Annotated in this window: 49 protein-coding genes, 2 tRNA genes and 1 pseudogene (2 of these 52 only partly in view); 21 read left to right on the top strand and 31 right to left on the bottom strand. The window is 68.0% G+C overall.

Translation table 11 applies throughout. The annotated features are described in order from the left end of the window. From OG841_RS23340 to OG841_RS23355, 4 genes are all read left to right on the top strand, one after another. On the top strand, positions 1-891 hold the 3' portion of the coding sequence (locus OG841_RS23340; protein WP_328639722.1) for an FtsW/RodA/SpoVE family cell cycle protein. It extends 561 nt beyond the left edge of the window; 891 of the gene's 1,452 nt are visible here — the last part of the coding sequence; its start codon lies beyond the left edge, outside the window; its stop codon occupies positions 889-891. Then, positions 888-2,360, top strand: a complete 1,473-nt coding sequence (locus OG841_RS23345; RefSeq protein WP_328639721.1) for a peptidoglycan D,D-transpeptidase FtsI family protein — start codon at positions 888-890, stop codon at positions 2,358-2,360. The genes OG841_RS23340 and OG841_RS23345 overlap by 4 nt, the downstream gene beginning before the upstream one ends. A 169-nt stretch (positions 2,361-2,529) precedes the next feature. After that, positions 2,530-4,524 (top strand): Stk1 family PASTA domain-containing Ser/Thr kinase, encoded by a 1,995-nt coding sequence (gene pknB, locus OG841_RS23350; RefSeq protein WP_328639720.1) that lies wholly within the window; start codon positions 2,530-2,532, stop codon positions 4,522-4,524. Positions 4,525-4,750: 226 nt separating this feature from the next. Continuing rightward, positions 4,751-5,782: a restriction endonuclease gene (locus tag OG841_RS23355; RefSeq protein WP_371566796.1), complete on the top strand. Its 1,032-nt coding sequence runs from the start codon at positions 4,751-4,753 to the stop codon at positions 5,780-5,782. A 96-nt stretch (positions 5,783-5,878) separates the two neighbouring features. Here the strand turns inward: OG841_RS23355 and OG841_RS23360 are convergent, their stop codons facing one another. Genes OG841_RS23360 through OG841_RS23385 form a run of 6 tightly spaced genes read right to left on the bottom strand, consistent with a single transcriptional unit; the run spans position 5,879 to position 10,120 of the window. Continuing rightward, a complete protein-coding gene (locus tag OG841_RS23360; RefSeq protein ID WP_328639718.1) occupies positions 5,879-6,616 on the bottom strand; it encodes a class E sortase in 738 nt (245 codons plus the stop codon). A 13-nt stretch (positions 6,617-6,629) separates the two neighbouring features. Next, complete coding sequence (locus OG841_RS23365) at positions 6,630-7,778, bottom strand: class E sortase (RefSeq protein ID WP_328639717.1); 1,149 nt, start codon at positions 7,776-7,778, stop codon at positions 6,630-6,632. Next, a complete protein-coding gene (locus OG841_RS23370; RefSeq protein WP_007383306.1) occupies positions 7,775-8,413 on the bottom strand; it encodes an aminodeoxychorismate/anthranilate synthase component II in 639 nt (212 codons plus the stop codon). Before OG841_RS23370 ends, OG841_RS23365 begins: the two co-directional genes overlap by 4 nt. Then, on the bottom strand, positions 8,410-8,607 hold the full coding sequence (locus OG841_RS23375; protein ID WP_199873683.1) for a hypothetical protein: 198 nt from the start codon (positions 8,605-8,607) through the stop codon (positions 8,410-8,412). Before OG841_RS23375 ends, OG841_RS23370 begins: the two co-directional genes overlap by 4 nt. 16 nt (positions 8,608-8,623) lie before the next feature. Next, entirely contained in the window at positions 8,624-9,313 is a 690-nt protein-coding gene (locus OG841_RS23380) for a class E sortase (RefSeq protein WP_328639716.1), read from the bottom strand. Between the two features lie 27 nt (positions 9,314-9,340). Beyond that, positions 9,341-10,120, bottom strand: a complete 780-nt coding sequence (locus OG841_RS23385; RefSeq protein ID WP_328639715.1) for a DUF881 domain-containing protein — start codon at positions 10,118-10,120, stop codon at positions 9,341-9,343. Positions 10,121-10,260: 140 nt separating this feature from the next. Between OG841_RS23385 and crgA the strand changes: the two genes are divergently transcribed. Then, the gene (crgA, locus tag OG841_RS23390; protein WP_311713519.1) at positions 10,261-10,515 is read left to right on the top strand and encodes a cell division protein CrgA; all 255 of its coding nucleotides are present in this window, start codon (positions 10,261-10,263) and stop codon (positions 10,513-10,515) included. A gap of 243 nt (positions 10,516-10,758) precedes the next feature. Here crgA and OG841_RS23395 read toward each other — a convergent pair whose 3' ends face one another. Together OG841_RS23395 and OG841_RS23400 are read right to left on the bottom strand one after the other, a co-directional pair. Next, positions 10,759-11,643 (bottom strand): rhomboid family intramembrane serine protease, encoded by an 885-nt coding sequence (locus tag OG841_RS23395; protein ID WP_328639714.1) that lies wholly within the window; start codon positions 11,641-11,643, stop codon positions 10,759-10,761. A 105-nt stretch (positions 11,644-11,748) separates the two neighbouring features. After that, positions 11,749-12,282: a peptidylprolyl isomerase gene (locus OG841_RS23400; RefSeq protein WP_328639713.1), complete on the bottom strand. Its 534-nt coding sequence runs from the start codon at positions 12,280-12,282 to the stop codon at positions 11,749-11,751. Between the two features lie 242 nt (positions 12,283-12,524). Between OG841_RS23400 and OG841_RS23405 the strand changes: the two genes are divergently transcribed. Together OG841_RS23405 and OG841_RS23410 are read left to right on the top strand one after the other, a co-directional pair. Beyond that, positions 12,525-13,247 carry a DUF5324 family protein gene (locus OG841_RS23405; RefSeq protein ID WP_328639712.1) on the top strand — a complete coding sequence of 241 codons (723 nt, stop codon included), beginning with the start codon at positions 12,525-12,527 and terminating at the stop codon, positions 13,245-13,247. 150 nt (positions 13,248-13,397) lie between these two features. Beyond that, on the top strand, positions 13,398-14,348 hold the full coding sequence (locus tag OG841_RS23410) for a glycoside hydrolase family 26 protein (RefSeq protein ID WP_365116464.1): 951 nt from the start codon (positions 13,398-13,400) through the stop codon (positions 14,346-14,348). A gap of 219 nt (positions 14,349-14,567) precedes the next feature. On the opposite strand, the gene OG841_RS23415 is transcribed toward OG841_RS23410, so the two are convergent. Continuing rightward, a tRNA-Ala gene (locus tag OG841_RS23415) sits at positions 14,568-14,640 on the bottom strand. Between the two features lie 183 nt (positions 14,641-14,823). Between OG841_RS23415 and OG841_RS23420 the strand changes: the two genes are divergently transcribed. Both OG841_RS23420 and OG841_RS23425 read left to right on the top strand, forming a co-directional pair. Next, positions 14,824-15,372 (top strand): helix-turn-helix domain-containing protein, encoded by a 549-nt coding sequence (locus OG841_RS23420; RefSeq protein ID WP_031036313.1) that lies wholly within the window; start codon positions 14,824-14,826, stop codon positions 15,370-15,372. Positions 15,373-15,609: 237 nt separating this feature from the next. Next, positions 15,610-16,510, top strand: a pseudogene (locus OG841_RS23425) (serine/threonine-protein kinase); the annotation flags it as partial. 2,235 nt (positions 16,511-18,745) lie between these two features. Here the strand turns inward: OG841_RS23425 and OG841_RS23430 are convergent. Both OG841_RS23430 and OG841_RS23435 read right to left on the bottom strand, forming a co-directional pair. Continuing rightward, entirely contained in the window at positions 18,746-20,176 is a 1,431-nt protein-coding gene (locus tag OG841_RS23430) for a hypothetical protein (RefSeq protein WP_328639710.1), read from the bottom strand. Between the two features lie 219 nt (positions 20,177-20,395). Continuing rightward, positions 20,396-20,524 carry a DLW-39 family protein gene (locus tag OG841_RS23435; RefSeq protein WP_003999697.1) on the bottom strand — a complete coding sequence of 43 codons (129 nt, stop codon included), beginning with the start codon at positions 20,522-20,524 and terminating at the stop codon, positions 20,396-20,398. A 341-nt stretch (positions 20,525-20,865) separates the two neighbouring features. Here OG841_RS23435 and OG841_RS23440 point away from each other — a divergent pair, with 341 nt between their 5' ends. Continuing rightward, on the top strand, positions 20,866-21,201 hold the full coding sequence (locus OG841_RS23440) for a DUF6344 domain-containing protein (protein ID WP_328639709.1): 336 nt from the start codon (positions 20,866-20,868) through the stop codon (positions 21,199-21,201). Positions 21,202-21,476: 275 nt separating this feature from the next. Here OG841_RS23440 and OG841_RS23445 read toward each other — a convergent pair whose 3' ends face one another. The 10 genes from OG841_RS23445 to dnaA form a co-directional block, all read right to left on the bottom strand. Beyond that, positions 21,477-21,830, bottom strand: coding sequence for a VOC family protein (locus tag OG841_RS23445; protein WP_328639708.1), 354 nt, complete (start codon positions 21,828-21,830; stop codon positions 21,477-21,479). A 96-nt stretch (positions 21,831-21,926) separates the two neighbouring features. Next, positions 21,927-22,003: transfer RNA gene (locus OG841_RS23450), tRNA-Ile, on the bottom strand. Between the two features lie 111 nt (positions 22,004-22,114). Continuing rightward, entirely contained in the window at positions 22,115-22,924 is an 810-nt protein-coding gene (locus OG841_RS23455; protein WP_371566797.1) for a DUF3566 domain-containing protein, read from the bottom strand. A gap of 18 nt (positions 22,925-22,942) precedes the next feature. Then, positions 22,943-25,540, bottom strand: coding sequence for a DNA gyrase subunit A (gene gyrA, locus OG841_RS23460; RefSeq protein ID WP_328639692.1), 2,598 nt, complete (start codon positions 25,538-25,540; stop codon positions 22,943-22,945). A gap of 42 nt (positions 25,541-25,582) precedes the next feature. Then, entirely contained in the window at positions 25,583-27,655 is a 2,073-nt protein-coding gene (gyrB, locus tag OG841_RS23465) for a DNA topoisomerase (ATP-hydrolyzing) subunit B (protein ID WP_371566798.1), read from the bottom strand. A 372-nt stretch (positions 27,656-28,027) separates the two neighbouring features. Continuing rightward, on the bottom strand, positions 28,028-28,570 hold the full coding sequence (locus OG841_RS23470; RefSeq protein ID WP_328639690.1) for a DUF721 domain-containing protein: 543 nt from the start codon (positions 28,568-28,570) through the stop codon (positions 28,028-28,030). Next, the gene (gene recF, locus OG841_RS23475) at positions 28,567-29,688 is read right to left on the bottom strand and encodes a DNA replication/repair protein RecF (protein WP_328639689.1); all 1,122 of its coding nucleotides are present in this window, start codon (positions 29,686-29,688) and stop codon (positions 28,567-28,569) included. The genes OG841_RS23470 and recF overlap by 4 nt, the downstream gene beginning before the upstream one ends. A 65-nt stretch (positions 29,689-29,753) precedes the next feature. Then, positions 29,754-30,629, bottom strand: coding sequence for a phosphogluconate dehydrogenase (NAD(+)-dependent, decarboxylating) (gene gnd, locus OG841_RS23480; RefSeq protein WP_328639688.1), 876 nt, complete (start codon positions 30,627-30,629; stop codon positions 29,754-29,756). A 225-nt stretch (positions 30,630-30,854) separates the two neighbouring features. Beyond that, the gene (gene dnaN, locus OG841_RS23485) at positions 30,855-31,985 is read right to left on the bottom strand and encodes a DNA polymerase III subunit beta (protein ID WP_328639687.1); all 1,131 of its coding nucleotides are present in this window, start codon (positions 31,983-31,985) and stop codon (positions 30,855-30,857) included. Positions 31,986-32,854: 869 nt separating this feature from the next. After that, positions 32,855-34,807 carry a chromosomal replication initiator protein DnaA gene (gene dnaA, locus OG841_RS23490; protein ID WP_365116450.1) on the bottom strand — a complete coding sequence of 651 codons (1,953 nt, stop codon included), beginning with the start codon at positions 34,805-34,807 and terminating at the stop codon, positions 32,855-32,857. Between the two features lie 383 nt (positions 34,808-35,190). Here dnaA and rpmH point away from each other — a divergent pair, with 383 nt between their 5' ends. The 9 genes from rpmH to OG841_RS23535 all read left to right on the top strand — a co-directional run bounded on the left by rpmH (position 35,191) and on the right by OG841_RS23535 (position 42,104). Further along, a complete protein-coding gene (gene rpmH / locus OG841_RS23495) occupies positions 35,191-35,328 on the top strand; it encodes a 50S ribosomal protein L34 (protein WP_005482975.1) in 138 nt (45 codons plus the stop codon). Between the two features lie 21 nt (positions 35,329-35,349). Further along, positions 35,350-35,721 carry a ribonuclease P protein component gene (gene rnpA, locus OG841_RS23500; protein ID WP_059208182.1) on the top strand — a complete coding sequence of 124 codons (372 nt, stop codon included), beginning with the start codon at positions 35,350-35,352 and terminating at the stop codon, positions 35,719-35,721. After that, positions 35,718-36,068, top strand: coding sequence for a membrane protein insertion efficiency factor YidD (gene yidD, locus OG841_RS23505; protein ID WP_057609092.1), 351 nt, complete (start codon positions 35,718-35,720; stop codon positions 36,066-36,068). Before rnpA ends, yidD begins: the two co-directional genes overlap by 4 nt. A gap of 3 nt (positions 36,069-36,071) precedes the next feature. Further along, positions 36,072-37,364 (top strand): membrane protein insertase YidC, encoded by a 1,293-nt coding sequence (gene yidC / locus OG841_RS23510; RefSeq protein WP_328639685.1) that lies wholly within the window; start codon positions 36,072-36,074, stop codon positions 37,362-37,364. Positions 37,365-37,379: 15 nt separating this feature from the next. Next, positions 37,380-37,892: a Jag family protein gene (locus OG841_RS23515; RefSeq protein ID WP_057609096.1), complete on the top strand. Its 513-nt coding sequence runs from the start codon at positions 37,380-37,382 to the stop codon at positions 37,890-37,892. A 121-nt stretch (positions 37,893-38,013) separates the two neighbouring features. Then, positions 38,014-38,730: a 16S rRNA (guanine(527)-N(7))-methyltransferase RsmG gene (gene rsmG, locus OG841_RS23520; RefSeq protein ID WP_069759539.1), complete on the top strand. Its 717-nt coding sequence runs from the start codon at positions 38,014-38,016 to the stop codon at positions 38,728-38,730. A 265-nt stretch (positions 38,731-38,995) separates the two neighbouring features. Continuing rightward, on the top strand, positions 38,996-40,069 hold the full coding sequence (locus OG841_RS23525; protein WP_078935937.1) for a ParA family protein: 1,074 nt from the start codon (positions 38,996-38,998) through the stop codon (positions 40,067-40,069). Further along, the gene (locus OG841_RS23530; protein WP_328639684.1) at positions 40,066-41,166 is read left to right on the top strand and encodes a ParB/RepB/Spo0J family partition protein; all 1,101 of its coding nucleotides are present in this window, start codon (positions 40,066-40,068) and stop codon (positions 41,164-41,166) included. Before OG841_RS23525 ends, OG841_RS23530 begins: the two co-directional genes overlap by 4 nt. A 320-nt stretch (positions 41,167-41,486) precedes the next feature. Beyond that, entirely contained in the window at positions 41,487-42,104 is a 618-nt protein-coding gene (locus tag OG841_RS23535; protein WP_365116441.1) for a GNAT family N-acetyltransferase, read from the top strand. Between the two features lie 52 nt (positions 42,105-42,156). Here OG841_RS23535 and trxA read toward each other — a convergent pair whose 3' ends face one another. The 7 genes from trxA to OG841_RS23570 form a co-directional block, all read right to left on the bottom strand. Beyond that, positions 42,157-42,489, bottom strand: a complete 333-nt coding sequence (trxA, locus tag OG841_RS23540; RefSeq protein ID WP_007383275.1) for a thioredoxin — start codon at positions 42,487-42,489, stop codon at positions 42,157-42,159. A gap of 45 nt (positions 42,490-42,534) precedes the next feature. Further along, positions 42,535-43,503 (bottom strand): thioredoxin-disulfide reductase, encoded by a 969-nt coding sequence (trxB, locus tag OG841_RS23545; protein WP_328639682.1) that lies wholly within the window; start codon positions 43,501-43,503, stop codon positions 42,535-42,537. 168 nt (positions 43,504-43,671) lie between these two features. Next, a complete protein-coding gene (locus OG841_RS23550; protein ID WP_328639681.1) occupies positions 43,672-44,568 on the bottom strand; it encodes an anti-sigma factor family protein in 897 nt (298 codons plus the stop codon). Continuing rightward, positions 44,565-45,290, bottom strand: a complete 726-nt coding sequence (gene sigM, locus OG841_RS23555) for an RNA polymerase sigma factor SigM (protein ID WP_328639680.1) — start codon at positions 45,288-45,290, stop codon at positions 44,565-44,567. Before sigM ends, OG841_RS23550 begins: the two co-directional genes overlap by 4 nt. 21 nt (positions 45,291-45,311) lie before the next feature. Beyond that, positions 45,312-47,000 carry a protein kinase family protein gene (locus tag OG841_RS23560; protein WP_365116435.1) on the bottom strand — a complete coding sequence of 563 codons (1,689 nt, stop codon included), beginning with the start codon at positions 46,998-47,000 and terminating at the stop codon, positions 45,312-45,314. Between the two features lie 119 nt (positions 47,001-47,119). Further along, a complete protein-coding gene (murJ, locus tag OG841_RS23565) occupies positions 47,120-49,396 on the bottom strand; it encodes a murein biosynthesis integral membrane protein MurJ (RefSeq protein WP_365116432.1) in 2,277 nt (758 codons plus the stop codon). A gap of 44 nt (positions 49,397-49,440) precedes the next feature. Then, positions 49,441-51,810 (bottom strand): DUF6049 family protein, encoded by a 2,370-nt coding sequence (locus tag OG841_RS23570; RefSeq protein WP_328639677.1) that lies wholly within the window; start codon positions 51,808-51,810, stop codon positions 49,441-49,443. Between the two features lie 257 nt (positions 51,811-52,067). On the opposite strand from OG841_RS23570, the gene OG841_RS23575 reads away from it, so the two are divergent. Beyond that, positions 52,068-53,510, top strand: coding sequence for a CCA tRNA nucleotidyltransferase (locus tag OG841_RS23575; RefSeq protein WP_328639676.1), 1,443 nt, complete (start codon positions 52,068-52,070; stop codon positions 53,508-53,510). 82 nt (positions 53,511-53,592) lie between these two features. Here the strand turns inward: OG841_RS23575 and OG841_RS23580 are convergent, their stop codons facing one another. The 3 genes from OG841_RS23580 to OG841_RS23590 all read right to left on the bottom strand — a co-directional run bounded on the left by OG841_RS23580 (position 53,593) and on the right by OG841_RS23590 (position 56,763). Then, complete coding sequence (locus OG841_RS23580) at positions 53,593-54,867, bottom strand: MFS transporter (protein ID WP_328639675.1); 1,275 nt, start codon at positions 54,865-54,867, stop codon at positions 53,593-53,595. 88 nt (positions 54,868-54,955) lie between these two features. Beyond that, a complete protein-coding gene (locus OG841_RS23585) occupies positions 54,956-56,038 on the bottom strand; it encodes an inositol-3-phosphate synthase (protein WP_328639674.1) in 1,083 nt (360 codons plus the stop codon). A 44-nt stretch (positions 56,039-56,082) separates the two neighbouring features. Then, complete coding sequence (locus tag OG841_RS23590; protein ID WP_328639673.1) at positions 56,083-56,763, bottom strand: PadR family transcriptional regulator; 681 nt, start codon at positions 56,761-56,763, stop codon at positions 56,083-56,085. Positions 56,764-57,114: 351 nt separating this feature from the next. On the opposite strand from OG841_RS23590, the gene OG841_RS23595 reads away from it, so the two are divergent. Next, a protein-coding gene (locus OG841_RS23595; RefSeq protein WP_328639672.1) for a transglycosylase domain-containing protein crosses the window boundary here: on the top strand, positions 57,115-57,671 show its beginning. 2,128 nt of this gene lie beyond the right edge of the window; only the first 557 of its 2,685 coding nucleotides appear in the window; the start codon lies at positions 57,115-57,117; the stop codon falls past the right edge of the window.

Raw genomic sequence — 57,671 nt, forward strand, 5'->3', positions numbered from 1 at the left:
TTCACCATCCAGCCCGGTGAGTTCGCCAAGATCGTGCTGGCCGTCTTCTTCGCCGGCTACCTCATGGTCAAGCGCGATGCGCTGGCCCTCGCCAGCCGCCGCTTCATGGGCCTGTACCTGCCGCGCGGCCGCGACCTCGGTCCGATCATCGTCGTCTGGATGATCTCGATTCTCATCCTGGTCTTCGAGACCGACCTCGGTACCTCGCTGCTGTTCTTCGGAATGTTCATCATCATGCTGTACGTCGCCACCGAGCGGACCAGCTGGATCGTCTTCGGTCTGCTGATGTCCGCGGCCGGCGCCGTCGGCGTGGCCAGCTTCGAGCCACACGTCAAGACCCGTGTCCAGGCCTGGCTCAACCCGATGCACGAGTACACGCTGAGCCGCACTCCAGGCGCCACCGGCGTCCACTCCGAACAGGCCATGCAGGCCCTGTGGGCGTTCGGCTCCGGCGGCACCCTCGGCACCGGCTGGGGCCAGGGGCACTCCGAGCTCATCCGCTTCGCCGCCAACTCCGACTTCATCTTCGCCACCTTCGGCGAGGAGCTGGGCCTCGCCGGCGTCATGGCGATCCTGCTGATCTACGGCCTGGTCGTGGAGCGCGGCGTACGCACCGCCCTCGCCGCTCGCGACCCCTTCGGCAAGCTGCTCGCGATCGGCCTGTCCGGCGCCTTCGCCCTCCAGGTCTTCGTGGTGGCCGGCGGTGTGATGGGCCTGATCCCGCTGACCGGTATGACGATGCCCTTCCTGGCGTACGGCGGTTCCTCCGTCATCGCCAACTGGGCCCTGATCGGCATCCTGATCAGAATCAGCGACACCGCACGCCGCCCGGCGCCCGCCCCCGCCCCCAGCCCCGACGCCGAGATGACCCAGGTGGTCCGCCCGTCATGAACAAGCCCCTGCGCCGGATCGCGATCTTCTGCGGCCTCCTGGTCCTGGCCCTGCTCATCCGCGACAACTGGCTCCAGTACGTCAAGGCCGACAGCCTCAGGGAGGACACGGACAACCGCCGTGTGCTCATCGCGCGGTACGCCACTCCCCGCGGCGACATCATCGTCGACGGCAAGGCCATCACCGGGCACGCCGAGACCACGTCGGGCGACTTCAAGTACAAGCGCACCTACAAGGACGGCGCGATGTGGGCGCCGGTCACCGGCTTCGTCTCGCAGTCCTACGGCGCCACCCAGCTGGAGTCCATCGAGGACGGCATCCTCACCGGCACCGACGACCGGCTCTTCTTCCGCAACACCCTCGACATGCTCACCGGCAAGCCGAAGGAGGGCGGCAACGTCGTCACCACCCTCAGCGCCGCCGCGCAGAAGGCCGCCTACAACGGTCTGAAGAAGCAGGGCGGCAAGGGCGCGGTCGCCGCCATCGAGCCCTCCACCGGCAAGATCCTGGCGCTGGCCTCCTACCCGTCGTACGACCCCTCGACGATCGCCGGCGGCAGTGACTCCGACGCGGAGGCCTGGAAGAAGCTCGACAAGAAGAACAACCCCGACGACCCCTCGCTCAACCGGGCGCTGCGCGAGGTCTACCCGCCCGGCTCCACCTTCAAGGTCGTCACCGCGGCCGCCGCGCTGGAGAACGGCCTGTACAAGTCGGCCGACGAGAAGACCGACTCACCGCTGCCCTGGACGATGCCCGGGACCACGACCCAGCTGAAGAACGAGGGCAGCATCCCCTGCAAGAACGCCACCCTGCGGGTCGCGCTCCAGTACTCCTGCAACACCGTCTTCGGCAAGGTCGGCTCCGACCTCGGCAACGACAAGATGCTCGAGGAGGCCAAGAAGTTCGGCTTCACCGAGGAGCAGTTCACGCCGGTCCGATCCAGCGCACCGGTCTTCTCCGACGACATGAACCCCTCGCAGACCGCACTGTCCTCCATCGGCCAGTACAACACCGCCGCCACCCCCCTCCAGATGGCCATGGTCGCCTCGGCCGTCGCCAACAACGGCACCCTGATGAAGCCCTACATGGTCGACTCGCTCCAGGCCCCGAACGTCGACACCCTCGAGAAGACCGAGCCGGAGAAGATGAGCGAGCCGCTGTCCGCGGAGAACGCGCAGATCCTCCAGTCGATGATGGAGACCGTCGTCCAGAAGGGCACCGGCACCACGGCCCAGATCGACGGCGTCACCGTGGGCGGCAAGACCGGTACCGCCCAGCACGGCGAGAACAACAGCAAGAACCCCTACGCCTGGTTCATCTCCTACGCCAAGGTCGGCGACAGCGCGCCGGTCGCCGTGGCCGTGGTCGTCCAGGACGACAACGCGGTCCGCGAGAACATCTCCGGCAGCGGTCTCGCGGCGCCCATCGCCAAGAGCGTGATGGAGGCGGTCATCGACTCCAAGAAGTGACCCCGCTCACGTCCCCTTCACATCGGTGCACGTTGCGATACCGGTCCTGTATCGGGTGACGCACTTGGCCAGGTCACACAAAGCTAGCCGGGTACGGTAGGCCCGGAGTGCAGCCTCCGACCGCACACACGTGCCGGTCGGGACCGACGGAGAGGGCTGGTAGGAAGCTATGGAAGAGCCGCGTCGCCTCGGCGGCCGGTACGAGCTGGGCCAGGTGCTCGGCCGTGGTGGCATGGCGGAGGTCTACCTCGCCATGGACACGCGCCTCGGCCGCACGGTGGCGGTGAAGACGCTGCGCGCGGACCTCGCGCGCGATCCGTCCTTCCAGGCCCGGTTCCGCCGGGAGGCCCAGTCGGCCGCCTCGCTCAACCATCCCGCGATCGTGGCGGTCTACGACACGGGCGAGGACTACATCGACGGGGTCTCGATCCCGTACATCGTCATGGAGTACGTCGACGGCTCCACGCTGCGCGAACTTCTGCACTCCGGCCGCAAGCTGCTGCCGGAGCGCTCCCTGGAGATGACCATCGGGATCCTCCAGGCACTGGAGTACTCCCACCGCAGCGGCATCGTCCACCGGGACATCAAGCCGGCGAACGTGATGCTCACGCGCAACGGCCAGGTCAAGGTGATGGACTTCGGCATCGCCCGCGCCATGGGCGACTCCGGCATGACGATGACGCAGACCTCCGCGGTCATCGGCACCGCCCAGTACCTCTCGCCGGAGCAGGCCAAGGGCGAGCAGGTCGACGCGAGGTCGGACCTCTACTCCACCGGCTGTCTCCTCTACGAACTGCTGACGGTCCGGCCGCCCTTCGTGGGCGACTCCCCGGTGGCCGTCGCGTACCAGCACGTACGCGAGGAAGCGCAGCCCCCGTCGGTCTTCGATCCGGAGATCACGCCCGAGATGGACGCCATCGTCCTCAGGGCCCTGGTCAAGGACCCGAACTACCGCTACCAGTCGGCCGACGAGATGCGCGCCGACATCGAGGCCTGCCTCGACGGCCAGCCGGTCGCGGCCACCGCGGCGATGGGCTCCGTGGGCTACGGCGGCTACCCGGACGACCAGCCGACCACAGCCCTGCGCGCCGACGCCGGCGCCACCACCATGCTGCCGCCGATGAGCCCGGACGACGGCGGCTTCGGCTACGACGACCGCCCCGACCGGCGCCGCCAGAAGAAGTCGAACACCTCGACCATCCTCCTGGTGGTGGCGGCCATCCTGGTGCTCGTCGGCGCGATCCTGATCGGCAAGTGGATCTTCAGCGGCAACGGAGGCGCGGGCAACGACCAGGTGGCCGTGCCGAACATCGTCAACCAGTCGCGGGTCGACGCCGAGAAACAGCTGGGCAACGTCGACCTGAAGGTCGGTGAGGTCACGCAGAAGGCGTGTGAGAACACGGCCAAGGGCAACATCTGCGAGCAGACCCCGACGGGCGGCACCAAGGTCGACAAGAACTCCGCCGTCAACCTCGTGGTGTCCACCGGGGCGCCCAAGGTGGCCGTCCCCAGTGTCCTCGGCCAGGACGTCGACAAGGCCACCGAGACGCTGAGCGGTGACAAGTACCAGTTCGTCGTCAAGACCAAGCAGGAGGTGTCCACCGAAAAGGCGGGCACCGTCCTGAAGCAGGACCCGGAGCTGGGCACGGAGGTGGAGAAGGGTTCCACCATCACCCTCACCATCGCCAAGGCCGAGGAGAAGTCCACGGTCCCGGACGTCATCGGCCGGTCCTGTGACGACGCCAAGGCACAGATGCAGGCCAACAACCTCGTCGGCAACTGCACCGAGGTGGAGACCGACGACACCAACCAGATCGGCAAGGTCATCGCGACCTCGCCGCAGGCCGGCACCCAGGCCGACAAGAACTCGTCGGTGAACATCCAGATCGGCAAGCCGAAGGACAAGACCGAGGTCCCGAACGTCGTCGGCCAGACGGTCGCCCAGGCCAAGCAGATCCTCAACAACGCCGGCTTCAACAACATCCAGTTCGCGAACGGCAGCGACCAGAGCGACACCGCGCTCGTGGCCCAGCAGAACCCGGGCGCGGGCAACGAAGTCGACGACCCGGGCGGCACCCAGATCACCCTGGCCACCGTGAGCGTCGGCGGCGGCAACAACGGCGGCAACAACGGCGGAGGCTTCTTCGGAGGCGGGACCGGCTAGCCGCACGGAGAGCTCCACCCAGAGACAAGCCCCGACGCCCATCACAGGGCGACGGGGCTTTGTCATGGCGACCCGCATCCGCATCAGGGATGCACTCGGCGGCCGTCCGCCGGCATGTTCGCATACCGATCGTGTCTTCCTATATGACGACTCGTTGACCCGTTGGGGTGGGGTGACGAAGCTCTGCCCTGGCCGCGAGGCCATGCCTCAACCGGAAGGGCAGAACATGATCAACGAATCGGCACTGCTGGAATCCAAGACCCTGCGCGACGGCGTGCTGGAACGAACGGACGTACTCGACAGGGTCAAAGCGCTGTCGCTACTGCCGGACGGGATGCACGTGACCACGGCGATGGTGGCGGCGTACTTCGAAGTTGGTCTCACCGCCATTCGCTCCCTCGTGCTCGACCACCGCGCCGAGCTGGAGGCCAACGGGTACCGCGTCTTGACAGGTTCAGAACTGAGTTCCTTCAAGGAACTCAGTGGGATTCAGTCGCGCTCCGCATCCCTCGCCATCTTCTCCCGCCGAGCCATCCTCAACGTCGCCATGCTGCTCCGCGACAGCGAAGTCGCACGTCAGGTGCGTGTGTACCTCCTGGACATGGAGTACCTGGCCCGCACCCAGCCTGTGGATAACTCTGTCCACACGGACACCGCCTCCCTCGACAACCGCATCGACCAACGCATCACCCACATCCTCGGCAAGACCGTCGTACCGATGTTCAACGCCCTGATCGAAACATCGGGCGAGCACCGCAAGGAACTGATCGCCCTGCGCGCAGGAGTCCAGCGCATCGAGCGACGTCTCCACCAGCACCACACCCGTCTTCAACGACTCGAAGGCGTACGAGACGACCGGCCCACCGTCGGAGTCATGGCCGCCATGGACGCCATGAACGGCCGCACGTTCGAACACCACATCGCCAAGCTGCTGCGCCGCGACGGATGCACCAACCTGGCCGTGCAGGGCGGCCACGGAGACCGGGGTATCGACGTCAGCGGGCTCACGGCCGGCGGACGACGCCTCGTCGTCCAGTGCAAGCGGTTCGCGCTGTACCTCAACATCACCAGCCCCGACATGCAGAAGTTCGTCGGAGCGGCCAAGGTTCTCCACTCCGCGGAGGTGGCGCTCTTCGTGGCCACGTGCCCGTTCACCGCGGAAGCCCTGAGCATCGCCGCCGAGACCGGGATCACCGTCGTACACCGTGGGCTGCTGGAGCAGTGGAGCGCCGGGGAACCGCTGGAAGTCCTGGAGTAGGCACGGCCCGACGCAAAGAGGCCCGAAGCCGCAAGAGAAAGTTGCGGCTTCGGGCCTCCGTCATGCTAGGTGACTGAGGTCCTCAAAGGACCTCGGTCACCGCAGTTCCTTCGGCAGCGTCCGCTCGCTGTCCACCTTCTCAGTGCGGACCAACTCACCCCACACCACATACCGGTACCGCGAGGTGTACACCGGCGTGCACGTCGTCAGCGTGATGTAGTGGCCGGCCTTCTTCTTGCCGGACTCCTTGGGGATCTGGCCGAGGACCTTGACGTTGTACTTCGAGGTCTCGGCGAGAACGGCGTAGGCCTTGTAGACGTACCACTCGTCCTTGGTCTCGAAGACGATCGCGTCGCCCTTTTTGATCTTGTCGATGTTGTGGAACTTCGCGCCGTGGCCGTCGCGGTGGGCGGCGAGGGAGAAGTTGCCCTTCTTGCCGCTGGTGGGGAGCGTGGCCTTGACGGGGTCGGTGTAGTAGCCGGCGACGCCGTCGTTGAGGATCTTCGTCGCGGTGCCCTTCTCGACCAGGACCTCGCCGTTCTTCATCGCGGGAACGTGCAGGAAACCGATGCCGTTCTTGGTGTCCAGCGCACCGGGCCCGCCGGTGGTCCGCTCGGTCCAGCTGTCGCGCACCTTGTCGGCCTGCTTGTCCGCCTCGCGGTCCGCGACGACGTTCGTCCACCACAGCGAGTAGACGACGAACAGGCCGAGCACCAGGCCCGCGGTGATGAGGAGTTCACCGAAGACGCTGACCGCCATGGCGATCCGGCCGGGGCCGCGGCGACGCGGCGCTGGGGTGCCGGTGTTCTGCTCTTGCTCGGTGGTCGCTGCCACTAGTCATCTGCCCTTACTGGACGAGCGCATCCGGCTTGCCCTTGCTGCGCGGCCGTTCCTCGACCATCTTGCCCCAGACGATCAACCGGTACTTGCTGGTGAACTCCGGCGTGCAGGTGGTGAGGGTGATGTAGCGGCCGGCCGTGCTGAAACCGGATCCCTTGGGGATGGGGTCGATCACACTCGTGTTGCTCGGAGCCGTCACCGGCAGCGTCGACGTCATCTTGTAGACGAAGTACTTGTCCTGCGTCTCGACGACGATCGCGTCGCCCCGGGAGAGCTTGTTGATGTAACGGAAGGGCTCGCCATGGGTGTTGCGGTGCCCGGCCAGGGCGAAGTTGCCGGACTTGGCGTCGGGCATCGCCGTCTTGAGCGCGCCCTCGCTGTAGTGCCCCACCATGCCCTTGTCGAGGACCTTCTTGTTGCTGACGCCCTCGGCTATCGGCACCACCACATCCAGCTTGGGGATGTGCAGCAGGGCGAAGCCCTGGCCCGGCTCGAAGGTGCCCGGCGCCCCCTTGCCGCTCGCCCAGTCGTTCTGGAGGCTGCTGGCCTCCTTGTCCGCCTGCGCGTGCGCCCGCACATTCGTCCACCACAGCTGGTAACTGACGAACAGCAGCATCAGCACGCCGGTGGTGATGAACACCTCACCGAGCGCACGGCTCGCGACGACGGCCGCGCCGGGTTTGCGTGCTTTTGCCTGCCTACGGGCCTCGACTCGGGACAGCGGCTTCCCGTCCGGCGACTCCTGCTCGGACTGCGATTCCGGCGCGGCTCCGCCACCATGACGCCCGTGACGGCCTTTGGCGGCCTTCCTGCGGGCCGCACGGCCGCCCTGTGGGGATCCAGTGGCGGATGTGACGGAAGAGGCCTCAGAGGCGGATATGGAGGGTGGCGGCGGGTCGGGGATCCGCAGCGCCACCGTCTCGTCATCGGCCGGTGGTACGTACGGCGCCGACGCCCCGCCCGAAGACGCCCCGCCGAAAGACTCCTCGGCGTACGGCATCTCGGCGTAAGGCTCCTCGGCGTACGGCTTCTCGGCGTACGGCTTCTCGGCGTAGGAACCACCGCCGAAGGACTCCCCGCCATAGGGATCGCCGCCGTAGGACTCGTACGACGCGTCGCCGTACAAGTCCTCGCGCTCGGGGCGCAGGGCCGTCACGCCGTGGCCCTGCCCACCACCGGGGCGAGCCCCGCCGACCTCGCCACCGCGCCCTGGTCCCCGCACTCCACCAGCCAGTTGGCCAGCATCAGGTGCCCGTGCTCCGTCAGCACCGACTCCGGGTGGAACTGCACGCCCTCGACCGGGAGTTCACGGTGCCTCAGCCCCATGACGATCCCGTCGTGCGTCCGCGCGGTGACCTCCAGCTCGGCCGGGACCGTCGCCGGCTCGGCGGCCAAGGAGTGGTACCGGGTCGCCGTGAACGGCGTCGGCAGCCCGGCGAAGACGCCCCTGCCCTCGTGCTCGACCAGGGAGGTCTTGCCATGCAGCAGCTCGGGGGCACGGTCCACGACACCGCCGTACGCCACCTGCATCGACTGCATGCCGAGACAGACGCCGAAGACGGGCACCCCGGTCGCGGCACAGTGGCGCACCATCTCGATGCAGACCCCGGCCTCCTCCGGTGTGCCGGGGCCGGGCGAGAGCAGAACGCCGTCGAAGCCGTCCTGGGCGTGCGCCGTCGACACCTCGTCGTTGCGCAGCACCTCGCACTCTGCGCCCAGCTGATAGAGGTACTGGACCAGGTTGAAGACGAAGCTGTCGTAGTTGTCGACGACAAGAATGCGCGCGCTCACTGGTTGTCCACCGTCACATCGTTGAAGGGCAGCAGCGGTTCGGCCCACGGGAACACGTACTGGAACAGGACGTAGACCACAGCAACGACCAGCACGAGTGAGAGGAACGCCTTCACCCATGCGTTCCCCGGCAGATGCCGCCAGATCCAGCCGTACATGCCGTCCCTTCCGTCGCACCACGGCACCAGACTCACGCCGTACCGCACCAGACTAACGGCGCAGGGCAACAGGCTTGCCGTCCTCCACAGGCTGTGTGGAGTCCAGGTGTGCCCAGACGATCAGCCGGTGACTGTGTCCCCACTCCGGATCGCACGTGGTCAGCGTGAGATAGCGGCCAGGCCGCGTGTACCCGGATTTACGTGGCACAGGATCGATCACCTCAATGTCTGTGGGCACTGTTTTGTAAGGCCCTTTGTCGATCCGATACGTGAACCAGGTGGTCCCGTCGGTCAGGACGACCGCGTCACCGCGCCGAAGCTTCGGGAAGTCCTTGAACGGATCCCCGTAGGTGCGCCGGTGCCCGGCGACCGAGAAGTTGCCCCGCTGACCGAGCTGCACGGTGTTCGCATAGTGGCCGAGCCCCTTCTTCAGGGTGCCGACCCGGGTGCCTTCGAGCACGGGCTTGTTCCACGTGAAACCAAGCCGCGGAATGTACATGATCGCGAAGGGCTGCCCGCTCCGGTACGGCGCCGGCTCCGCCGGAGTCGCGGTGGCACCGGCCGTCACCTTCGGCTGCTGCACGCTCCCCTTGGACCAATGGTTCTGTAACTGGTCGATCTGGTCGTCCATGACGGTGTCGGCCTTCACACCGGTCCAGAACAGCACATAGGCAACGAACAGCACGATCAGGGCGCCGACGGTGATGCACAGCTCGCTGACGGTCCTGACGACGACACGCACCGGCGGCTCCAGAGGCTCACATCGTGCTCACTCCACGGGCTTGGCGTACTGCAGATCCACTGTGCCCGAGTAGCCGGGAAGAGTCACCGTGCCGTCGTCGGCGACATTCCAGCCTAGGCCGTAGACATTGACGTAGACCATGTAGTTCTGGATCGCCTTGGAGTCCGCGAGCGCCTGCTTCAGCTTCTCCGGGTCTCCGACCGCCTGGATCTTGTACGGCGGCGAGTAGACGCGGCCCTGGAGGATCAGGGTGTTGCCGACACAGCGCACGGCACTGGTGGAGATCAGCCGCTGGTCCATGACCTTGACGCCCTGCGCGCCGCCCTTCCACAGGGCGTTGACCACGGCCTGGAGATCCTGCTGGTGGATGACCAGGTAGTCGGGCTGGGGCTCGGGGTAGCCGGGAAGCTTGGCGGTGGCGTTCGGCGGGGCGTCGTCGAGCGTGACCGTGACCGCCTTCCCCTTGATCTTCTGGGTGCCCGCCCTGTCCTCCAGGGCGGCGAGCTTGGCGTCCTCGGCCTTGGTGCTGCCGTCGTCGCGCTCGGCGAGTGCCTCGACGTCCCGGCGCAGCGAGCCGTTCGACTCGTCGAGCTGACCGTTGTTGTGGCTGCGCTCCTGGATCAGGTCCGAGAGCTTCAGCATGGACGCGTCCGTGCGGATGTTGGTGCCCTTGGCCGTATTGAAACTCGTGAAGAAAATGAGTCCCGCGAGAGCGAAGACGGCCACCGTGAGCACCCTCACCGGCCGGAAACCCCGCCTGCGGACAGGACTGGATCCGGACTGGGGTGAGTCGGCAGAATTGCTCAACGTACCCTTATCTCCTTCGGCGCTACGGAAGCACTACGCTAACGGACGCCCGGGGGAGCACTCAGTGTCCCCTTGTACGCTGCCCCGAGCCCGACCAGTTACCTGCGCGGCCACGCAGCGCATCGACAGGAGAGACCCTCGTGCCGAAGTCACGTATCCGCAAGAAGGCCGACTACACGCCGCCCGCGGCGAAGCAGGCGACCGCCATCAAGCTGACCAGCCGCGCGTGGGTAGCCCCCGTGATGCTGGCCATGTTCCTCATCGGGCTCGCCTGGATCGTCGTCTTCTATGTGACGGACGGCTCGCTCCCCATCGACGCCCTGGACAACTGGAACATCGTGGTGGGCTTCGGCTTCATCGCCGCCGGATTCGGCGTCTCGACCCAGTGGAAGTAGCTCTCCCCAGGGGTATCCGCTGAGTTATCCACAGCCTGGAGCAATTTCCACAGGACCTGGGGAAAAGACGACGATCTGTGGATAACCCATCGGGCGTTGACGCCGGTACGACCATCGCACCAGCTTCCGCAAGCCTGTTCGCCCCCTGCCTGACCTGCCCAAACGCGGGTCAGTGACAGGGGGCGCAGCTGTTCCCGCACTGTATGCACAAGATCCGGCACCCGCTGTGGACAACGGGCCCGCTCAGGTCAGCTGGGCGGTCCTGAACAGCGTCATGCCCACGATGACCAGTAGCACCAGCGCGCAGGTGCCGTATTGCACCAGCGCCCGGCGCTCGCGTGGGGCGTGGACCATGCCGTACCCCGTGATCAGGCCGGCGACCAGGCCACCGATGTGGGCCTGCCAGGAGATGCTGCTCCAGCCGAAGGTGAAGATCAGGTTGATCACCAGGAGCGCGATGATCGGCCGCAGGTCGTAGTTCAGCCGTCGCATCAGGACCGCGGTCGCGCCGAAGAGGCCGAAGATGGCACCGGAGGCGCCGAGCGTCTGGGTGCCCGGATCGGCCAGCAGATAGGCCAGGGCGCTTCCCGCGAGACCGGAGACGAAATAGACCGCGAGATAACGCGCGCGGCCCAGGGCCGCTTCGAGCGGGCCGCCGAGCCACCACAGGCTCAGCATGTTGAAGCCGATGTGCCAGATCTCCTGGTGCGCGAACATCGAGGTGACCAGGCGGTAGTACTGCCCGTCCGCGACTCCCTCGGTGGGCGCGAACGGCGCCGGCGGCCAGGCGGCGATGAGGCTGAGGTCCGCCGCCAGGGACGCGTTGGCCTGGATGGCGATGAACACCGCGACGTTGATCCCGATCAGGATCTTCGTGAACAGCCGGGGGTCGGCCGTGACCGTGCCGCCCGCGATGGTGCGGGGCCTCGCCGCGGCCGGAGCCTGTCCGCCCCCGCCCCCGTCGCGCACGCACTCGGGGCAGTGGAAGCCGACGGAGGCGCTGACCATGCACTCGGGGCAGATCGGGCGCTCGCAGCGGGTGCAGCGGATGCCGGTCTCACGGTCCGGGTGCCGGTAGCAGCCAGGCAGGTTCTGGGCCTCCGGTGTGCTGCCCGCCTCCTGATTCATGCCATCCCCTAAGTCGCCCTGAGTCGTCGTACCCACATGCACCGCCCCGCTCATCCTTACGGTTGAGCGGGGCGTTTGGTTCCCTTCGTGGTGGTCGCCCGGGGCTCAGCCCTGGCGGGTCTCCACGACGACCTGCTCGATGACGACGTCGTTCACCGGTCGGTCGTTGGGGCGGGTGGTCTTGACGCCGGCGATGGCGTCCACGACCTTCTGGCTGGCCGCGTCCGTGATCTCGCCGAAGATGGTGTGCTTGCGGTTCAGCCAGGCCGTCGGGGAGACGGTGATGAAGAACTGCGAGCCGTTGGTGCCGGGGCCCGCGTTGGCCATGGCGAGCAGGTAGGGCTTGTTGAAGCCGAGGTCGGGGTGGAACTCGTCCTCGAACTCGTAGCCCGGACCGCCGATGCCGGTGCCCAGCGGGTCGCCGCCCTGGATCATGAAGCCGCTGATGACGCGGTGGAAGATCGTGCCGTCGTAGAGCCTCTTGGTGGACTTCTCCCCGGTGCCCGGGTGTGTCCACTCGCGCTCGCCCTGGGCGAGTTCGACGAAGTTCCTGACCGTCTTCGGGGCGTGGTTCGGCAGGAGCCGGACTTCGATGTCGCCGTGGTTGGTCTTCAGGGTGGCGTAAAGCTGCTCGGCCACGATCTGCCTTCCGTTGTCTTCTTGTGCCCGACCGATCCTCGCACGGATCCGGCCGAGGAGGGTCCGGGCAGGGGCGCGGAGCGACGATCCGTGGCATTGTCGTCGACAAGCTCCCGTTGCCACGTATTCATCCGTTATTGATCCGGATGCCCGCCCTCAGGTGCCGGGCTGCACTCCGGCAGGCATGATCCGTAAAAGGGTGGAAAGTCGAAATACCATACGCCACCGAGGAGGAGGATCCCGTGACCCGCATCGACAGCGTGCGCGCCGCGACCGGCTCGGCGAAGGACAGCGTGCTGCACGCCGCGGAAGTGGTGGCGCCCTACGCCGACACGGCCAAGGACAAGGCCTCGCACTACGCGACGGAGGCACGCGTACGGCTCGCGCCGAAGGTCTCGCAGGCGGCCGAGCAGGCGCGTGTCCAGTACGGCGCCCATGTCGCACCGCGCCTGGAGCAGGCCCGTACGCATGTTCCGCCGAAGGTCGACCAGGCCGCCCACGAGGCTGCCGTACGCACCCACGAGGCTGCCGTACGCACCCGCAAGGCGGCCCGTCAGGCCGCCGACTACTCCCGTCCGAGGATCGAGCAGGCCGTCGCCGCGGCCGGTCCGGTCCGCGATGAGGCCACGGCCCGGAGCGTGGCCGCACTGGCCGCGCTGCGCGGCCAGATCACGCCCAAGGAGGTCCAGAAGCTGGTCCGCAAGCACGAGCGGCGGGCCCGTGCAGGACGCCTTGCCAAGGCGCTGGCGGTCGTGGGTGTCGTGGCGGGCGGCGCCTTCGCCGCCTGGAAGTGGTGGGACAAGCAGGCCAACCCCGACTGGCTGGTCGAGCCGCCGGCCGCGACCGAGGTGCCCGAGACGGGCCGGCTGACGTCCGTGGACGGCAGCGGCCAGTCCGTCCTGGACCCGGAGGTCCAGGCGAAGGAGGCCGAGGAGGACGCCGCGAAGCACGACGAAGGGCGCTGACGCCGACACCGGCGTGTACCAGTGGTGGGGCGGAAGTTTTCCGCCCCACCGTCGTGTTCACCCGACGGTGTGACTCGACCGGTGCGGCAGGGCCCTGATGCGCCACTGTTCGCAGGGACATGTCTCCGCACCGGATGGACCGCCGCCCTGATGAAGCCCTCGCGCCGTGGGCCGGCCGCCCTGGCCGCCGTACTGCTGCTCCTGGCTTCGGCCTGCACCGCTCGCGCCCCCGAGCCTTCGGCTGCTTCCGCGTACGGCGCGTACGTCGGCTACGAGCCCGCCGACGTGGGCCGTCTCGCCGAACTCGGCGCTTGGCTCGGCGGGCCCGCGCCCCGGGTCGGGCACGTGTATCTGCCTGGCGACCGCTGGAGCAACATCGAGGGTGCGCCGGGCTTTCTGGAGTCCTGGGCGTCGTGGCGGCGGGCCGACCCGCGGCGGTTGTTCGTCCTCGACGTGCCGATGCTGGAACGCACCGAGGCCGACCTCCCGGACAGCACGGTCCGCACCGAGCTGCGGCGTGGGGCGGCCGGCGCCTACGACGACCACTTCCGCACCCTGGCCCGCCGGCTGACGGCTCTCGGCGTCCCGGACACGATCGTCGTGCTCGGCTGGGAGATGAACGGCACCACCTACACCCACCGCTGCGGCCCGGACCCGGCCGCGTGGAAGGCGTACTGGTCGAGGATCGTGCGCGCGATGCGCTCGGTACCCGGTCAGCGCTTCCGTTTCGAGTTCACGCCCACCCGCGGCCGCGACGCGATCGCGTGGCCGCGCTGCTATCCGGGCGACGAGGTCGTCGACATCATCGGCATGGACGCCTACGACGCCCCGCGCGGCCTGCGCTTCACCGACCAGGTGAGCGAGCCGTACGGCCTGCTCGCCCATGTCCGCTTCGCCCGCGCCCACGGCAAGCCGTTCTCGTACCAGGAGTGGGGCCTGTACGAGAACGGCGACAACCCGGAGTATGTGCGCGGCATGCTCACGTGGTTCGCCCGGGAGCGTCCCCTCTACCAGGCCATCACCGACTACTGCCCGCACGGTGTGTGGGGCTGCCGGACCCATCCGAGGTCGTCGGCGGTCTACCGCTCGCTGATGAAGTAGGCCGGTGCGTCCGGGCCTGCCGACGGGGTGCCGCTCGCGCCGGCGCCGGCGCGTAGTGCGGCCACCAGAGGTGGACGTCGGTGGCCGGGGCCGTCGAGGCGAGCAACGCGGGACACGTCAGTCAGGGCAGGACGCGACCAGTATGCCGAACCGGCTCCCGCCCCGCGCACGAAAAACCCCTCCGCCCGCGTATCCGCAGGTCGGAGGGGTTTTCTGAAGTGGAGCCTAGGGGAGTCGAACCCCTGACATCTGCCATGCAAAGACAGCGCTCTACCAACTGAGCTAAGGCCCCGGGAAGAGAAACGTCCGCCGGAAAACCACGTACCGGTGGGCGCCGCAGACCAGAGTACCGGGTCACCCCCAGTATTCCGCAAAAGGATTGGGGGTCCCCGCGAACGACCACTCTCCGTAAGATGCTCGGCGTGGTTCGCTGTCGCGAACCACGGTTTTTTGGGGAAGCGATGGGGAGACGCACATGGACGCCGCACAGCAGGAAGCGACCGCAAGAGCGCGGGAACTGCAGCGGAACTGGTATGGGGAGCCGCTGGGGGCGCTCTTCCGTAAGCTCATAGACGACCTCGGCCTCAACCAGGCTCGTCTCGCGGGGGTACTGGGGCTGTCGGCTCCGATGCTGTCTCAGCTGATGAGCGGTCAGCGGGCGAAGATCGGCAATCCCGCCGTGGTCCAGCGGGTACAGCTGCTGCAGGATCTGGCGGGGCAGGTCGCGGACGGCAGCGTGAGCGCGGCCGAGGCGACCGAGCGCATGGACGAGATCAAGAAGTCGCAGGGGGGCTCGGTGCTCAGCAACACCACGACCACGACGAGCAGTTCGGGAGCGCCGACGGTCAAGCGGGTCGTCCGCGAGATCCAGTCGCTGCTGCGCTCGGTGGCTGCCGCCGGAGACATCATCGACGCGGCGGACACTCTCGCCCCGACCCACCCGGAACTGGCAGAGTTCCTCCGGGTCTACGGCGCCGGCCGCACCTCCGACGCGGTCACGCACTACCAGTCCCACCAGAACTGAGCCGTCCGCCCGGTAGCCGAAGGGGGTTCGGCAGCCGGGCCGGGGGCTGTGCAGGCGGCACGGAGGAGCGCGGGGGGTCGCGCTTCTCGCCGGGGGCTGACATACGGGGGTGTGTCAGCCGTCGAGGAGACGAGGAACACGGGGCCGTATCTCTCATCCGGGAGGCCACGAGGGGTCGTATCGCTCATCGAGGGGGAAGCAAGGGGGTAGCCGCAGGGGGAGGAGCGACGCGCAGTCATGGGTGAGGTGTTCGCCGGCCGGTACGAACTGGCCGATCCGATCGGACGCGGAGGCGTCGGCGCCGTCTGGCGTGCCTGGGACCACCGGCGCCGCCGCTATGTGGCCGCCAAGGTGCTGCTGCAGAGCGACGCGCACTCCCTGCTGCGCTTCGTCCGCGAACAGGCCCTGCGGATCGATCATCCCCATGTGCTGGCGCCCGCCAGCTGGGCCGCCGACGACGACAAGGTCCTGTTCACCATGGACCTGGTCGCCGGCGGCTCGCTGGTCCATCTGGTCGGGGACTACGGTCCCCTGCCACCGGTCTTCGTCTGCACTCTGCTCGACCAACTCCTCGCGGGGCTGGCCGCGGTGCACGCGGAAGGCGTCGTGCATCGTGACATCAAGCCCGCCAACATCCTGCTCGAAGCCACCGGTACCTCCCGCCCGCGACTGCGGCTGTCCGACTTCGGCATCGCCATGCGGCTGGGCGAGCCGCGCCTGACGGAGACCAACCTCGTCGTGGGCACGCCCGGCTATCTCGCCCCCGAGCAGATGATGGGTGCGGAACCGGACTTCCCCGCCGACCTGTTCGCCGTCGGCCTGGTCGCGCTGTACCTCCTGGAGGGTGCCAAGCCCGACGCCAAGGCACTCATCCAGTACTTCGCCGCCCACGGCACCCCCGGAGCGCCGCACGGTGTCCCCGAACCGCTCTGGCAGCTCGTGGCCTCGCTCCTCCAGCCGGACCCCCAAGCCCGCTTCCGCACCGCCACGGGGGCCCGCAAAGCCCTCGCCGCGGCCAGAGAACTCCTTCCGGAGCCCGGCCCCGACGACGAGTCCATCGAAATCTTCGACCAACTCGGCCCCCTGCCCCCCGGGTTCGACCCGGAAGGCCCCCTCAAGCGAGCCCCGGGCGTGGACCCGGACAGGACACGGAACGGGGTCTCCGGGGCGGCGGGGAGAGATCCGCGCTTCGGGACTGGTGACGTAAGCGGTGGGTTTTTTGGGGGCAGCGTGCCCTCCGGGGGCGGAGGAGGCGGGGTGCCTTCCGGCGCCGGCGGAGGAAGCGCGGGGGCTTTTGCCGCTGGCGGAGAAGGCGGGGCGGCTGACTGGCGTGGGGCTGGTGCTGGGGCCGGTACCGGACCGGGTGCCGGTGGCGGCTCCGGTGCTTCGGCTGGGCCCAGCGCTGGTGTGGGGTCGGGAGCCGGCTCGGGCGACGGTGTTGGGTCCGGTGCTGGTGCCGACGTTGCCTTCGGTGCCGGTGAGGCGGACGGGGCGCCTTCTTGGGCCGGCCGGGACCACGGCGAGGCGTCTCGGCCCGGTGCGGCCCAGGGGAGCGGTGGGGCATCCTCCTGGTTCGGTGAGGGATACGGGGCGGGCTCCCAGCCCGGTGAAGCGGGCGGAGCTCCCTTCCGGCCGGGCGAAGGGAATGGGCCAGCCTCCTCCCCGCCCGGTGAAGCAGGCGGGGCCCCCTACCGGCCGGGCGAACGAAATGGGCCGACCTCCTCCCCGCCCGGTGAAGCGGCTGGGGCCCCCTTCCAACACCGCGAAGGGAATGGGCCAGCCTCCTCCCCGCCCGGTGAAGCAGACGGAGCCCCCTACCGACTCGGCGAAGGGAATGGGTGGTCCTCCCAGCCCGGAATGCCAGGCGGGGTGCCCTCCTGGCACGGCGGAGAGAGTGGAGTACCTCCCCACCCACGCGAGGCCAGTGACGCGCCCAGCCAGCGAGGTGGGGCGAACGGCGCTTCTTACCCACATGGTGAAGCGCACGGCGTTGGACACCAGCCTGGTGCGACGAACGGGCCTGTGTCCCGGCCCGGTGAGGACAGCGGGTCGCCCTGGCCCGGCCAGAGCAACGCCGCGCCTTGGCCCAGTGAAGGCAACGAAGCGGCCCGACCCAGCGAGGGAAGCGAATCCCCCTGGCCCGGCGAAAGAAACGCCGCGCCCTGGCCCAGCGAAGGCAACCAAGCAGCCCGGCGTTCCGAGGAGGGCACCGAATCGCCCCGGCGCGGCGAGAAAAGCCGCTCCCCCCTCCCCGGAGAAAGAAGGGCCACGTCCTGGCCCAGCGAAGGCAACCGAGCAGCCCGGCGTTCCCGCGACGGCAGTCCCGTATCCAGCCCTGCCGAAGGAAACACGCCGCCCTGGTCCGATGAGGCGAACTCGACGTCCTGGCCCAGAGAATCGAACCCGGCGCCTTGGCCCGAGCGAGCCAACCCCTCCTGGGCCGGCGAGGCAGGCTCCGTACCATCCCCAGGCGCCAACGCCCCAGCCGCTCGCCCCGCCACCGGCACGGGAGGCACCGACGCGCCTTTCCCGAGCACCGCCCCCGGAGCGGGCCCCGAAACACCCTGGTCCATGCACCACACCCCACCCGCCCCCACCCAGCCACCCTCGGTGTCGGACACCGGCAGCTTCCATCTGCCACCGCCCCGGCCCACGGACTCCCGCTCCCAGCCCTCCACCCCACCGGAGCACCAGGCACAGTCGCATCACCACCATCCGCAGGCCCAAAGCCAGCCATACCGGCCTGCCCCGAACCACTCCGCCTACATCTCCCCCCACGACCCCACACCCCCGACTCACGTCCTGCCCTCCCCTCAACCCCACGCCCACCGCTTCCCCACGCAGGCCTCGACACCAGTCCCACACCAGCCCCACGCTGATACCTCTACTGCTTCGTACACCGCTCAGAGCCCGCAGGTTCCACCCCCCGCCCCGTCACTTTCGCGAGCGCGCCGCAGCGGCCCCCCAGCAAAGGTGGCGATCCCGCTCCTGCTCCTGGCCCTGGCCTGCTACGCCGTGGGGTTCTGGGCACTCACCCAGATCTGAGGACCCGGCACCTCGGACAGACCGCAATCCCAAGCCGCCCGCGCCACGGGGAGCCCACCTGCAGTCCCGCATCCCCCACAGAGGCGCCCCAGACGCAGGCCTGACTCACCCTCGCCCCGATTCCCACGCGGGCACCGACCGGCGGCATGGCGGCCACACGCAATCCGGAGAACCCCGCGATCCCCCGCCCCGGTATTCCCAAGGCCCCAGCACCCCATGGGCCCTGCATCCCCAAAGCCCCAGCCCGCAGGCCCCGCAGCCCGCAGCCCGCAGCCCGCAGCCCGCAGCACAAGCCAAACGCCTGGCAGGCCCGACCCCGCCATCCCCCCTACACCCCGGCAGCCCTCCGCCGCCCCACCACAACCCACACCCCGAGCACCACCAACACCACGGTCCCCGCCCCGATCCCCCCGACGGCCACCAGTTTCATTCCGGCATCACCGCCACCGCCGTCACCGTCGCCCGAGTCCGTCTCGCCCGCCGCCCCAGCGCCCCGACCGAGAAGCCCCACCTGGAAGATTCCCGACGGCTTGGACTGTCCCGCGTAACCGGGCCCGGCCGTCGCCTGCCCCTTCACCCGCACACGCAGCATCAGTCCGACCGGCCCGTCGCCGAACTCCTCGCCCACCCGCGCAGCGAGATGCACGACGAGGTAGTAGGCCCCGGCGAACCGCATCCCGTTCACTCGGTCGGAAACGGCGTACCGGTTGTCGTACCCCACCGGCGGAAGGGCAGCGAGGGCACCCGACTTCTGGCTGCCGTTGTAACTGATGCTGGTGGCGTCGACGAGTCCGCGCACGGGGTTGTACAGCGCCAGATTCACGCCCCCCGGCACGAAGCCCCCACCCGCCCCGCCGCCGCTCGAACTGCTCAGGTCGGCAGTGGCGTACACCTGCTGTCCCCAGTCGACCGGCACTTCGTAGAACAGCGTCTGGCCGGGCCTCACGTCGTCGCGCCAGACCCCCTGCTCCAGCGCGGTCGCCGAGCCGAATCCCCCGCCACCCCGCACCCGCACGTCAGCACCCGCGGGAGGCGAGGGCGTGCCCGAGTCCCAGGCCTCGGGCGCGCTGGTCGAACCGGCCTTCCGCAACCGCGGTTCCAGCACGGGCGCGAGCTCCAGGTCCCAGTCGCCCGGCGAGGACTCGGTACGCAGCACCCGCTCGACGACGACGTAGTAGGTACCGGCGCCCTGGCACAGCGACCGGCTCGGCGAGAGCTGACGAGCGCCCCACACAGTGAGGGGTCGCGGGCTGCGGCCGGCGCCGATGCTGGCGGTGTCCGCCGCGGAGCAGGAACGGCCGTCGGCGTCCTGCACGGACACCCTGACGCCTTCGGTGGGGGTGACCGCCCCGTCCGTCGGGGGTACGGCCGTCGCGGCGACGTACACGGTCGACGTGCCGTCGAGGGTGAGGCGGTAGTAGACCTTGCCGTCACTCGGCAGCGAACTCCGGTAGGTCGTGCCGGGTTCAAGGCGCTCGGCGTCCGCGGTGTCCGCCGCGCCGGTGACCGAAGGGGCGTCTTCGGCGAAGGCGTACGAGGAAGCCGTTGCAGAGGAAGAAGGAGAAGCGGAGGTGGAAGGAGAGGCAAGGGTGGAGGGAGAGGCAAGGGGAGACGTGGAGGGCGATGCGGAGGCGGCGAAGCCAGGAGACACCGGCGCACCGGTCACCGCGCCCAGCACGATCCCCACGACGGCCACCCGCCACCACGCCGTACGGCGCCCCACGACGGCCACCCGCCACCACGCCGTACGCCACCCCATCCCGCGCCTACCCCTCCGTGCCCGCGCCCGAGCTCCCACGACCGTCACCGATGCGACACGACCAGCTGTGGGGCCGGCCGTGGCCCATCCTGCCCCGCCGGACCGCCACCCACCCTCGCAATCCGTACGACCGTCCGAAACCCCCGCCTCCGACCCCGGGCAACACAAAACCCCGACCGCAACAACGGCCGGGGTCTGTTCAGAATCGGATCTCTGTACTCACGAACCCGTGGGCACGGAGTCAGTCGCCTCCGTCCACAGATCCTGCTCGGCGCGATCCGCCTGGATCTGGCGGTACACGAGGAGCCCGCCGATGGCGGCCAGTGCGACCAGGAGAAGCTTCTTCACCGCGCGACCTCGTCTTTCCTTGACGTTAGGGGACCTCTGGCGCCCGACTATACACACCGACCGATACCGATCGGTGACCTGTGTCCGGGCCCTCAACTCCCGTCGCGAGCGGCCCAGTAGAAGCGGAACAGGCACCTCCGATCAGAGGGTGATCACACCTCCACAGACGGTCACTTCGGCACATATAGTCCTGCTTCTCCCATTTTTCTCCCCTTATGCACCCATCCGTGTGGTGTTCATCCGAAGATCGACGCGCCACAGGCTCGGGTCCGTGATTTCGCGACGCCCATACACATCATGAGGAAAGTACGCAAATCGAACCGACCCGAAAGTGAGGGACCATGGCCCTGAACAAGGTCATGAAGCTGTGGACCGTCGTCATCACCGCCTTCCTCGCGCTGTTCACGGCGCTCGGACTCATCACGACGACCGCCGCCGCTGCCGTACCGCAGACCCAGCCGGCCCGCAACAGCGCCGTCGCACACCCGGAGCCCCTGGCGATGTCGAACGGCCTCTGGTCCTACGTCAGGTCCCTGCCCCCCACGATGAAGCAGCGCATCCGGGCCGAGGCCCACGGCAAGACCCCCAGCTGCCGCCCCCGCTCCCTCGCCGACACCGACACGGCCGCGAACGCGGAAACAGACGCAGCCGAACCGGCCGCAGCGGGCTGTGCCTGACGTCACGGCACTCCACAGCAGCACCCGAGAAACACCTTAAGAGAAGCGAATACGCACCAAAGACGGATCAAAGACGGATCGAAGCAGCACCGAAGAAATGACGACGTCGCGCACAGCACCGCACGGAAACATCCGCCCGTACGCCGAAGACCCCCAACCGGAACCGGCTGAAGGTCTTCGTGTCCGGCAGAGCCAAGAGGATGGGCTCCGGAGGACGCAGCACACGATGGACGCGCCATCCGTGTGCGCCGGCCCCAGCCCTCGCTCAGGCGTTCTCACTGACGCCGTTGGCCCAGCACACAGAACTCGTTGCCTTCAGGGTCTGCCATGACGACCCACGACTGGTCACCCTGACCGATGTCGACACGCCTGGCACCATGAGCTTCAAGGCGAGCCACCTCGGCGGCCTGGTCATCAGGCCTGAAGTCGAGATGCAGCCGACTTTTGACCTTCTTGCTCTCGGCGATCCTGACGAAGTCCAACCCCGGCAGGCGATCCGGCTCCGGGCGGATCTCGAACTCCTCATCGGAGGAGTGGACGACCACCCAGCCAAGAGCCTCGGCCCACCACTGCCCCAGGGCCGCCGGATCCACCGAGTGAACGATTACCTGTTCCCATTCCAAGGTCATCTGCCGAGTCTAGACAGACGTGACGCGGCCCCCGCGACTGATGTTCGTGGTAGATGACAAAAACCCCCAACCAAGATCGGCTGGGGGCTTTCGTGCTGGTGGGGCTAACAGGATTTGAACCTGTGGCCTCATCCTTATCAGGGATGCGCTCTAACCAACTGAGCTATAGCCCCGCCGCGCTCTGCGGAGTGTGTCCCGCGCGCTGACTCCTGAAGATTAGCGCACGACGTGGGCAGTCCCAAAATCGGTTCCCCGAGGACCGCCTCCGCAGGTTTGAGGCAGCGTTACTCGTCCTCCGCCAGCGTCAGCTCGACGCCGCCGACGAAGCCCGCCGAGAGGTTGTAGATGAACGCGCCGAGGGTCGCGAGAGCCGTCGCGAGGACGACGTCGATGACCGCGATGATCGACGTGAACATCAGGACGTTCGGCAGGGAGAGGAACGCCTGGAGGTCGAAGCCGTTCGACTCGTTCGAGCCGGTCGCCTCGGAGATCGTCCCGCCGACCGTCGAGAAGACGCCCATCGCGTCCATGACCATCCACAGCACTGCGGCCGCGACGATCGTGCAGATGCCCAGCGCGATGGAGAGCAGGAAGCTGACCTTCATGACGGACCACGGGTCGGCCTTGGCCACCCGCAGACGTGCCTTGCGGGTACGGGGCGTGGTGCGCGCGCCGGTGCGCGGGCGTCGTACGGCACCGGCCGGGGTCGCCTGCGTCGGGTAGGCCTGCGGTGGGTGGTACGGACCGGCCTGCTGCTGCGGCCGGCGTTCCCCCGGCAGCGGAGAGGGCGAAGGCTGGGGCTGCACCGCGGGCTGGTGCTGCGGCTGAGCCGCCCCCTTCGGCGGTGCGGCGGGTGCCGTCGGCTGGGCCGGCGGCTGGGTGTCCGTCACAGGTCCCCCCTGGGATCCATGAGTCTCGGGCGAGCGCGAGTCCGTCGCGGGCGGCTTGATCGCCTTGAGTTGAGTCGTGTGCGTATCTGTTGGCTGTGTTCCTGCCGCACGCGCGGCAGAGCCACGGCCGCCGCCGTCCGCCTCCGAGCCGGGGGAAGACCCCGTAGAGGTTCCGGTCGATCCGGCGCCCGTGGCTCCGCTCACGATGACTCACTCCTCGTGCTACTCGGCCGAGGGTGCCTCACCCTCGTCCGTGCCGATGGTCGCGGCGGCACCCTCGACGGCCTCGTCGTCGGCCACATCGCCGTCGACCTCCTCCGCCTCACGTCCCGCCTCGGCGTTACGTGCGATGCCGACCACGGCATCGCGCTTGCCCAGGTTGATCAGTTGGACGCCCATGGTGTCACGGCCCGTCTCCCTGACCCCGCTGACTCGCGTACGAATCACACCGCCGGACAGCGTGATGGCGAGGATCTCGTCGGTCTCCTCGACCACCAGCGCTCCGACGAGCGATCCGCGGTCCTCCACGATCTTGGCGGCCTTGATGCCGAGGCCGCCGCGACCCTGGACGCGGTACTCGTCGACGGGGGTCCGCTTCGCGTACCCGCCGTCCGTAGCAGTGAACACGAACGTACCGGGTCGAACAACATTCATCGAGAGCAGCTCGTCTCCCTCACGGAAGCTCATGCCCTTGACACCCGAGGTGGCACGGCCCATGGGACGCAGGGTGTCGTCCGAGGCGGTGAACCTGATCGACTGCGCCTTCTTGCTGATCAGAAGCAGATCGCTGTCGGCCGAGACGAGTTCGGCACCGATCAGTTCGTCGTCCGAACCGTCCTCGCGCTCACGCAGATTGATGGCGATGACGCCGCCGGAACGCGGAGAGTCGTAATCCTTCAGTGACGTCTTCTTGACCAGACCCGCCTTCGTGGCGAGCACCAGGTACGGCGCCGCGTCGTAGTCGCGGATCGCGAGGATCTCGGCGATCGCCTCGTCCGGCTGGAAGGCCAGCAGGTTGGCGACGTGCTGTCCACGCGCGTCACGGCCGGCGTCCGGCAGTTCGTACGCCTTGGCCCGATAGACGCGGCCCTTGTTGGTGAAGAACAGCAGCCAGTGGTGCGTCGTGGAGACGAAGAAGTGGTCGACGATGTCGTCTTCCTTCAGCTTCGTGCCGCGCACACCCTTGCCGCCGCGCTTCTGGGCGCGGTAGTCGACGGTCTTGGTGCGCTTGACGTAACCGCCGCGCGACACCGTGACGACGATGTCCTCCTCGGCGATGAGGTCCTCGATGGACATGTCGCCGTCGTAGGGCACCAGCATCGTCTTGCGGTCGTCGCCGTACTTCTCGACGATCGCGGTGAGTTCGGCGCTCACGATGCCGCGCTGACGGACCGGCGAGGCCAGGATCTCGTTGTACTCGGTGATCTTTGCCTGGAGTTCGTCGTGCTCCTGGACGATCTTCTGGCGCTCCAGGGCGGCGAGTCGGCGCAGCTGCATCTCGAGGATGGCGTTGGCCTGGATCTCGTCGATCTCCAGGAGCTCCATCAGGCCCGTGCGCGCGATGTCGACGGTGTCGCTGCGCCGGATCAGCGCGATGACGTCGTCGATGGCGTCCAGGGCCTTGAGGAGGCCGCGCAGGATGTGCGCCCGCTCCTCGGCCTTGCGCAGCCGGAACTTCGTACGGCGGACGATGACCTCGATCTGGTGCGCCACCCAGTGCCGGATGAACGCGTCCAGCGAGAGGGTGCGGGGGACGCCGTCGACGAGCGCCAGCATGTTGGCGCCGAAGTTCGACTGCAGGTCCGTGTGCTTGTACAGGTTGTTCAGTACGACCTTGGCGACCGCGTCACGCTTCAGAACGATCACGAGCCGCTGGCCCGTACGCGACGACGTCTCGTCCCGGACGTCCGCGATGCCGCCGACCTTGCCGTCCTTCACCAGGTCGGCGATCTTCTGCGCGAGGTTGTCGGGGTTGGTCTGGTACGGCAGTTCCGTGACCACCAGGCACTGGCGGTTCTGGATCTCCTCGACCTCGACGACCGCGCGCATGGTGATCGAGCCGCGACCGGTGCGGTACGCCTCCTCGATGCCCTTGCGGCCCACGACGAGCGCGCCGGTCGGGAAGTCGGGGCCCTTGATGCGCTCGATGAGGGCGTCCAGGAGCTCCTCGTGCGAGGCCTCCGGGTTCTCCAGGTACCACTGGGCGCCGGAAGCGACCTCGCGCAGGTTGTGCGGCGGGATGTTGGTCGCCATGCCGACCGCGATACCGGCCGAGCCGTTGATCAGCAGGTTCGGGAAGCGGGCCGGCAGGACGGTCGGCTCCTGGGAGCGGCCGTCGTAGTTGTCCGTGAAGTCGACGGTCTCCTCGTCGATGTCACGGACCATCTCCATCGACAGCGGCGCGAGCTTGCACTCGGTGTAGCGCATCGCCGCCGCCGGGTCGTTGCCCGGGGAGCCGAAGTTGCCGTTGGAGTCCACCAGCGGCATCCGCATCGACCACGGCTGGGCGAGGCGCACCAGGGCGTCGTAGATCGAGGAGTCGCCGTGGGGGTGGTAGTTGCCCATGACGTCGCCGACCACGCGCGCGCACTTGTAGAAGCCGCGCTCGGGGCGGTAGCCGCCGTCGTACATGGCGTACAGGACGCGGCGGTGGACGGGCTTGAGACCGTCCCGGACGTCCGGCAGCGCACGGGACACGATGACGGACATCGCGTAGTCCAGGTACGAACGCTGCATCTCCGTCTCGAGCCCGACGGGCTCGACACGCTGGGCGATGACGCCGCCCTCTTCAGAGGTGACGGGCGTGTTCTCGTCGGCCATTGCGGGTGAAGATCCTTCCTGGTGCGGTCAGCTGAGACCGACTCAGATGTCGAGGAAGCGGACGTCCTTGGCGTTGCGCTGGATGAACTGGCGGCGGGCCTCCACGTCCTCGCCCATCAGCACGGAGAACAGGTCGTCCGCCTGGGCGGCGTCGTCGAGGGTGACCTGGCCCAGGACGCGGTGCTCCTGGTCCATGGTCGTGATGCGCAGCTCCTCGGCGTTCATCTCGCCGAGACCCTTGAAGCGCTGGATGGAGTCCTCGCGGATGCGCTTGCCGCGCTGGCGGCCCATCTCGATCAGTGCGTCGCGCTCGCGGTCCGAGTAGGCGTACTCGACGTCGTCCCGGCCCCACTTGATCTTGTACAGGGGGGGACGGGAGAGGTACACGTGCCCGGCCTCGACCAGCGGCCGCATGAAGCGGAACAGGAAGGTCAGCAGCAGGGTGGAGATGTGCTGGCCGTCGACGTCGGCGTCCGCCATCAGGATGATCTTGTGATAGCGCAGCTTCTCGATGTCGAAGTCCTCGTGGACCCCGGTGCCGAAGGCCGAGATCAGCGCCTGGATCTCCTGGTTCTGCAGGATCTTGTCGATCCGCGCCTTCTCGACGTTCAGGATCTTGCCGCGGATCGGGAGGATCGCCTGGTACTCGGGGTTTCGGCCGGACTTGGCCGAGCCGCCGGCGGAGTCACCCTCGACGATGAAGATCTCGCACTTGGTGGGGTCGTTCGACTGGCAGTCGGAGAGCTTGCCCGGCAGGGACGCGGTCTCCAGGAGGCCCTTGCGGCGCGTCAGGTCACGGGCCTTGCGGGCCGCCACGCGCGCGGTGGCCGCCTGGATGCCCTTGCGGATGATGTCCGCGGCCTCGACGGGGTTGCGGTCCAGCCAGTCGGTGAGGTGCTCGTAGACGACCTTCTGGACGAAGGTCTTCACCTCGGTGTTGCCCAGCTTGGTCTTGGTCTGGCCCTCGAACTGCGGCTCGCTCAGCTTCACCGAGATGATCGCGGTCAGACCCTCGCGGATGTCGTCACCCGTGAGGTTGTCGTCCTTCTCGCGCAGCAGCTTCTTGTCGCGCGCGTACTTGTTGACGAGGTTCGTCAGCGCCGCGCGGAAGCCTTCCTCGTGCGTGCCGCCCTCGTGCGTGTGGATGATGTTCGCGAAGGAGTAGACGCCCTCGGTGTAGCTGCTGTTCCACTGCATCGCGACCTCGAGGGACAGGAGCTTGTCCTTGTCCTCGGCCTCCAGGTCGATCACGGTGGGGTGCACCACGTCTCCCTTGCGGGAGTTGAGGTACTTCACGAAGTCGACGATGCCGCCCTCGTAGTGGTACTCGACGACCTTGACTTCGTCCTTCTCGTCGGCACCCGCCTCGTCCGCCCCGGCGGTGGCCTTCGCCGACTCGCGCTCGTCGGTGAGTTTGATCCTCAAACCCTTGTTGAGGAACGCCATCTCCTGGAAGCGGCGGGAGAGCGTCTCGAAGGAGTACTCGGTGGTCTCGAAGATGTCGCCGTCGGCCCAGAAGGTGACCGACGTGCCGTGCTCGTCCGTCGCCTCGTGCTTGGCCAGCGGAGCCGTCGGGACGCCCAGCTTGTAGTCCTGCGTCCAGCGGTAGCCGTCGGTCTTGACCTCGACGGCGACCTTGCTGGACAGGGCGTTCACCACGGAGACACCCACGCCGTGCAGACCGCCGGAGACCGCGTAGCCGCCGCCGCCGAACTTGCCGCCCGCGTGCAGCACCGTCAGCACGACCTCGACGGCCGGCTTGCCCTCGGAGGGGACGATGCCCACCGGGATGCCTCGGCCGTTGTCGACGACGCGCACGCCGCCGTCGGCCAGGATCGTCACGTCGATGGTGTCAGCGTGGCCGGCCAGCGCCTCGTCCACGGAGTTGTCGACGACCTCCTGCACCAAGTGGTGCAGGCCGCGCTCGCCGGTCGAGCCGATGTACATACCGGGTCGCTTGCGGACCGCGTCCAGACCCTCGAGGACGGTGATGGCGCTGGCGTCGTACGAGGCGGTTACCTCGCCGTTCGACGAGGTCGCCTCGGCGTCGGTGGACGGGATGTTCTCGTTGGGGTTGCCGGAATCGGCCACGAAGCGCCCTTTCTGGCACAGCACGAGCCAGGCTCGTCGGCGGGTTGCCGGAGCGGCTGCGGCATGTTGCGTTGGTAAGCCTTGATCAGCGTTGCTCAGCGTTTCCCGGGCGGTCCCCACGTTTGGGGCGGGATTGGCTTCCAGTCTACCGGTAGCGCCGACAGTGATGGGGGTTTGCCGGTACCTGAGTCCTCATGTGCCGCCCTCAACCGGCGTCTTCCGGGTCCCCATATACGGAGCGGGGCTCCAAGAGGCTCACGGAGGCACTCAGCGCTTCGGGCTGTCAACCCATGGCTACTTGGGAGTCAGGTCGGAATTCGCCACCGCGTACAGAGCTACGACAAAGGCGTCGCCGATGCCCCGATGGCACCGCCGACGCCCTTGATGTGATGTCCATCACCCGTAGGTGTCACCGGGTCCCGTGCTGCCGGGGGCGCGCAGCGGGCCGTAGCGACGAGCGGGACCGCCGGGGCCGTTCACCTTGATCAACTTCACGGCGCCGTGCCCGAGATCCTCGTTCAGACGGGCCACCAGCTGCGGCGCGAGCAGCCGCAGGTTCGTCGCCCACGCAGTCGAGTCGCAGCGCACCACCAGAACCCGCTCGTCCTCGTCGTACTTCTCCGGCTCGCAGTGCTTGGCCAGGTCCTCGCCCACGATCTGCGGCCACCGCCCCATCACCCCGCCCACCGCCGCGGGCGTCTCCCAACCGCGCTCGGTGATCAGGCGGTTGATGGCGGCCCCGAACGCCATGGGGTCGCGTCCGTCGGCGCGCGCGCCGGAGCGCAGCCCACCGCCGCGCCGGGCCTGGCGCTTCTGCTGCGCCGCGTCCCCACGCGCGCGTGCCTGTTCCTTCGCGGCCCTGAGCGCCACGCGCGCGAGGTCGACGCCGGAGGGCTCGGCGGGCTTGGGATTCCCGCCCGGGAGTTGTTCGTCGGTCATACGCGCTCCACCGTCCCCTCGGACACGGTGAACCGCGTCCCCGTCAGCACGTGCGGCACGTCGTCGTCGACCGCCGCCGTCACCAGGACCTGCTCACCGGGCGCGACGAGCTCGGCCAGGCGCTCACGGCGACGGGTGTCCAGCTCGGCGAACACGTCGTCGAGGATCAGCACAGGTTCGTTGCCCTCGGCCCTGAGCAGGTCGTACGACGCGAGGCGCAGCGCCAGCGCGTACGACCAGGACTCGCCGTGCGAGGCGTATCCCTTGGCGGGCAGCTGACCGAGTTTGAGAAGCAGATCGTCCCGATGCGGTCCCACGAGGGTCACGCCCCGCTCGATCTCCTGCTTGCGCGCCTCCGCGAGCGCGGCCATCAGCTGCTCGTAGAGATCCTCACGCGTGTGTGCCTCACCCGGCGCCGACGGCTTGTACTCCAGGGCCACCGGGCCGCCGCCGGGTGCCAGTTGCTCATACGCCTTGTCGGCCAGCGGCTGGAGCGCGGCGATCAGGTCGAGCCGCTGGGCGAGCAACTCCGCGCCCACGCGCGCCAGATGCTGGTCCCACACATCGAGGGTGGACAGGTCCATCGAGCGGCCGCCGTGCCTCCTCGCGAGTGCGGCCGACTTCAGCAGGGTGTTGCGCTGCTTGAGGACGCGCTCGTAGTCCGAGCGAACGCCGGCCATGCGCGGGGAGCGGGCGGTGATCAGCTCGTCCAGGAAGCGGCGCCGCTCGCCCGGGTCGCCCTTCACCAGCGCCAGATCCTCCGGCGCGAACAGCACGGTCCGCACGATCCCGAGCACATCACGCGGCCTGACCTGCGAGGACCTGTTGATCCGGGCACGGTTCGCCTTGCCGGGATTGAGCTCCAGCTCGACCAGCTGCTGCCGCTCGCCCTGTCTGACCTGCGCCCGGACGATCGCGCGGTCGGCGCCCATACGGACCAGGGGGGCGTCGGAGGCGACCCGGTGGCTGCCGAGGGTGGCGAGGTAGCCGATCGCCTCGACCAGGTTCGTCTTGCCCTGCCCGTTGGGGCCCACGAACGCGGTGACGCCCGGGTCGAGCGGAACTTCGACCCGGGCGTACGAGCGGAAGTCGGCCAGCGACAGGTGCGTGACGTGCATGGTCGGTCGCCGACCTCCCCCAGGTTGTGGACCGCGGCTTGTGGATTGCTCCGCGGCCCTGTGGATTACTTCGTCTCGACCGCGTGGCCGCCGAACTGGTTGCGCAGCGCCGCGATCATCTTCATCTGCGGCGAGTCGTCCTGACGGGACGCGAACCGCGCGAACAACGACGCGGTGATCGCCGGCAGCGGCACCGCGTGGTCTATGGCGGCTTCCACGGTCCACCGGCCCTCGCCGGAGTCCTGTGCGAAACCGCGCAGCTTGTTCAGGTGCTCGTCCTCGTCGAGGGCGTTGACCGCGAGGTCGAGGAGCCAGGAACGGATGACCGTGCCCTCCTGCCAGGAGCGGAAGACCTCCCGGACGTCGGTCACGGAGTCGACCTTCTCCAGAAGCTCCCAGCCCTCGGCGTAGGCCTGCATCATCGCGTACTCGATGCCGTTGTGGACCATCTTGGCGAAGTGGCCGGCGCCGACCTTTCCGGCGTGCACCGCACCGGCGTCGCCCTTGGGCTTGAGGGCGTCGAAGACCGGCAGCACCTTGGCGACGTTCTCCGCGTCGCCGCCGTACATCAGCGCGTAGCCGTTCTCCAGGCCCCACACACCACCGGAGACGCCGCAGTCGACGAAGCCGATGCCCTTGGCGGCCAGCTCCTCGGCGTGCTTCTCGTCGTCCGTCCAGCGGGAGTTCCCGCCGTCCACCACGACGTCACCCGGCTCCAGGAGCTCGGCCAGCTCGTCGATGGTCGCCTGGGTCGGCGCACCGGCCGGGACCATCACCCACACGACCCGCGGGCCCTGCAACGCGTCCACAAGCTCCTTCAGGCTGTGGACATCGGCGAGGTCCGGGTTGCGGTCGTATCCGATCACGGTGTGGCCTGCGCGGCGGATCCGCTCGCGCATGTTGCCGCCCATCTTGCCGAGGCCGATGAGACCGAGCTCCATCAGTGGTTCCTTAGGTTGCTGTGGCGTGAGAGCACTTTCGTACCCACGTACGAGCCTAAACCCGGACGCTCACGCACACCTGTGGGCATACGCGCTCAAACGTATGCCCTCACCTGGGGCTTTGACTCAGCCGCTCAGCCGCACCGGCATACTGCGATCTTGTGGGGGACGACCCCCACACCCCCAGCAGCCGTCCAGCCCAGGCCGGTCAGCATGCTCAGCCGCTCAGCCGCTCAGCCGCACCGGCATGATCAGGTACTTGTAGGCCTCGTCCGCCTCGGCGTCCAGGGCCGGCTTGCCGCTCAGCAGCGCGGGCTTGGTGGACGTCGTGAAGGACAGCTGGGCCACCGGGGAGTCAATGGCGCTCAGGCCGTCCAGCAGGAAGGTCGGGTTGAAGGCGATCGAGACGTCGTCGCCCTCGAGCTGGGCGTCGACCCTTTCCACAGCCTGTGCGTCATCGCTGGAACCGGCCTCCAGGATCAGCACACCCTGCTCGAAGCTCAGCCGCACCGGGGTGTTGCGCTCGGCGACCAGGGCCACACGCTTGACGGCCTCCACGAAGGGGGCGGTCTCGATCACGGCGACGGAGTTGAACTCCGTCGGGAACAGCGAGCGGTACTTCGGCAGGTCGCCCTCGAGGAGACGCGTCGTCGTACGGCGGCCCGCTCCTTCGAAACCGATCAGGCCCTCGCCCGCGCCCGAACCGGACAGCGCCAGGATGACGCTGTCGCCGCTCGTGAGCGCCTTGGCGGTGTCCAGGAGCGTCTTGGCGGGTACCAGGGCGACCGCGGACGCCTCCGGGTTCTCCGGCTTCCACAGGAACTCGCGGACGGCGAAGCGGTAGCGGTCGGTGGAGGCCAGCGTGACGGTGTCGCCCTCGATCTCGATGCGCACACCGGTCAGGACGGGGAGTGTGTCGTCACGGCCCGCGGCGATGGCCACCTGGGCGGCGGCGGAGGCGAAGACCTCGCCGGGAACGGTGCCCGTGGCGCTCGGCATCTGCGGCAGCGACGGGTACTCCTCCACAGGCAGGGTGTGGAGTGTGAACCGCGAGGAGCCGCAGACCACCGTGGCCCGTACACCGTCTGTGGAAATCTCCACCGGACGGTTGGGGAGAGCGCGGCAGATGTCGGCGAGCAGGCGGCCGGAGACCAGCACCGTGCCCTCTTCCTCGACCTCGGCCTCCACGGACACCCGCGCGGACACCTCGTAGTCGAAGCTGGACAGGCTCAGCTGGCCTTCCTCGGCCTTCAGGAGAAGGCCGGCGAGGACAGGCGCCGGCGGACGGGCCGGGAGGCTGCGCGCCGCCCAGGCCACTGCCTCCGCGAGTACGTCGCGTTCCACCCGGATCTTCACTGTTGCCGCCTCCTGCTGTTGCCGGCGCTGCTCGGCCTGCCTGGCTTCGTCGTCTGTCTCGGTGTCGTCGGTCCCTGTGCCGGGAAGGACACCGGGGAACAGTCTGACGCACCCCACTGACAGTAGGTGCCTCTCGGGGTCAAGTCGTGACGAGGGGCAGTCGGGAGCCGGACAGCAAGTTGTGCACAGGCCCCACTTCGAAACGGATTCCCAGCTCTCTCTAGTTGGGAGTAGTAGTAGGGGCTGTGGATACCGTGGATAACCCCGTTTTCCCAGCTCAGAGGGGAAATTTTGTCCACCGGCCCTGTGGGCGGAGGCGGTGGACAACCGGGCGTATCTGTGGAGAACAGAAAGTTCTGCACACTCCGTGCACAGCCTGAGGCGAGTTCTCCCCAGCGCCGTCCCCAGCTTTACCCACCTTTCCCACAGCCCAACCCGGCACCTTCGTGTGACGCCTTTCACTCGACCCGGTGATCAGGCGCGTCGCGTTGCCGAACAGTGGACAGGCATGTGGAGAACCTGGTGATCGCTGGGGACAACCAGGCCCGGCCTGTGGGTTGCCGGTGGACAACTCGGTGCACAGCCTGTGGATCTTCCCGCTGTCCACAGTCTGTGGAGATCGTTCGTCCACGAATCCACAACCACCTGACCTGGCCTGATGGTCTTTCAACAGGAAGCCTGTGGACCGTGATCTGGACAACTTCGCAGTCCCCAGGATGTGGACGGGAAAAAGTCAGCGGATCTGTGGAGAGAGGCCGTAACCCGGCGTGGAATCGAACAGCCGGCTACGGCGGCATGAAGAAGGGCGCCTCCGGGACCTCGTCCCCAGGGCGCCCTTCAGCGTCGAAAGCGTCGTAACTCTGCCTCGGTCAGCCGTTCTTGATGCGGTTCGTCAGCTCGGTGACCTGGTTGTAGATGGAGCGCCGCTCGGCCATCAGATTGCGGATCTTGCGGTCGGCGTGCATGACCGTGGTGTGGTCGCGGCCGCCGAACAGCGCGCCGATCTTCGGCAGCGACAGATCCGTCAGCTCGCGGCACAGGTACATGGCGATCTGGCGGGCGGTGACGAGCGCCCGCCCGCGCGAGGTGCCGCACAGGTCCTCGACGGTCAGGCCGAAGTAGTCCGCCGTGGCGCTCATGATGGCCGTGGAGGTGATCTCCGGCGCCGAGTCCTCGCCGCCGGGGATCAGGTCCTTGAGGACGATCTCGGTCAGGCCCAGATCGACCGGCTGCCGGTTGAGCGACGCGAACGCCGTCACCCGGATCAGCGCGCCCTCCAGCTCGCGGATGTTGCGCGAGATCCGTGAGGCGATGAACTCCAGGACCTCCGGCGGGGCGTTGAGCTGCTCCTGCACCGCCTTCTTGCGCAGGATCGCGATCCGTGTCTCCAGCTCGGGCGGCTGGACGTCGGTGATCAGACCCCACTCGAAACGGTTCCGCAGCCGGTCCTCCAGGGTCACCAGCTGCTTGGGCGGCCGGTCGCTGGACAGCACGATCTGCTTGTTCGCGTTGTGGAGCGTGTTGAAGGTGTGGAAGAACTCCTCCTGCGTCGATTCCTTGTCCGCGAGGAACTGGATGTCGTCGACGAGCAGGATGTCCATCTCGCGGTAGCGCTTGCGGAAGCTGTCGCCCTTGCCGTCGCGGATGGAGTTGATGAACTCGTTGGTGAACTCCTCCGAGCTCACGTACCGCACGCGCGTGCCGGGATACAGGCTGCGCGCGTAGTGCCCGATCGCGTGCAGCAGGTGGGTCTTGCCGAGTCCCGACTCCCCGTAGATGAAGAGGGGGTTGTAGGCCTTGGCCGGCGCTTCGGCGACCGCCACCGCGGCAGCGTGGGCGAAGCGGTTGGAGGCGCCGATGACGAACGTGTCGAAGAGGTACTTCGGGTTCAGCCGGGCGGTGGGCTCACCGGGGCCGGTCGCCGGCGCGGGCTGCGCGGCGAGCGGACCGGGAGCGCCGGTGGTGGGCAGGCTGGAGCCCACCGGGCCGCCGCGATGCACATGTCCGGAGCCGGGCGGGGGATCGGGCAGGTCCCGGCGGACGTCGCGCTGGTCGTAGTCGGACCGGGGCTGGTCGTAGTCGGGACGCGGCTTGTCGTAGTCCGGTCGCTCGTCGTAGTCGCGGCGCGGACTGTCGTAGGACGGGCGGTCCATCGGTTGCGGGCGGTAGTCCTGCGACGGGGGGCCGTACGAATCCTGCGGGTACGGCTCCTGCGACGGCGACGCGTACGGGTCGCGTTCCGGGAAGCCGAGCCGCTGCTGCTGCCAGCTGTACTCGTCCTGCGGCGGCCGCGGCCAGGCGCCGGGTTCGGGGCGCTGGTACTCCGAGGGGTAGGCGGGGCGGGCGGTCGGGAGCTGGTCCGGGCGAGGGGCGTGGTCGCCCTGGGGGCCAGGGCGATGCTCGCCGCGGTTCGGACGGGAGTCGTCGGCGCGGTGACGGCCGTAGCCCTCGTACTGGTTGTCGTACTGGCCGGAGGGGAGTTCCGGCTCCTCGTAGCGCGACTGGGGCCGGGGGGCCGGAGGTGCGGGCGGTGCCGGGGGTTCGCCCGCGGAGTCGTCGACGGTGATCGCGATGCGGATCGGGCGTCCGCACTCGCGGCTCAGCGTCTCGCTGACGGCCGGGGCCAGGCGGCCCTCCAGTACGCCTTTCGCAAATTCGTTCGGTACGGCGAGCAGGGCGGTGTCGGCGACCAGTGCGAGCGGCTGGCAGCGCCGGATCCAGTGCTCGTCCTTCGCCTCCACACCCTGGACGCGGCCCTCGCCGAGAAGTTGCTCGAGTACGCGTGGCCACACTGCGGCAAGATCGGCAGGTACGTCAGCCACAGGGCACGCTCTCTCACGGGTCCCACGAACGTGTGGTTGTGGGACGAGTCGGGATTCAAATGGGGTGGAGCCGAAACAGAGGGGTCAACGGAACGAATCGGAGTTCAGCCACGGTAGTCAGGGCGACGGGTGCGGTTCAAGTTGTTGTCCCCAGCCTGTGGATAGTGTCTCCCGGTGACCACTGGTTTGACCGGATGGCGCAGCCGCGCGTACCGTAACCAGGTCGAGTTGTCGATGGCTGCTGCCGCCTGCCTCCGATGGGCACAGATCGCTTCGGGTGATCGGGAAGCGGTGCACTCGGGCGTTACTGCGAGCTACTCGTGGGCGCACGGTGACAGCCAGGACGGCACCCGCAACCACCGATTTATTTCTGGAGCCCCCGAGTGAGCAAGCGCACCTTCCAGCCGAACAACCGTCGTCGCGCGAAGACCCACGGCTTCCGCCTGCGGATGCGTACCCGTGCCGGCCGCGCGATCCTGGCGAACCGCCGCAGCAAGGGTCGCGCCAGCCTGTCCGCCTGATCCCGGTCAGGTCATGCCGTCGTGCTGCCCACCGAGAACCGGCTGAGGCGGCGCGAGGACTTCGCGACCGCAGTACGACGAGGGCGCCGGGCCGGACGCCCGTCCCTCGTCGTCCATTTTCGTAGCGGTGCCACGGACCCGCACGCGCCTGGGGAGAGCGCTCCCCCGACGCGTGCGGGTTTCGTCGTGAGCAAGGCCGTGGGCGGCGCGGTCGTGCGCAACAAGGTGAAGCGCAGACTGCGTCATCTGATGCGCGACAGGGTCGCTCTGTTTCCCCCCGGTAGCCTGGTAGTCGTACGAGCGCTGCCCGAGGCGGGCGACGCCGATCACGAACAGTTGGCCCGAGACCTGGATGCCGCCGTTCAGCGGCTGCTGGGAGGGGGCGCACGATGAAGTACCCGCTGCTGGCGCTGATCAAGCTGTACCAGTGGACCATCAGCCCGCTGCTGGGGCCGGTGTGCAAGTACTACCCGTCGTGCTCTCACTACGGCTTCCAGGCCATCGACCGGCACGGTGCGATCAAGGGAACGGCACTCACCGCCTGGCGCATCCTGCGGTGCAATCCGTGGTCGCTGGGCGGTGTGGACCATGTCCCGCCGCGCAAGCGCCCGCGGTGGCACGAAATGCTGCGTAACGCCTGGCGTGCACGTAGGGGCGGGCCCTCCGCCGCCTCGGCCACCGAGGGACAGACTCCTTCGAGCCCGGCCGCAGAGACTCCGTCCCATGCCCAAGGAGCATGATTAGTGGACACGATTGCCAGTCTTTTCAGCTTCATCACGACACCCGTCTCCTGGGTCATCGTCCAGTTCCACACGGTGTACGGCAAGATCTTCGGCCCTGACACCGGGTGGGCCTGGGGCCTGTCGATCGTGTCCCTCGTGATCCTGATCCGTATCTGCCTGATCCCGCTCTTCGTGAAGCAGATCAAGTCGACGCGGGCCATGCAGACGCTCCAGCCCGAGATGAAGAAGATCCAGGAGCGCTACAAGAACGACAAACAGCGTCAGTCCGAAGAGATGATGAAGCTGTACAAGGAGACGGGCACCAACCCGCTCTCCTCGTGCCTTCCCATCCTGGCGCAGTCCCCGTTCTTCTTCGCCCTGTACCACGTGCTCAACGGCATCGCGACGGGCGACACCATCGGTGTCATCAACGACTCGCTGCTGGCCAGTGCCCGTAAGGCGCACATCTTCGGGGCCCCGCTCGCTGCGAAGTTCAAGGACGGCTCTGCCACCGTCCAGGCCCTGGGCGCCACGGTCACCGACGTGCGGGTCGTCACCGCGGTCATGATCATCATGATGTCTGCGTCGCAGTTCTACACGCAGCGCCAGCTGATGACGAAGAACGTCGACACCACCGTCAAGACGCCGTTCATGCAGCAGCAGAAGATGCTGATGTACGTCTTCCCTGTCATGTTCGCCGTCTTCGGCATCAACTTCCCGGTCGGTGTCCTCGTCTACTGGCTGACCACCAACGTGTGGACCATGGGCCAGCAGATGTACGTCATCCACAACAACCCGACCCCGGGTTCCAAGGCCCAGGCCGCCTACCTGGAGCGCCTCACCAAGCACGTCACGACTCACGGCAAGGCCCGCAAGCGCAGCGAGCGCACCATCATCAAGGCCATCGTCGCCAAGGGCCGCGACCGCAACGAGTTCGAGCGCAAGTTCGTCAACGGTCTGAACAAGGCGGGCCTGGCGGCCCAGGCCGACGGCTCCGTGGTCCAGAGCGAGTCTCAGGCCGCGGTCCAGACCGAGGACGGCGCGTCGACCAGTGCGGCCACCCCCAAGCGTCAGCAGCCCAAGCGGCAGAGCAAGTCCCAGCGGCAGTCGGGGGCCGCGGCCTCGGGTGGCAAGGCGGCCGGTGACGCCGACGCCCCGTCGTCGGAGCCGACCTCGCTGAGCAAGTCCGACGAGCCCGAGGACGCCAAGCCAGCCGAACCCGCCAAGAAGCAGTCTGGCGGCGGTACCCGCAGCAAGGCCCAGTCCGGACAGCGCAAGGGTCCGCAGCGGCCCAAGTCCCCGTCCAAGAAGTAAGAAGGAGTCCATCCCGTGACGGAAGGCACCACCTCCGCCGCTGCCGAGGGCGCAGACACCCTGACCCGCCTGGAGCAGGAGGGTGAGATCGCGGCGGACTACCTCGAGGGTCTGCTCGACATCGCCGATCTCGACGGCGACATCGACATGGACGTCGAGGCCGACCGCGCCGCTGTCTCGATCATCAGCGACGCCGGCGGCCGCGACCTGCAGAAGCTGGTCGGCCGGGACGGCGAGGTGCTGGAAGCCCTGCAGGAGCTCACCCGCCTGGCCGTGCACCGGGAGACCGGGGACCGCAGTCGGCTGATGCTGGACATCGGTGGTTACCGGGCCAAGAAGCGCGCCGAGCTCTCCGAGCTGGGCGCCAAGGCCGCCGCCGAGGTCAAGAGCACCGGCGAGTCCGTGAAGCTCGATCCGATGACGCCGTTCGAGCGCAAGGTCGTGCACGACGCGGTCAAGGCCGCCGGCCTGCGCAGCGAGTCCGAGGGCGAAGAGCCGCAGCGCTTCGTCGTCGTACTTCCCGCCTGATCGGTCCGTACGTTCCTCCGGCCCCGTCTGTCTGTAGAGCAGGCGGGGCCGAACTTTGTCAGCCTGATAGTTCTGGTTCTCGGCGCCCGTGCGCTGGTGCGGTACGGAAGGACGGTTCCCCGTGACGGAGGCAGCAGAGCTCCCCCCTGCGCCCGAGCAGGCACGTGAGGTGTTCGGCGATCGCTTCGACGACGCGGTTCGCTACGCGGAGCTGCTCGCCGAGGCGGGGGTGCAGCGCGGTCTCATCGGCCCGCGTGAAGTGCCCCGCCTCTGGGAGCGGCATCTGCTGAACTGCGCGGTGCTCTCGGAGGTGGTTCCCGAGGGTGTGACGGTGTGCGACGTCGGCTCCGGCGCCGGTCTGCCCGGCATTCCCCTGGCGCTCGTACGCGAGGATCTGAAGATCACGCTGCTGGAGCCGCTGCTGCGGCGCACCACCTTCCTGACCGAGGTCGTGGAGCTGCTGGGCCTGGACCATGTGACGGTCGTGCGTGGCCGTGCCGAGGAGGTCATGGGCAAGCTGACCCCCGTACATGTGGTGACAGCGCGGGCAGTGGCCCCGCTCGACCGACTTGCGACGTGGGGTGTCCCGCTACTGCGTCCCTACGGCGAGATGCTCGCGCTCAAGGGCGACACCGCAGAGGAGGAGCTCAAGGCGGCAGGTACGGCCCTGAGCAAGCTCGGCGCCGTGGAGACCTCCATCCTGCATGTGGGTGAGGGCGTGGTCGACCCGTTGTCCACGGTGGTGAGGGTCGAGGTCGGGGAGAGTCCCGGCGGTGTGCGTTTCGCGGCCAAGCGCGCCAAGGCGGCCCGCACCGGCCGCACGCGTCGACGTCGCTGAACCGCCCTGACCACGAGACGTACTCCACACAAGCTGCCAAACCTATGCATGCCGGAGTGTCGCGGCAGAACGGGCACGGTCGCCCTGCATCGTGTTTCACGTGAAACGTCGCTCACTGCTGCACGGCATCATCAGCCGGGGCCGCGCCGCGGCCGAACCCCGTGACCGAAAGCCTCTCGGGTCACTCGGAGAGGTAACGGAGTTGTCCACAGAGGTGGATTTCTCCACAGAACAACAGGCCTCACTGGTTCACGACCCCGAAGGCATGGGAGGCTCTGTTCATTGCGAGCCTGAAGTCGAGGAGAGTGAATCCTTGCGGTCCGACGCCAACATCGCGGGACCGATGACCGATCCGGTCCCCGGTCCCCGAACCGAGTCGATGGGGGAGGATGTTTCACGTGAAACACCGCCCCCGATGGACGACACTCCGATCGGTCGTGCTGCCCAACTGGCGGTAGAGGCTTTGGGCCGTGCCGGCGAGGGCCTGCCACGGCCCGAGCAGACCCGGATCATGGTCGTCGCCAACCAGAAGGGCGGAGTGGGCAAGACGACGACGACCGTCAATCTTGCCGCTTCGCTCGCTCTGCACGGCGGCCGTGTCCTGGTCATCGACCTCGACCCCCAGGGCAACGCGTCCACGGCGCTGGGTATAGACCATCACGCGGAAGTGCCGTCCATCTACGACGTCCTGGTCGAGAGCAGGCCGCTGGCCGAGGTCGTCCAGCCGGTCCCCGATGTCGAAGGTCTCTTCTGTGCCCCCGCCACCATCGATCTCGCCGGTGCGGAGATCGAGCTGGTGTCCCTGGTGGCCCGGGAGAGCCGACTGCAACGGGCGATCCAGGCGTACGAGCAGCCACTGGACTACATCCTCATCGACTGCCCGCCCTCGCTCGGCCTGTTGACGGTCAACGCGCTGGTGGCTGGTGCGGAGGTCCTCATCCCGATCCAGTGCGAGTACTACGCGCTGGAAGGCTTGGGCCAGCTGTTGCGCAACGTCGACCTGGTGCGGGGCCACCTCAACCCCACCTTGCACGTATCGACCATCCTGCTCACCATGTACGACGGCCGGACGCGCCTTGCGTCCCAGGTCGCCGACGAGGTGCGCACCCACTTCGGCGACGAGGTACTACGGACGAGCATTCCTCGCTCGGTCCGTATCTCCGAGGCGCCGAGCTATGGGCAGACAGTGCTGACGTACGATCCCGGATCGAGCGGCGCCCTGTCCTACCTTGAGGCGGCGCGAGAGATCGCGTTGAAGGGAGTCGGCGTCAGCTATGACCCGACTCAGGCGCACATCGGCGCACAGAGCAACCCGAGCATGGTGGAGGGGATCCAGTGAGCGAGCGACGGAGGGGTTTGGGCCGTGGGCTCGGCGCATTGATCCCCGCTGCCCCGACAGAGAAGACGCCGACCCCGGCGGCGATGGGGGGCGCTGGTTCCGCCTCCCCGACGGCCCTCCCGGTTCTGGCGACCGACCGCGGGGTGGCCGCGGCGAAGGTGGCCACGCTGCCACCGGTTTCACATGAAACCGAGGAGTCGTCGGTCAACGGCTATGCGGAGACGCCCGCGCCCCCCATGGGCGCCCACTTCGCGGAGCTCCCCCTCGACTCCATCACGCCGAACTCGCGCCAGCCGCGTGAGGTCTTCGACGAGGACGCCCTTCAGGAACTGGTCACCTCCATCCAGGAGGTCGGTCTCCTCCAGCCGGTCGTTGTGCGGCAGTTGGGTCCTGCCCGCTACGAGCTCATCATGGGCGAGCGGCGCTGGAGGGCATGCCGTGAGGCGGGCCTGGAGGCGATCCCGGCGATCGTGCGGGCCACCGACGACGACAAGCTTCTCCTGGACGCGCTCCTGGAGAACCTGCACCGTGCTCAGCTGAACCCGCTGGAAGAGGCAGCCGCCTACGATCAGTTGTTGAAGGACTTCAACTGCACGCACGACCAGTTGGCGGATCGTATCGGCCGGTCCCGCCCGCAGGTCTCCAACACACTGCGTCTGCTGAAGCTCTCACCCGCGGTCCAGCGACGGGTGGCCGCCGGGGTTCTCTCCGCCGGACATGCCCGGGCGCTGCTCTCCGTCGACGACTCGGAGGAACAGGACCGGCTGGCCCACCGGATCGTGGCCGAGGGCCTCTCGGTGCGTGCCGTCGAGGAGATCGTGACGCTCATGGGGTCGCGGCCGCAGACCGCCCAGCGCTCCAAGGGGCCGCGTGCCGGCGCCCGAGTTTCCCCGGCGCTGAGCGACCTCGCGACCCGTCTCTCGGACCGCTTCGAGACACGGGTGAAGGTCGACCTGGGACAGAAGAAGGGCAAGATCACGGTCGAGTTCGCCTCGATGGAGGACCTCGAGCGCATTCTCAGCTCCCTCGCCCCGGGTGAAGGACCGGTTCTGCAGAAGAGCCTGCTGGACGGTGAGGCCGAGGAGACGGAAGCCTGAGCCATGCCTCGCGGCAGTGCCCGGGCGGGGCATGAAGAGCGGGCCGTGTCCGGTGTGTACCGGACACGGCCCGCTCTTTGCTTTCAGGCGGTATCGATGGAATCGCTGTGTGGATACGATGCGAATGGGTGCGGCACATCCACCCGGCAGTACCTCTGAGGAGAGGCAGGGGCCATGCGAACGATGAGCCGAAGCGGACTGGTGAGCGCGGGTCTGGGACTGGGGGCGGTCGGCGGATTCGTCGGCAGCCTGCTCAGGGAACGGAGCGCTCTGACGGCCGCCCGCGACGCGGCGGGCGAAGGAAGCGAGGATCAGCCTTCATGGGGCGTCGGCTCGTACCGCTCACGCTGGACAACCTTCCGGACCTCCCCCGGCGTTGCCGCTCGTGTGTCTTCTGGGAGTTGGACCCCGTCAGCGGAGAAGCCGCGATAAAGGCGGGAACACCCGCTCTGGAAAAGGAAGCCTGGATCTCCGCCGTTCTCCTCGACTGGGGATCGTGCGGTCGAGTCGTCTACGTCGACGACGTACCGGTCGGCTTCGTCCTCTACGCGCCTCCCGCGTACGTTCCTCGCTCGACGGCGTTTCCCACGAGCCCCGTCTCTCCGGACGCTGTCCAGTTGATGACGTCGTTCATCATGCCGGGCTATCAGGGACAGGGCCTGGGCCGCGTGATGGTGCAGACGGTCGCCAAGGATCTGCTGCGGCGGGGCTTCAAGGCCATCGAGGCCTTCGGTGACGCTCGCTGGAAAGAGCCCGCGTGCCTGCTTCCCGCAGACCATCTTCTGGCTGTGGGCTTCAAGACGGTCAGGCACCACCCCGCTTATCCGAGGCTGAGGCTGGAGCTGCGCACCACGCTCTCGTGGAAGGAAGACGTGGAGATGGCACTGGACCGTCTTCTGGGGGCGGTACAGAAGGAACCAGCGCTGCGTCCCCTGTAAAGCGATGGGGCCGGCCCTTTCGGGCCGGCCCCATCGTGTTTCACGTGAAACGTCACTCGGCGATGAAGTCCTCGAGGTCGCGGACGATCGCGGCCTTCGGCTTGGCACCGACGATGGTCTTGGCGACCTCGCCACCCTGGTACACGTTCAGCGTCGGGATGGACATGACGCCGTACTTGGCGGCCGTACCCGGGTTCTCGTCGATGTTCAGCTTGACGATCTCGATCTTGTCGCCGTACTCGGCAGCGATCGCCTCGAGGGACGGCGCGATCTGACGGCACGGTCCGCACCAGGCGGCCCAGAAGTCCACCAGGACGGGCTTGTCGCTCTTCAGGACGTCCTGCTCGAAGGAATCGTCGGTCACATTCTTCAGGGTGCCGGCCACGGCGGGCTCCTTAACTGGGTTGGTGCGGTGGGGCGGGGATGGGGGTCAGACAGCGGTCTTCTCGGGCTCGGCCTTCTCCTCGTCCGCGAGGGCGGCGAGGAAGCGCTCGGCGTCGAGAGCGGCGGAGCAGCCGGTGCCGGCCGCGGTGATCGCCTGTCGGTAGGTGTGGTCGACCACGTCACCGGCGCCGAAGACACCGGTCAGGTTGGTGCGGGTCGAAGGCGCTTCCACCTTCAGGTAGCCCTCACCGTCCAGCTCGAGCTGGCCCTTGAACAGCTCGGTGCGCGGGTCGTGGCCGATCGCGATGAACAGGCCGGTGACCGCCAGGTCCGAGAGTTCGCCGGTCTTGAGGTTGCGCAGCTTCAGGCCCGAGAGCTTCGGGTCGCCCTGGATCTCGGCGACCTCGCTGTCCCACACGAACTTGATCTTCGGGTCGGCGAAGGCGCGCTCCTGCATCGCCTTGGAGGCGCGCAGAGTGTCACGACGGTGGACGATCGTTACGGACTTGGCGAAGCGGGAGAGGAAGGTCGCCTCCTCCATCGCGGTGTCACCACCGCCGATCACGGCGATGTCCTGGTCCTTGAAGAAGAACCCGTCACAGGTGGCGCACCACGAGACACCCCGCCCGGAGAGAGCGTCCTCGTTCGGAAGGCCGAGCTTGCGGTGCTGCGAGCCGGTGGTGACGATCACGGCCTTCGCCCGGTGCACTGTGCCCGAGGTGTCGGTGACGGTCTTGATCTCGCCGGTCAGGTCGACGCTGACGATGTCGTCCGGGACGAGCTCGGCACCGAAGCGCTCGGACTGGGCGCGCATGTTGTCCATGAGCTCGGGGCCCATGATGCCGTCCTGGAAGCCGGGGAAGTTCTCCACCTCGGTGGTGTTCATCAGCGCGCCGCCGGCGGTGACGGCGCCCTCGAACACCAGCGGCTTCAGCGACGCGCGCGCGGTGTAGAGCGCCGCCGTGTAGCCGGCGGGCCCGGAGCCGATGATGATCACGTTACGGACGTCGCTCACGGCTTGGTTCCTCGTCTCTGGACTGCGTCGTCGGACCGGTGGAGCCCACTCAGAACTCTCACCCCACCCAACGGATCCTAAGGGGCGCGCATTCCCGGTGTGTCCGGGCACACGGAGAGGTCACACCGGTACGGATTACCACGCAGGACGGAGACGAAGCGTGAGGGCTCAAGAGCGTGCGTAGGACTGCTCCAGCAGAACCTTCGCGGTGCCCGTCGGTGCGTTCTTCACGCACGACGCATCCATGATGTAGGCGGTGACCCGGGTGCTGTCAGAGGGGTCACGCAGCACGACGAGAAGCGCGGCCGTGCCCTTGTAGACGCCGTCCTCGGTCGCGAGCGGCGAGTCACTGGTGTGGATGCCGTTCTGGATGCACTGAGGAACCTCAGGCGCCACGAAGATGCGGGGATCCTTGGAGCCCGGGACGTTATTCGCGCCCATGCTGGTGTGCGGAGCCCGAGACCCGCCGCCGCTTGCGCTCTTTTCCGTGAGAAGAGTCGAGACCTGCTTCTCGAGCCCGCTGGCGGAGAAGGTGTCGGCGGAGGCGGTCGCCTGTCCGTGTGCCGCGTCGTTCGGCTTGCCGTCGTCCAACGCGGACAGCAGAACGGAGCCGAATCCCAGCGCGGCGACCGTGAAGACGGCGCCGAGGACGGCGACCTTGCGGCGTCCGTTCCTCTTGCGGTCCTTTCGGCCGGGGCCGGTGGTGGCAGTACGGGCATGTCCCGTGGGGCGGGCGGCGGTGGGCGATGTTTCACGTGAAACATGCGCCGTCTCGACCGGTGCCGGTGCGTTCACCACCTCGGGAGCAGTTGCCTGCAGGAGAGCTTCCGCGGCGAGGGCGGCGTCGATCCTGCCGGCGACATCGGCGGGCATCTGTGGTGGACCCGGCAATGTGCCGAGCAGTCCGCGGATCTCCTCCAGTGACGCGTGCACGTCCGCGCAGAGTGCGCACTCGTCCAGATGCCGACGTACATCTGCCGTCCTGGAGGCGGGGAGGAGGCCTTCGGTGAGGTCGGAGATCTCCGCGACGTCCGGGTGCCCCGCTGTGTCTGTCCTGGAAGTCACGCTCGCCCACCTCCGCCCTTCACTGCAGCTGAATCACTTGATCCCGAATCCGGCGGGCCTTCTGACGGAGCGCCCGCTGCGGGTGGGACGGATGTCCCCTGCGTCCGGTTCCGTCCAGCGCCCGCTTCTCTGCCGTCTCCGGCTCTTTCCGGCCGTAGATGAGTGAGAAGGGGGAGCAGTCTGGCTCTGCCGCGGGCGCAGCGGCTCTTGACCGTCCCCGTCGGCACGTCGAGCATGCGGGCGGCTTCGGCGACCGGGTAGCCCTGCATGTCCACCAGGACGAGGGCAGCCCGCTGGTCGGGCGGGAGCGTGCCGAGGGCTTCCAGGAGCTGGCGGTGGAGGTCGTTGCGCTCTGCGGGCGCCGAGGCGGACTCGTGCGGCTCAAGGAGCTGCTCCAGGCGCTCGGTGTCGTCCACGGGAGACGTCTTGCGGGAGGCTGCCTTTCTGGCCCGGTCCAGGCAGGCGTTGATCGTGATCCGGTGCAGCCAGGTCGTGACCGCGGACTGGCCCCGGAACGTGTGCGCCGCCCGGTAGGCGGACACAAGGGCGTCCTGAACGGCGTCCGCGGCTTCCTCGCGGTCTCCGAGCGTGCGGAGGGCGACGGCCCAGAGCCGATCCCGGTGCCGCCGCACGAGCTCACCGAAGGCGTCGGTGTCGCCGTCTACATGAAGGGCCAGGAGGTCCTGATCGCTGGTGCCGCCGTACGCGGTGTCATCTGCCATCGGACCCCCTCCCTCTCCGTGTTAATTGGCGATCTTGATGTCTGCCACTCGACCGCGGTAAGTGCCCTCTTCCGTCAGCGGCAGCTTGGTCAGCCAGATCAGAAGGTAGCGGGACTTCACGGCCTTGTCCGGCTTGAGCGGGACTCCGGTACCGGAGCCCTCCGCGACCTTCGTGTAGGCGTCGAAGCTCGTGGGCCTGGAGCTCGCGTCGCTTGAGGCGGCGCGCAGTTCCACGGACGTGTTGCCCATGAACGTGACGGTGACCTTCCCCATGTCCTGGACCTTGCCGAGGTCGAGGATTATCCCGAGGCCAGGCTTGAGGTTTCCGAAGTCGGCGCCCTTGTAGAAGTCCGTCTGCCAGTACGACGAGGTGTCGTTGTCGTAGGCCTTCTTTATGTCGGCCGGCTTCTCGGATCCGTCACCGAACGGGTCGAAGTCGAATCCCTTGGCGATGGTGATCGGGACGCCGGCCTTCTTCGTCGGGCTCTTGTCGCCGTCGTCGGTCGTCTGGGTCTGGTTCTCGTCGGACTTGCCGTCCCGGTCCATCAGCGCGTCCGCCAGCTGCCAACTGCCGAGGCCCAGCGCGGCGATGAGGAGGGCCGAGACCGCCCACTTCAGAGCTCGGCCGGTGCGGCTCTGGAGGGGCGGAGGCGGGGCCGGGATCGGCTGAGTGACGCCAGGACGCGGTGCTGGGTGGCCGTACGTGCCCTGTTGGTAGGTCGTGCGCTGGTACTCGGGCGGGGCGGTGAACGTGGGCTCCGGCGGGCGGATGCGGGGCATCTCTCCGATCGCCTTGACCAGTTCCTCGGGTGTGGTGCACGCCGACTCGTGCCGAGAGGCGGTCGCACCGTCGTTGGCGAGCGCCCGCATGGACAGCTCGGACAGCCCACGGTGCACACCCGCCCGCACCTGGTCGGGCGCGATGAGACCGACGTCCTTGGGCAGACCGGCCAGACCGTACGCGTCGTTCTCGTACGGCCACCGCTGGGTGAGCGCCGCATACAGGAGCGCGCCGATCGCCTCCGTGTCGGTGCGCTGTGGAGTCTCCGAACTCGCGCCCCGCAGAGCGGCGTTCACGGCGAGGCCGCGGATGCGCCACTGCCCGCTCGACGTACGCAGGACCGCGTTCGGGTTCAGCCGCAGATGCGCGAGCCCTTCGCGATGGGCCGCGGCCATGGCGGACGCCACCTGACTGACCATCTGGTAGGCGTCGTACACCTCCAGCGGACCCGGAGCGAGGAGCGTGGTCAGCTCGGTCGCGTCGGGCAGCCACTCGTGGACGACGTAGACGAGGTCGTTCTCCTCGACTGCGTCGAGGACCTGGACGAAGCGCGGGTCGCCCAGCAACGCGGACGAACGGGCCGCGGCCAGGACGGAACGCGCCCGCGCATGGTCGGCGGGCAGGATGTGCACGCCGACAGCCCGACGGAGTTTCTCGTCGACGGCACGCCAGCTGCTGAACCCGTCCAGACGGGTGACGCACTCCTCGAGACGGTAGCGTCTGGCGAGCTTGTGGCCGCTGTGCAACTCCGCCGGTGACGCCTTGCCAGGACTCTCGGTCCCGCCACTCCCCTGTGCCTCGACGTCTTCCGTGTCCCGCTCCCGGTTCTTGGCCACGCCGTCGGCCGTGGACTGGTCCGCCTGGGCGGTCAGCGGTTCGTCACCGCTGTTGTCTGCCACGTCGACGGCAGCCGTGCTCCGTTCCGCCACCGTCGTTCCCTGCCTCCCCATACGTTGCGCGCCGTGCGACGCAGAATCCAATTGTGCCCACAGTCCGACGTTATGCACGACACACAGTGGCGGACGATGGTTGTGCGCGTACCCCTGCTTCAGCGCCCCAGACGCCCCCGGACCATGCCGACCAGCGAGTTCAGTTCCTCGATCCGCATCTTGCGAGCGGCGACGAAGAAGATCCCGAGCAGAACCGCTCCACCCGCGATCAGAGCGGCGAACGAACCGACAACTCCCTGGCCGAGCGAGTGACCGATGCCGTAGCAGGTCGCACCGCTCAGCAACGCCGCCGGTACCGAGGCGATGCAGAGCCGGGCGTAGGTCCGCAGGACGCGGTTGCCGTCCAGGTCGCCGCCGAGGCGCTTGCGCAGCCGGTTCCAGGCGACGCCGACACCGATCGCGTAGGCGAGACCATACGACGCAGCCATGCCCGCCACGGCCCAGCGCGGTGGCAGCACCACGTAACACAGCGTCGAGGCGCCAGCGTTGACCGCTGCCACGATGACGGTGTTGTAGAAGGGAGTGCGGGTGTCCTCGTAGGCGTAGAAGGCGCGCAGGACGACGTACTGCACGGAGTAGGGGATCAGGCCAAGGGCGAAGGCCATCAGCATGAAGCCCATGTTCGTGGCCTCGCTGATACCGGACGAGCCGAAGATCAACGTGCACATCGGGATGCCGAGGGCGACGAACCCGAAGGCGATCGGCACGATCGCGACGGCAGTGGTGCGCAGGCCCTGGGAGATGTCGTCACGGACTGCGCCGCCGTCCTCCTCGGCCGCCGAGCGGGCCAGGCGCGGCAGCAGAGCCGCCATCAGGGAGACGGTGATGATGGCCTGGGGCAGGCCCCAGATGAGTTGGGCATTGGCGTAGGCGGCGAAGCCGGTGCCGTCGACCGGGGAGTCCTTGCCCGCCGCAGTGGACAGCTGCGAGACGACGATCGCGCCGGCCTGGTTGGCCAGGACGAACAGGACGGTCCATTTGGCGAGCGTCACGGCCTTGCCGAGGCCGTGGCCCCGCCAGTCGAAGCGCAGCCTCATCCGGAAGCCGGTCTCGCGGAGGTACGGGATCATCGCCAGAGCCTGGACCGTGAGGCCGAGCAGGACGCCGATGCCCAGGAGTCGCTGCCCCTCCGGCGGAATGTTCGTGACCTTCATGCCGGAGTCGGCCGCGGTGCCGTAGACCCACATGAACATGCCGAGCGTCACGATGATGACGATGTTGTTCAGGACCGGGGTCCACATCATCGCGCCGAACTTGCCACGCGCGTTGAGGATCTGCCCCATCACCACGTGGATACCCATGAAGAAGATCGACGGCAGGAAGTAGCGGACGAAGGTGATGCCGACCTCGTTGGCCGCCGGATCGCCGGCCACCGAGTCGGACAGCAGCCGGATCAGGAACGGGGCACCGAGGACCGCGAGCCCGGTGAGTACGCCGAGCGCCACCATCACCAGGGTCAACAGCCGGTTGGCGTACGCCTCGCCACCGTCCTCGTCCTCCTTCATGGCACGCACGAGCTGCGGCACGAACACTGAGTTGAGGCCGCCGCCGACGGTCAGGATGTAGATCATCGTCGGCAGCTGGTAGGCGACCTGGAAGGTGTCACCGAGCAGACCGACACCCAGCGCCGACACGATCAACGCCGAGCGAACGAAGCCGGTGAGACGCGAGACCATCGTGCCGGCCGCCATCACGGCGCTCGACTTCAGCAGGCCCCCGGCCTTCCCCTCCTTCTTCACGGGAGCAGGGGAGGCCTGCGCTGTCGCAGCAGGCGCGGTACCAAGATTCATGGTCTCGTCGGCCGAGGGAGCCGGGGCCGCGGGTGCCTGGAACTGCTGTGCGCGCGATGACGGCCCACCCGGGGCAGGCGTCGGCCCCGGCACCGACGGGGGATCCGTCGGACGACCGCCACCCTGCTGCTGGTCGCGGAAGAGATGGGCGAAGGCGTCCGGCTCGTGGCGTTCCTCACCGGCCTGACTCATCAGGTCGTCGACCCCCACGAACTGAGTGGTCCGAGGGTTGTCGCCGTACGGCAGATATTGCGTCGGACCCTCCGGCTCGGGCGCCGGGGTCTGTGCCCACACGTGCGGGTCGGGGGCGTAGGGGGACTGGGGCGGCTGGGAGTACAGGGGCTGCTGCGGCTGATGAGTGCCGGGCGGCGGCGGGGGATGCGCGGCGCGGTCGTAGAGGGCCTCGGCGACCGGGTCCTGGGCATAGAGGTCCTGGGCCCGGTAAGGGTCCTGGTCGTACGCGTCCTGGAGATACATGTCCGCGGGAGCCTGCGGCGGCACCTGGTCATGCTCGGGCGGCGGCCCCTCGGGGTGACCCGAGTTGTCCGCGCCCTGACCGCGATCACCGTCGTACGGCGCGTTCATGGTTACCCCACCTCATCGTCCCGGGCCCACCGGCCACGACATCCTCAACGGTCCACTCTCTCACCCGTGCCGGACGGGTCGGCGCTTTCCGTTGCGGTGTCCGCTGTCAGGTCACTCGGCTGCTCCGGGTCGCCTGCCCCGGTGCCGGTGCCGGACTCCTCCTTGAGACGGTCCTCGGGGCCCCCGGGGTTCTCCGGACCGTCCACGGTTTCGGCCGCCTCGTCGTCGGGCCCGTTCTGCTCGGCCGCACGGGCGGCCGCCCGCTTGCGCTGGGTGTACATCCGGAAGCCTGCCAGAACCAGCAGCAGGACACCGCCGCCGATGACCAGCATCACCGTGGCCGTGAACTCGGTGACCTTCACGTCGAACTTGACGGCGTCGCCGTACGGCTGGCCGTCCTCCGTGTACAGCTGGGCGATCACCGAGGCCTTGCCGTTGGCGTTGGCCGTCGTGGTGAACTTCACCGTCTGACTGTGGCCGCCCGAGACCTCTACCGGCTGCTCGTAGTAGGAGGAGCCGCCGATCTCGAGCCGGTTCGGGCTCAGCGAGGTCAGCCGCAGCCTCAGATGCTCCACACCCTGAACCAGGTTGTTCTGGACCGTCACGGGGATCGTGGCGCTGCGGCCGGAGAGCTTGGTCTCCGACTTGTCGATCAGACTGACCTGGGAGATCAGTTCGTCGAGGTAGGCCTCGACGTCGTTGCGGAAGCCGCTCGCCTCGATGACGCGGCCCCGCCACGACGTGGACATCTCGCGGTTCACGGCCCGTCCGAAGGGGGTCACGACGCGGGACTGGTCGGAAAGGATCACCTTGAAGTTGTCGAGCTTGTTCTGTGTGCTGGCGATCTGCTGGAAGGCCGACTTCGGCAGCTCCTGCTTGCGCAGCGAGGAGGGGTAGGCGGACGCCGCGGGCACCCTGGTGGTGGCCTCGGGGTCGGGCTTGGCCGCGGCCGCCGCGGTGAGCTTCTGCGTCTGGGACCAGTTCCCGCCCTGCAAAGCGGTGATCGCTTCGGCCATGGCGTCGGCCTGGCTCGCCGTGGGCATGCGCTGAGGGGCGACGACGACGCTGCGCTGCTTGTCCGTCTGGAGGTCGAGAGCAAGGCTCTGGGCGAGGAACCGCTGGACGGCGAGTGAGGCGGATGAGGCCCTCGTGAGATCACCCTGGAACGCCGTCGACAGCCGTGCGTCCGCGACGACCGCCGTGGTCCCGCCGCCGATGGGTCGGGCCGCGGAAGGCGTGTACGACAGTCCGGCGGTCTCCTGGAGACTGTCGCTGCGGGCGATCACCTTGTCGGCCCCGGCGGAGGTGGCGACCTTGACGATCGACGGGTCCACCGCGCCGTTCACCGGCCAGGCGAAGTCGGTGCTCGGTGTCACGTGGAGCACGGTCCTCACCGTGGTGGCCGCGACGTCGGTGGCTTCGTCGAGGTGGCTGAGAGAGCCGGTGACGCTCGTGCCGTTGTGGGCCAGCGAGGCGAGGTCGGGGTCGGCGAAGGGAAGCGCGACGACCTCCTTGTCCTCCACCGCCGTCTGCAGCCTGGCCAGCCACTGCTTGGCGAGTGCCTGGTGGGTGCCCGCGGTGGTGGTGTCACCCTCGCCCTGGATTCGGTAGCTGCGAGTCATCGCGTCGACGGACGCCAGCAGGTCCGGGTCGATCACCCAGGTGACGTCCAGGTTCTCACCGAGCGACAGCATCTGGTCCAGCCGGCCGCCCGCCGAGATCTCCTCGGCGAGGTCGTCGTTGAGGAAGACCGGCGTCTGCTGTGCGTTCGAGCCGGTCTCCGCCGTCATGTGCACAGTGGAGATCAGTGGCCACAGGAAGGTGGTCTTCGTCTTCGTGTCCACTTCGTCGGACTGCCAGGGCAGGAAGGTCCGCTGGATGCCGAGCGTCCGGTCCCACGGCTGCGCGGAGGTCTTGCCCGAGAGGGAGACGGCGAACTGGTAGACGCCGGCGTCGCCGAGGTCCAGCTCGTCGACCGGCACGGAGATGGAGAACGGCTCGGCCACCCCGGGGGTCAGCTTCGCGAACTTCGCCACATACTTGCCGCCGACCTCGGATCCCGCGGCGCCCTGGAGCGAGTCCTTGTCTTCGGTGACGGTGTCGATCGACGAGCGGGTGTTCAGCTCCGGGCCCACCTGCAGTCCCACGTGGGCGGCCGTGACGGCCTGCTTGCCGTTGTTGGTCACCGTCCCCGACACGGTGAGCGTGTCACCGTCCGTAGGCACGCTGGGGCTGAGTGTGTCGACCGCGACGGACACCGATCCGGAGTCGTCGGCGGCCTGAGCGGGCGCCGCGGTGGTCAGCTGGCACAGTCCGGCCAGCAGAGGAGCCCCTGCGAGCAGCGCCCCGGCGCGCCGCAGCCAGCGGCGGGCAGGTGAGGGACTCGTCCCCTGGAAGTCTGCCGCCTCGGCCACGCGCTCGCCCGTCCCTCGTCGTCGTCAGTGGTCGTCGGAATGTGCGTCCACGCATGGTAACGATGCGCGCTGAGGGGAAGTGCCGCGGACTGCTCCACAAGATCGCAGGACACTACCGCACTGTCCTGAATGTGCACGTATAAAGGGGAGCGTGCCCGTGAGTCTCCGGAGCAGACCTTGTGCAGGTCTGGATGGCGACTCCGTGCACGTTTAATGGAGGCGCTCGGAGAGGCCCGGGCCACGTACCCTCTTCTGTTGTGCCGAACGCCAACAAAGACAACCTCAGTGCCCCGAACCAGGTGCAGGACCGCGCGGTGAACGAACCGCTCGAGGTCGCCCCTGTCGCCGACGACCTCGCCCGCCGCTTCCAGGAGGCCGGGTTCTCGCTCGCCCTGGTCGGCGGTTCGGTCCGGGACGCACTGCTCGGGCGGCTCGGCAACGACCTGGACTTCACGACCGACGCCCGTCCCCAGGACGTTCTGAAGATCGTTCGGCCTTGGGCGGACGCCGTGTGGGAGGTCGGGATCGCCTTCGGAACCGTGGGGGCGCAAAAGGATGGCTACCAGATCGAGGTGACCACCTACCGGTCCGAGGCGTACGACCGGACCTCGCGCAAGCCCGAGGTGTCGTACGGCGACTCCATCGAGGAGGACCTCGTCCGGCGTGACTTCACCGTGAACGCGATGGCCGTCGCTCTCCCGGAGAAGAAGTTCATCGACCCCCACGGTGGCCTCGACGACCTGGGGGCACGTGTGCTGCGGACGCCAGGTACTCCGGAAGCGTCTTTCTCGGACGACCCGCTGCGGATGATGCGGGCCGCGCGCTTCGCGGCCCAGCTGGACTTCGAGGTGGCGCCCGAGGTGGTCACCGCAATGACGGAGATGTCCGGGCGTCTGGAGATCGTCTCCGCCGAACGGGTGCGGGATGAGCTGAACAAGCTCGTCCTGTCCGCCCATCCCCGCAAGGGCCTGACGCTACTGGTCGATACGGGGCTTGCCGAGCACGTGCTGCCTGAGCTTCCGGCCCTACGTCTGGAGAGCGACGAGCACCACCGGCACAAGGACGTCTACGAGCACACGCTGATCGTCCTGGAGCAGGCCATCGCGCTGGAGAAGGAAGGGTCCGACCTGACCCTCCGCCTGGCCGCACTGCTCCACGACATCGGCAAGCCGCGCACCCGCCGTTTCGAAAAAGACGGCCGGGTCTCCTTCCACCACCACGAAGTGGTCGGTGCGAAGATGACCAAGAAGCGGATGACGGCGCTCAAGTACTCCAACGAGCTGGTGAAGGACGTCTCAAGGCTCGTTGAACTCCATCTGCGGTTCCACGGGTACGGCACCGGAGAGTGGACGGACTCGGCGGTTCGCCGCTATGTGAGGGACGCGGGTCCGCTGCTCGACCGGCTCCATAAGCTCACCCGCTCGGACTGCACCACCCGGAACAAGCGCAAAGCGGCCGCGTTGTCGCGTGCGTACGACGGCCTGGAGGACCGGATCTCCCAGCTTGAGGAGCAGGAGGAGCTGGACTCGATCAGGCCCGACCTCGACGGCAACCAGATCATGGAAATCCTCGGTGTGGGGCCAGGCCCTGCCGTGGGCCGTGCGTACAAGCACATGCTGGAGCTTCGTCTGGAGAACGGGCCGATGGGGCACGACGAAGCGGCGGCTGCGCTCAAGGAGTGGTGGGCCGTGCAGGGCTGAGGCCGTGAAACGGGGTCATGTTTCACGTGAAACATGACCCCTGGCGCATCGAGGGCGGTGTTTCACGTGAAACATCGCCTCTTCATCGTTCCGTTGCCATCCGTCGTTCCTTCGTCATCGCCATGGCGACCGCTGCGTAGAGGCCGGCGACAGTGACCACCAGGGTCACCGAGCGGCCATCCGGCGGCAGGATCAGGGCAGCTACGGCTGCGGCGCCCACGAAGGCGATGTTGAACAGGACGTCGTAGACGGAGAAGATCCGGCCCCGGAATCCGTCATCGACGGAGGACTGCACGATCGTGTCCGTGGCGATCTTCGCGCCCTGGGTGATCAGGCCCAGGACGAACGCCGCGATGAGTATCGGGGCGGTGGCGAAGGGGAGTCCGAGAGCGGGCTCCAGGACTGCGGCGGCCGCCGCACACACGGCGATCCAGCGCTCTGGTCCGAGTTTTCCTGCGGTCCAAGGGGTGATGACCGCGGCGACGAAGAAGCCGGCACCGGAGATTCCCACTGCCAGCCCCAGCAGAGCGAGTCCGTCGGCCGGATCGGACGTCAGGGCGTACCGGCAGAGCATCAGGACCATGACGAGCAGGGCGCCGTAGCAGAACCGCATGAGTGACATCGCGCCGAGCGCCCGGGCGGCCGACCGACGAGTGGGTGCGGCCAGGTGCCGTATGCCGGCGACCAGGTCGCGGGCCGTTCCGGCGAGAGCCGTACCGAGGTGGGGCTTGATCAACCCACGGTCGGGGCCAAGTAGTTCGGGTGGTATGCGCAGTGCGGCGAGCGCGCCGCACAGGTACAGCCCCGCTCCCAGCAGCACCACGACCGCGTCGGAGTCGGCGACCACTAGTCGTACGACGAAAGCGAGGCCGCCGCCCGCGGTCGCGGCGAGAGTTCCGGCCGTCGGGGAGAGGGAGTTGGCGATCACCAGCCGGTCCTCGTCCACGACACGGGGCAGTGCGGCGGACAGGCCGGACAGTACGAAGCGGTTGACGGCGGTGACGCACAGGGCGGAGACGTAGAAGAGCCAGTCCGGGACGTGGCTGAGCATCAGGACTGCCGTCACCGAAGCCAGCAGGGCTCGCAAAAGGTTGCCGTAGAGGAAGACCTCACGACGGCGCCAGCGGTCCAGGAGGGCGCCGGCGAAGGGGCCCACCAGGGAGTAAGGGAGCAGCAGGACCGCCATCGCGGAGGCGATCGCCGTGGCCGAGGTTTGCTTCTCAGGGGAGAAGACGACGTAGGCGGCGAGCGCGATCTGGTAGACACCGTCCGCGCCCTGGGAGAGCAGGCGCACGAAGAGCAGACGCCGGAAGTCCCGGAAGCGCAGCAGGACCCGTAGGTCACGCACGACGGACATGGGGCACAGCCTCACATACGGCGAGGGTCCCCGGGCGATGCAACCCGGAGACCCTCTGTAGCCCTGGCAGGAGCGTTTTGAGTGAGCCTTAGTGCTCGACTTCACCCTTGATGAACTTCTCGACGTTCTCGCGGGCCTCGTCGTCGAAGTACTGGACCGGCGGGGACTTCATGAAGTAGCTGGAGGCCGACAGGATCGGGCCCCCGATACCGCGGTCCTTGGCAATCTTCGCGGCGCGCACGGCGTCGATGATGACACCGGCGGAGTTCGGGGAGTCCCAGACCTCGAGCTTGTACTCCAGGTTCAGCGGGACGTCGCCGAAGGCACGGCCCTCGAGGCGGACGTAGGCCCACTTGCGGTCGTCGAGCCACGCGACGTAGTCGGACGGGCCGATGTGGACGTTCTTCGCACCCATGTCCCGGTCGGGGATCTGGGAGGTGACAGCCTGCGTCTTGGAGATCTTCTTGGACTCCAGGCGCTCACGCTCGAGCATGTTCTTGAAGTCCATGTTGCCGCCGACATTCAGCTGCATCGTGCGGTCCAGGACGACACCGCGGTCCTCGAACAGCTTCGCCATGACCCGGTGGGTGATGGTGGCGCCGACCTGGGACTTGATGTCGTCACCGACGATCGGGACGCCCGCCTCGGTGAACTTGTCCGCCCACTCCTTGGTGCCGGCGATGAAGACCGGGAGGGCGTTGACGAAGGCGACCTTGGCGTCGATCGCGCACTGGGCGTAGAACTTCGCCGCGTCCTCGGAGCCGACGGGCAGGTAGCAGACCAGGACGTCGACCTTCTTGTCCTTGAGGATCTGGACGACGTCGACCGGGGCCTCGGCGGACTCCTCGATCGTCTCGCGGTAGTACTTGCCGAGGCCGTCCAGGGTGTGGCCGCGCTGGACGGTCACGCCGGTGTTCGGCACGTCGCAGATCTTGATGGTGTTGTTCTCGGAGGCGCCGATGGCGTCCGCGAGGTCGAGACCGACCTTCTTGGCATCGACGTCGAACGCCGCGACGAACTCGACGTCACGCACGTGGTAGTCGCCGAACTGGACGTGCATCAGCCCGGGGACCTTGGCCGCCGGATCGGCGTCCTTGTAGTACTCGACTCCCTGAACCAGCGACGCGGCGCAGTTGCCCACGCCGACTACGGCTACGCGAACCGAACCCATTCCGGTTGCTCCCTGTGTGTACGAGTGAGGCCCTGGCAGGGACCTCACGTGGCGGTGTCGCCGGGCGTATCCAGACCGGAGGTGTCCCCGGTCCGGGGCAGGACGCCCGGCGCTCCCTCTGTGGTGTCGCGAGTGGGCTCTCCACGGCCGGGCCCCTTCAGGTCCCGGCCGGCCCGCTCGCTTTCGATGAGCTCGTTCAACCAGCGCACTTCGCGCTCCACGGACTCCATCCCGTGGCGCTGGAGCTCAAGCGTGTAGTCGTCGAGGCGCTCCCGGGTGCGTGCCAGTGAGGCACTCATCTTCTCCAGGCGCTCCTCGAGCCGGCTGCGGCGGCCTTCGAGGACTCGCATGCGGACGTCGCGCGAGGTCTGCCCGAAGAAGGCGAAACGAGCGGCGAAGTGCTCGTCCTCGTACGCGTCGGGACCCGTCTGCGAGAGCAGCTCCTCGAAGTGCTCCTTACCTTCCGCCGTCAACCGGTAGACGATCTTGGCGCGACGCCCTGCGAGTGGTGCGGCGAGGGCGTCCTCGGTGGTGTGCCCCGGTTCCTCGATCAACCAGCCGTTGGCGACCAGCGTCTTGAGGCAGGGGTAGAGAGTGCCGTAGCTGAACGCACGGAACACGCCCAGTGATGTATTGAGACGTTTGCGCAGCTCATAGCCGTGCATCGGAGACTCGCGGAGCAGGCCGAGTACGGCGAATTCGAGGATCCCGGAACGCCGGCTCATCGTCGCCTCCTCGTCTCTATCTCGCACCGATGTATCGACTCGATACATCAAGACGATAGAACGCCCTTCCGGAAGGAACAAGTGGGGGGACGGTGAACGGGATCACATCAATGATTCATGCGCACCAAGTTGCCTGATTTGGGGTGAACTTCGGGACTCGGTTGGTTTTGACGGTGCGTAGTCTGTGCGGCATGCACACCACCGGGAACCGAGTGACGCCTGGGGGGCGTCGCTGTCCCGGTGCAGTACGGATGAATGCGGGACCGACCACATCCGTACTTCGGGGGGACCGGAAACCAGCCGCCGTTTCCAGGCGCGCAAAGGTGCGCCTGCCCGAGGAGTAGTCGTTCGATGAGCGAGCACCGTCGCAAACCGCCGCAGCCGCAGGGAGGCGGACGTGCCGCGGGCCGACGCGGCCAGTCCGGCTCGGCCTTCGGCCGCCGCGCGGCTCCGCGAGGCGCCACCGGGTCTCTTGCCGACTCCTATGGGACGAGCTCCCAAGAGTCGGATTCCTACGGTCCGGGAGGCGAGGATCGTCCGTACGGCGGCCGTGCAGAGGCCCGACGTGCGGCCCAGAGAAGCACGGGCGGTGGTCGCCGCAGAGTGCCGGAGACGGGCCACGGAGGTCGGCGCGGGGCGCAGACCGGCCGGGGCCGCGCGTCCGATCCCAGCAGGAAGCGGTTCATCGACTACCCGCGTGCGGGTAAGTACGGCGTGGCGCGCTGGGTGCCGTCCTGGAAGCTGGTGACGGGCCTGTTCATCGGCTTCATCGGAGGCCTGGTCGCGATCGCCGGCGTTGGCTACGCGCTTGTGAGCGTTCCTAACGTCGCCGAGACCGCGACGTCGCAGAACAACGTCTACTACTGGTCCGACAAGACCGAGATGGTCTCCACCGGTGGTGAGACGAA

This window comes from Streptomyces canus, assembly GCF_041435015.1.
In the GTDB taxonomy this organism is placed as follows: domain Bacteria; phylum Actinomycetota; class Actinomycetes; order Streptomycetales; family Streptomycetaceae; genus Streptomyces; species Streptomyces canus_G.

Coding starts and splice junctions, on each gene's coding strand:
- recF (WP_328639689.1), bottom strand. CDS start 29,688: ATGCACGTCACGCACCTGTCGCTGGCCGACTTCCGCTCGTACGCCCGG.
- gyrA (WP_328639692.1), bottom strand. CDS start 25,540: ATGGCCGACGAGAACACGCCCGTCACCTCTGAAGAGGGCGGCGTCATC.
- OG841_RS23470 (WP_328639690.1), bottom strand. CDS start 28,570: ATGACCGACGAACAACTCCCGGGCGGGAATCCCAAGCCCGCCGAGCCC.
- OG841_RS23345 (WP_328639721.1), top strand. CDS start 888: ATGAACAAGCCCCTGCGCCGGATCGCGATCTTCTGCGGCCTCCTGGTC.
- pknB (WP_328639720.1), top strand. CDS start 2,530: ATGGAAGAGCCGCGTCGCCTCGGCGGCCGGTACGAGCTGGGCCAGGTG.
- OG841_RS23585 (WP_328639674.1), bottom strand. CDS start 56,038: ATGGGTTCGGTTCGCGTAGCCGTAGTCGGCGTGGGCAACTGCGCCGCG.
- sigM (WP_328639680.1), bottom strand. CDS start 45,290: ATGGCAGATGACACCGCGTACGGCGGCACCAGCGATCAGGACCTCCTG.
- OG841_RS23430 (WP_328639710.1), bottom strand. CDS start 20,176: ATGGGGTGGCGTACGGCGTGGTGGCGGGTGGCCGTCGTGGGGCGCCGT.
- OG841_RS23395 (WP_328639714.1), bottom strand. CDS start 11,643: ATGAATCAGGAGGCGGGCAGCACACCGGAGGCCCAGAACCTGCCTGGC.
- OG841_RS23590 (WP_328639673.1), bottom strand. CDS start 56,763: ATGAGCCGGCGTTCCGGGATCCTCGAATTCGCCGTACTCGGCCTGCTC.
- OG841_RS23440 (WP_328639709.1), top strand. CDS start 20,866: ATGGCCCTGAACAAGGTCATGAAGCTGTGGACCGTCGTCATCACCGCC.
- OG841_RS23525 (WP_078935937.1), top strand. CDS start 38,996: ATGGGAGGCTCTGTTCATTGCGAGCCTGAAGTCGAGGAGAGTGAATCC.
- gnd (WP_328639688.1), bottom strand. CDS start 30,629: ATGGAGCTCGGTCTCATCGGCCTCGGCAAGATGGGCGGCAACATGCGC.
- OG841_RS23445 (WP_328639708.1), bottom strand. CDS start 21,830: ATGACCTTGGAATGGGAACAGGTAATCGTTCACTCGGTGGATCCGGCG.
- yidD (WP_057609092.1), top strand. CDS start 35,718: ATGAAGTACCCGCTGCTGGCGCTGATCAAGCTGTACCAGTGGACCATC.
- OG841_RS23420 (WP_031036313.1), top strand. CDS start 14,824: ATGGACGCCGCACAGCAGGAAGCGACCGCAAGAGCGCGGGAACTGCAG.
- OG841_RS23580 (WP_328639675.1), bottom strand. CDS start 54,867: ATGTCCGTCGTGCGTGACCTACGGGTCCTGCTGCGCTTCCGGGACTTC.
- murJ (WP_365116432.1), bottom strand. CDS start 49,396: ATGAACGCGCCGTACGACGGTGATCGCGGTCAGGGCGCGGACAACTCG.
- OG841_RS23410 (WP_365116464.1), top strand. CDS start 13,398: ATGAAGCCCTCGCGCCGTGGGCCGGCCGCCCTGGCCGCCGTACTGCTG.
- OG841_RS23535 (WP_365116441.1), top strand. CDS start 41,487: ATGGGGCGTCGGCTCGTACCGCTCACGCTGGACAACCTTCCGGACCTC.
- OG841_RS23355 (WP_371566796.1), top strand. CDS start 4,751: ATGATCAACGAATCGGCACTGCTGGAATCCAAGACCCTGCGCGACGGC.